The following is a 54,877-nucleotide window of genomic DNA, read 5'->3' on the forward strand; positions in this document are numbered from 1 at the left end:
CGAAGAGCTGGGTGACGAGCGAGATGTCGTCGAGTGCGACTCCGTCCTTCTGCATGCCGGCGAAGAGCTCCCACTCGTTGCCGTAGCCCCAGCTGCCCACGGACTTGCCCGCCAGATCGGCGGGCGAGGTGATGCCCTTGTCCTTGAACGAGATCTGCGTGGTGGCGCTGCGCTCGAAGATCTGGGCGACGTCGGTGATGTTCGCGCCCTGCTCGATCGAGCCGAGCACCTTGGGCACCCACGAGATCGCGTAGTCGGCGTCTCCGGAGGCGAGGACGTCCTGCGGCACGATGTCGCCGCCTCCCTCGGCGATGGTCACGTCGAGGCCCTCGTCCTCGTAGTAGCCCTGGTCGACGGCGGCGTAGTAGCCGGCGAACTGCGCCTGGGCGACCCACTGCAGCTGCAGGGTCACCGGGGTGAGGTCGCCCGACGAGCCGGAGCCCTCGGAGTCGCCGGATGCGCTGCATCCGGTGAGCGCGAGGCCGACGACGGCGAAGCCCGCCGTCGTGGTCATCGCGATGCGTGTGCGTCTGTTCACTGTTCCTCCTGGTGCGGTGTGGTGCAGGACGTGCCCGGGGGCGGGCGGTGCTGTGGAGCGGTGGTGCAGTGGTGCAGGCGGAGAAGAATGGGGCGCGGCCGACGGGTCAGCGCGCACGGCTGCGTCGCAGCGCGAGGGCCTCGAGACCGGCGGTGACGCAGTAGAACAGGAGGCCGACGAGCACGGCACCGAGCACGTAGGCGTAGGCGAGCGCGTAGTCGCTGGCCGAGGCCGCCGTGGTGATCGACTTGCCCAGGCCACCGACCGGTCCGCCGAAGTACTCGGCGACGAGGGCCGAGATCACGGCGAGGGAGGAGGCGATGCGGAGCCCTGTGAAGAAGAACGGCACCGCGCCGGGCAGGGTGATCGTGCGCGCGGTCTGCCACGGCGAGGCCGCATAGGCGCGCATCAGATCGCGGTGCACCGGGAGTGCCTGCCGCAGCCCGCGCAGCGTGTTGATGTAGACCGGCACGAAGACCGCGAGGGCGGCGACCAGCTGCCGGGCCGTCTCGACGTTCGCGCCGAACATCGTGTAGAGCACCGGAGCGAGCGCCACGATCGGCACGACGGCCGCGGCCGCCACGATCGGAGCCACCAGTCCGTCGAACACCCGGGCGAGCGCGGACGCCCCCGCGACGAGGACCGCGATCAGTGCGCCTGCGATGAGTCCGACGAGGGCGTTCCGCCCGGTCACGAGGCTCCCCGAGACGACGGAGGTGAGGTTCGACCCGAACTCGGTCCCGATCGCGACCGGCGACGGCAGCACGAACGGCTTCACATCGAGCGCGGTCACACCGATCTGCCAGAGCAGCACCGCCGCGATCCCGAGCAGGAGCGGCGCCAGGATCGTCCGCGCGAGCGCCGGCGTGCTCACCGGTTCTCCACCCCGCGCGGCACGGCGGCCGCGTCCCCGTGCAGCAGCTCGCGCACGGCTCCGACGTCGCGGAAGAACGCGGTGTCCTCGCGGACCCCGGCGTCGCGCTCGGAGGAGTCGGGCAGGGCGATGTCGAGCACGTCCCTGATCCGGCCCGGCCGCGGCGACATCACGACGACGCGGTCCGAGAGGAACACCGCCTCCGGGATCGAGTGCGTCACGAAGACGACGGCGGCACCCGTCTCCTGGCGGATCCTCAGCAGCTCGGTCTGCATCCGCTCGCGCGTCATCTCGTCCAGAGCGCCGAACGGCTCGTCCATCAGCAGGAGGCGCGGGCTCTCGGCGAGCGCCCGCGCGATGGCGACCCGCTGCTGCATCCCACCCGAGAGCTGGTCGGGGTACGAGTCGGCGAAGTCGCCGAGCCCGACCAGCGCGAGCAGCTCGTCGACGCGGGAGCGGCGGGCCGCGGTGGCGACTCCGTGCAGCTCGAGCGGCAGCGCGATGTTGGCCCGGATCGTGCGCCAGGGCAGCAGACCCGCCTGCTGGAACGCGATGCCGTACTCCTGGTCGAGGCGCGCGCGGCGGGCGGTCTTGCCGAACACGGTGATCGACCCCGAGCTGGGCTCGTCGAGGTCGGCGATCAGGCGCAGGAGGGTCGACTTGCCGCAGCCGGACGGCCCGATCAGCGAGACGAACTCGCCGGGTGCGATCTCGAGCGACACGTCCTGCAGGGCGGTGACGCTCGCCGCCTTCTTCGCGGTGAACGTCTTGGTGACGGCGTCGACGACGACCGCCGCCTCCGTGATGGTGGCGGATGCTGTGCTGCTCGTACGGGCTGCCGCGCTCATGCGGGCTGCTCCCCTCGACGGAACGGACGGAGGACAGTGCCGATCAGGGCGACCGCCCCGGCGGCTGCGAGGCCCACCAGGACAGCGCCGAGGATCGGGGCCCAGGGCTTGGCGGGGTCGCCGCCTGCGGCCGAGGCGAACTCGATGATCATGCGGCCGATGCCGCCGCGCAGGCCGATCGAGACCTCGGCGACGACGGTGCCGACGACCGCGCTCACCGCGCCGAGGCGCAGGGCCGGGATCAGGTACGGCACGCTCGCCGGCAGACGGAGGCGCACCAGGGTCTTCCACCAGCCGACCCCGTAGACGCGCATCAGCTCGATCTGACTCGCGGAGGGCGACCCGAGGCCGCGCAGCGCGCCGATCGAGACGGGGAAGAACGCGAGGTAGGAGGCGATCAGCGCCACCGACATCCAGTTCTCCCAGCTGAAGGCGCCGAGCTCCAGCTGCGAGCCCCAGCGGCGCACCAGCGGCGCGATCGCGATCAGCGGGACCGTCTGGCTCAGCACGATCCACGGCAGGACCGCCGACTCCGCCGTCCGGAACCGCTGCATGAGCAGCGCCAGCAGGAGCCCCACGATCACGCCGACGACCCAGCCGACGGCCGCGACGCCCAGCGAGAACGCACTCGCCTGCAGCACCGCGAACCACAGCGCCGGAGCGTTCCGCGCACCGGTCACCGGCTCGACGAGCCGCCCCGCGATCTCCCACAGGTGCGGCATCGCGATGGCGCTCGTGCGCGGCAGCACCGTGACACCGCCGATGACCACGCCGGCCTCGGGGCCGAGCGCCTTGTACGCCTCCCAGAGCACAGCGAGAAGGAGGAGGCCGGCCGCGCCGAGGAGCAGGCTGCGCGTCGCGACCCGCGAGGTCATGCCTTCGCCACGATGTGCTGGCTCAGCGCCGGGATGACGGTCTCCCCGTACACGCGGAGCGTCTCCTCCTTGTTGTCGTGCTGGAGGTAGCCGGCGAACTGCGTGACGCCGATCTCGGCGAGCGCCTTCAGCTTCTCGATGTGCTCGTCCGCGGTCCCGAGCACGCAGAACCGCTCGACGATCTCGTCGGGCACGAAGGAGGTGTGCGTATTGCCCGCGCGGCCGTGCTCGTTGTAGTCGTAGCCCTCGCGCCCGGCGATGTAGTCGGTCAGCGCCTGCGGCACCGCTCCGGAGGTGCCGTAGCGGCCCACGATGTCGGCGACGTGGTTGCCCACCATGCCGCCGAACCAGCGGCACTGATCGATCATGTGCTCGCGGTCGGTGCCGATGTACATCGGTGCGGCCACGCAGAACTGCAGCGACTCAGGGTCGCGGCCGACGTTCGCCGCCGCCTGCTTGACCGTGTCGATCATCCAGCGCGCGATGTCGAGATCGGCCAGCTGCAGGATGAAGCCGTCGCCGACCTCGCCCGCGAGCGTGAGCGCGAGCGGACCGTACGCCGCCACCCACATCTCGAGCGAGGAGCCGCGGCTCCACGGGAACTGCAGCGTCGAGCCGTTGTACTCGACCGAGCGGCTGTTGGCGAGCTCGCGGATGACGTGGATCGACTCCCGCAGCGTCTTGAGCGTCGTCGGGGCGCCGCCGGTCACGCGCACGGCGGAGTCCCCGCGCCCGATGCCGCAGACGGTGCGGTTGCCGTACATCTCGTTGAGCGTCGCGTGCAGCGAGGCGATGACGGTCCAGTCGCGCGTCGCCGGATTGGTCACCATCGGCCCGACGGTGATCCGGTGGGTCTTCTCGAGGATCTGCGAGTAGATGACGTACGGCTCCTGCCACAGCAGGTGCGAGTCGAACGTCCACGCGTAGTCGAAGCCGTAGGTCTCGGCGAGGACGGCGAGGGCGACGGTGCGCGACGCGGGCGGGTTGGTCTGGAGGACGACTCCGAAGTCCATGGGGTTCCTTTGCTGCAGTGGGACGAGGGGGTCTAGATCAGATATTGCGAGAGGCCCCGCTTGATGTACTTCCCGTCGCCCTTCGCTCCGACGTAGTCGCCGTCGTCGACGACGACCTTGCCGCGCGAGATGACGGTGTCGACGTGCCCGTCGATCTCGTAGCCCTCCCACGCCGAGTAGTCCATGTTCATATGGTGCGAGCGGCCCTCGCCGATGCCGATCGAGGTGTGCCCGTTCGGGTCGTAGACCACCACGTCGCCGTCCGCCCCGGGCTGGATCACGCCCTTCTTCCCGTACATCCCGAACATCCGCGCCGGAGTCGTCGACGTCAGCTCCACCCAGCGCGGCAGCGAGATCTGCCCCGAGACGACGCCCTGGTACATCAGGTCCATCCGGTGCTCCACCGAGCCGATCCCGTTCGGGATCTTCGAGAAGTCGCCGAGGCCCATGTCCTTCTGGCCCTTCATGCAGAAGGGGCAGTGATCGGTCGAGACCATCTGGATGTCGTTCGTCCGCAGCGATTGCCACATGTGGTGCTGGTGCCCCTCCGCCTTCGAGCGCAGCGGAGTGGAGCACACCCACTTCGCACCCTCGAAGTCGCCCCACTCCTCGCTCGATGCGCCGAGCTGCTCCTCGAGCGAGAGGTAGAGGTACTGCGGGCACGTCTCACCGAACACGTTCATCCCGCGGTCGCGCGCCGCCGCGATCTGCTCGACCGCCTGCTTCGCCGACACGTGCACCACGTAGAGCGGAGCGCCCGTGAGGTCGGCGATCATGATCGCGCGGTGGGTCGCCTCCTCCTCGGCCTGCCACGGCCGGGTGAGCCCGTGGAAGTACGGAGACGTCCTGCCAGCGGCGACCGACTGCTTCACGAGCTCGTCGATGATCGCGCCGTTCTCGGCGTGCATCATCATCATCGCGCCGTTCTCGGCGCCCTTCTGGAACGCCCGCAGGATCTGCCCGTCGTCCGAGAGGAACACGCCCTTGTAGGCCATGAACAGCTTGAAGCTCGTCACGCCCTCCTCGATCAGCTCGTCCATCGCGACGAGCGACGAGTCCTGCACGTCCGAGAGGATCTGGTGGAACCCGTAGTCGATGGCGCAGTTGCCGGCGGCCTTCTCCTGCCAGGCGCCGTAGCGCTCGACGACGCTCTCACCCGGGTACTGCACGACGAAGTCGACGATCGACGTCGTCCCGCCCCAGGCCGCGGCGCGCGTGCCGGTCTCGAAGGTGTCGGAGGCGTTCGTGCCGCCGAACGGCATCTCCATGTGCGTGTGCGCGTCGATCCCGCCGGGGATGACGTACTTGCCGCTCGCGTCGATCACACGGTCGACGTTCGAGGCCAGGTCGAAGCCGAGCAGGGTCGAGCCGGGCGCGAGCACCGCGGCGATGCTCTCCCCGTCGATCAGGACGTCGGCGGCGGCGGTACCGGTCGCGTTGACGACCGTGCCGTTCGTGATGAGGGTCTTCATCGATGCTCCTCGGTTCTCGCAGGCTCGGGTCAGGGCTTCGGGATGCTCGTGTACGAGTCGGGACGGCGGTCGCGGTAGAACTGCCAGTCGTCGCGCATCTGCTGCACCATGTCGAGATCGAGGTCGCGGAGGAGGATCTCCTCGCTGTCGCCGGAACCCCGCTCCCCCACGAAGTTCCCGCGCGGGTCGATGACCTGGCTGGTCCCGTAGAAGTCGACGGCGAGCTCGCCGTACTCGTTGTCCTCGCGCCCGACGCGGTTGGGCTGCAGCACGAAGTAGCCGTTGGCGACGGCGGCGCAGGGTCCCTCCACCTCCCAGAGGCGGTTCGAGAGCCCGGGCTTGGTCGCGTTCGGATTGAACACCATGTGCGCACCGTTGAGTCCCAGCTCGCGCCAGCCCTCGGGGAAGTGCCGGTCGTAGCAGATGTACAGCCCGACCTTGCCGACGGCGGTGTCGAACACGGGGTAGCCGAGGTTGCCGGGCCGGAAGTAGAACTTCTCCCAGAAGCGGTCGAGGTGCGGGATGTGGTGCTTGCGGTACTTCCCGAGGATCGTCCCGTCGGCGTCCACCACGACGGCGGTGTTGTAGTAGACGCCGGTGATGTCCTCCTCGTAGATCGGGAGGATCGTGACGAGGTTCAGCTCCTTCGCCAGCGCCGCGAAGCGCTGCACGATCGGTCCGTCGGCCGGCTCCGCGTAGCGGTAGTACTTCTTGTCCTCGGTGATCCCGAAGTACGGGCCGTAGAACAGCTCCTGGAAGCAGATGATCTGCGCACCCTGGGCCGCCGCGTCGCGGGCGAACTGCTCGTGCTTGTCGAGCATCGACTCCTTGTCGCCGGTCCAAGTGGTCTGCGTGATTGCCGCGCGGACGATGGTCATCGGTACCTCCATGCCTTGGGCGACCCGGGGCGGGTCTCCGCGGTGGGTCTTGTGCGGATGCGGAGCCGAGGGGCCGTGGTCCCACTGTGGTCCGCCCTCCACCCGAAGGCAATCGCGAACCCCGTCCGACTCCGTGGACAGGGGACCATCGTCGTCCTCCGACGTTTCCCGGGTGTTTCCGGCGGAGATCCGCAGCATTAAGGCGTGGCAGCCGAAGAATCCGTCGCCGGGTGCCGCGCGCGGTACCGTGACCGGATGCGCATCACGATCCTGGCCGGCGGCGTCGGCGGCGCCCGTTTCACCTCTGCGGTGCGCGAGCACCTCCGCGACCTCGAGGCGGCGGGCGGCGAGGCCTCCGAGATCACGGTCGTCGCGAACACCGGCGACGACATGTGGCTGGCCGGCCTGAAGGTCTGCCCCGACCTCGACTCGCTCACCTACTCGCTCGGAGGCGTCAACGACACCGAGCGCGGCTGGGGTCGCGCGGGCGAGACCGAGCGCGTCTCGGCCGAGCTCGCGGCCTTCGGCGTCGGCTGGCCGTGGTTCACCCTCGGCGACCTCGACATCGGCACCCACCTGGCCCGCACCTCGATGCTGCGCGACGGCCTCACCCTCTCGGAGGCGACCGCCCGCATCACCGCGCGCTGGCCGCTCGGCGTCCGCCTCCTCCCGATGTCCGACGACGACGTCGAGACCCATGTCGAGGTCGACCTCCCCGGCGAGGGCGTCGGCGAGATCCACTTCGAGGAGTGGTGGGTGCGGCTGCGCGCCTCCGCTCCCGCCCGCCGCTTCGTCCAGACGAACGTCGCGGCGGCCCGCCCCGCCCCCGGCGTCCTCGACGCGATCGCCGACACCGACGCCGTCCTGATCGCCCCCTCGAACCCCGTCGTCTCGATCGGCACGATCCTCGGCATCCCCGGAATCGCCGATGCCGTCCGCCGCACCTCCGCCCCCGTCGTGGGCGTCTCCCCCATCATCGGCGGGCGCGTCGTCCGAGGCATGGCCGATGCCTGCCTGGCCGCGATCGGAGTCGACACCTCGGCCGAGGCGGTCGGCCGCCACTACGGATCCCGCTCCGCCGGCGGCCTGCTCGACGCCTGGCTCGTCGGCGAGGAGGACGCGGCCTCGGTCCCCGCCCTCTCCGCCACCGGCCTCCGCGTCCACTCCGTCCCCCTCTGGCTCCGCGACCGCCCCACCTCCGTCCGCCTCGCAGCCGACACCCTGGCGGCCGCCCGCGCCTGATCGGTGCGGCCGTCCGCCTCCGCTGGTCCTCTCGTGGGGATCGGGAGGGTGCTGTCGCCCTCTCGCGCCATCCCGCGCCCTTCGGGCGCCCGCCAGACCCGAGCCAGGCGCGAGAGGACGACAGCACCCTCCCTCCGCTCCGGCGGGGGATCAGCTCCAGCCCCCTCCGCACGAGAACCCCTCCTGAACCCGAGGAGCGGGTGGGGTGCCTCGTCGCGGCTCCTGGCTCGGGTCTGGCGGGAGCGCCGCAGGCGCTCGGGAGGGAGCCGTGACGAGGCACCCCACCCGATCCGCAGCCTTCTGCGACCTCGCACTCCGGTCGCGCGAAGCGCGCCGCCCCGCCCGCGAACCAGAGCTCCGACGAGCACCCGCATCGCGCGTCCGACCGGGCGATCCGTGTCACCCGGACGACGGGAAGCGGAGGGAACAGCGCGGGGTGGAGCGGCGCCTCCCGATCCCTTGTACGGTCAGGGTCGGACGGCCCCGGACCCGACCCGCCACCAGGAGGACTCCATGCAGCTCAGCACCGAGAAGATCGAGCCCGACATCGTCGTCGTGCGGCCCGTGGGCCGACTCGATCTCGCGAGCGTGCCGGAGTTCGAGGCCGTGGTCCTGCGGGCGATCACCGACGGCGATCTGCGCATCGTCATCGATCTCGCCGGAGTGGACTTCCTCGACTCCTCCGGGCTGGGAGCCCTGGTCTCGTGCCTGAAGGAGGCGCGCCGCGCGGGCGGCGACATCCGGCTGGCCTCCCCCGGTGAGCAGCCGACGATGGTGCTCAGGCTGTCGAACCTCGACCGTCTCCTCGCGACCGTCGAGAGCGTCGAGGACGCCTACCGTGTCTGATCGCACGCTGGTCATCCGGACACCACCGGACGACGGCGTGACGGCGGTGCACGAGGCTCTGAGTGAGATCTGGGCGGAGTCGCCCGGAGTCGGCTCGTGGGACCGCATGGCGTTCGAGACCGCGCTCGCCGAGCTGACCTCCAACGTCGTCCAGCACGCGCACTCGACCCGTCACACCCTGTGCGTCATCGAGATCCACGTCGACGAGCACGAGCTGCGGGCCGTCCTGAACGACTCCGCCCCCGCCGCCGACGTCGATGTGAGCGAGCCCCGCGACATGCCCGACGAGTGGGCGGTGGCGGGTCGAGGAATCCCGTTCATCCAGGCGCTCGTGACCCGGTTCGACTACACCCGCGTCGACGGGCAGAACATCTGGTCGATCGTCCGAGAGCGGCGGCAGTCGTGAGTGCGGAGAGCGAGCGGGTCCGGCTCGCCGCCGTCGCCTCGCTCGACTTCTCGGGGTCGGGGCCGCAGGAGCGCTTCGACCGGATCACCCGGGTGGCGCGTCAGCTGCTGAACGTGCCCTCGGCCGAGATCAACATCATCGAGGAGTCGACGCAGTTCACGAAGTCGCCGCAACGGCCCGCGCCGGCGAGCCGCATCGCGCGTGCCGACTCGATCTGCGACGTGACGGTCCAGCAGCCCGACCTCCTCGTGATCGAGGACGCGTCCGCCGACGCCCGTTTCGCCGACCGCGGATCGGTCACCGGTGAGACCCACCTGCGGTTCTACGCCGGGCGCCCGCTGACGGTCGGCGACGGCGTCCGGGTCGGCACGATCTGCGTCTTCGACCGCGTCGCACGCGATTTCTCGGTGGAGGAGCGCCAGGTCCTCGAGGAGCTCGGTCGCTGGGCCGAGCGCGAGCTGCGCGAGATCGCCTCGTCGAGTCGTGCCGCCGAGCTGCAGCGGCGCCTGCGCCCGGCCGCGCTGCTCGTCGGCGGCTGGAGTGTCGCGGGATCCACCCTGCCCGCGTACGACGTCGCCGGCGACTACGCCTCCTGGCGGTCCGCCGACGGCCGCATCTCGATCGAGGTGGTCGACGTGATGGGCAAGGGCATCGGCGCTGCGATCATCGCCTCGGCCATCCGGTCGGCGTTCCAGGCGAGGCCGGAGGCGTCGCCCGCGACCGCCGTCGAGGCCGTCAACGCCCAGCTGCTCGAGGACCTCACCGCGACCGCGACCTTCGCGACCGCGTTCATCGGGAGGATCGACCTCGATGCCGGCGCGGTCTCGTTCGTCGATGCCGGGCACGGCCTGTCCGTGATCGTCCGCGCCGACGGCACGGTCGAGCGCCTCAGCACCACAGGGCTCCCGCTGGGCATCGACCAGGGCGTGCAGTGGGAGGAGCACGAGCGGATCCTCAGCCCCGGCGACGCCCTGTTCTCGTGCAGCGACGGCGTGCTCGACCTCTACGACGGCACGCTCACCGCCCTCGATCACCTCGCCGAGCTGGTCCGCAGCCTGAGTGACGACGAGCTCTTCGACCACCTCGCGGCGCTCGCTGCCAGCACCGGCGCTCAGGACGATGTGACAGCGTTGGTGGTGCGGCGCCGCTGACGGCGGCGCCTCCCCATCTGCACATGAACGGAAGGACCATCGTCATGCCCGGAGCCCTCGTCCTCGCCGGAGGCGGCCTCGCCGGAATCGCGTGGGAGCTCGGTGTCGTCCGCGGCATCGCCGACGCGTCGCCCGAGGCCGCCCGCCTCCTCCTCGACCCCTCGACGACCTTCATCGGCACCTCGGCGGGCTCGGCGGTCGCCGCTCAGCTGAGCACGTCGGTCGGCCTCGACGAGTCCTACGCCGCGCAGCTGCGCGAGGAGTCGGCCGAGATCGGGGCCGACATCGACGCCGTGGCGCTGCAGGCGCTCTTCACCTCCGCGATCGAGGGTGCGACGTCTCCCGAGGATGCGCGGCGTCGCATCGGCGTGCTCGCGCTCGAGACCGCGACCCTGCCCGAGGAGTCGCGCCGGGCCGTCATCGCCGCTCGTGTCGCCGATGCCGACTGGCCCGAGCGGCGCCTCCTGATCACGGCCGTCGACACGGCGACCGGTGCGCTCGAGGTCTTCGACCGATCGAGTGGAGTCGAGCTCGTCGACGCCATCTCGGCCAGCTGCGCCGTGCCCGGCGTCTGGCCGCCCGTGACGATCGCGGGCGTGCGCTACATGGACGGCGGCGTCCGCTCGGGGAGCAACGCCGATCTCGCCGCGGGCGCCGAGTGGGTCGTCGTCGTCACCCCGCTCCCGGGAGTCGGCGATCCCGGCGTCGGCACCCTGCCGACCGCGGAGCTGCAGGCTCTCGAGGGCTCGCGCGTCGAGGTCGTGTACGCCGATCAGCCGTCGGTCGCTGCCTTCGGCCCGAATTCGCTCGACCCGACGGTGCGCGGCGCCTCGGCCGAGGCCGGCCGTGCCCAGGGAGCGCGGATCGCGTCCCGGATCGCGGCGCTGGTCGGTGCGGAGTCCGCTCAGCGGCGCACGGCGTAGCGGAGGTAGACGGTTCCGTCGGCGAACCGGCGCTCCTCGAGCAGGTCGAGCGTGAGCCTCAGGCCGGCCGGCAGGAACGGGGTGCCGCCGCCGACGGTGACCGGGACGACGAACCAGCGCACTTCGTCGACGATCCCCGCCCGGAGTGCGGTCGCGGCGAGCCTCGGCCCGCCGATCGAGGTGTCGTGCTCGCTCGCCCTGGCACGCTCGGCGACGGCGGCGGGATCGAAGGTGCGCTCGAGGGTCGTCCTGCGGGTGCGGACCGCGGGCAGCGTGCCGGAGTAGACGATCTTGTCCGACTCCTGCCACAGCCGCTGGAAGTCGCCGATGAAGGCGAACTCCTTCGCCAGCTCGAATCCGGTGTCCCAGGCCTGCATGGTCTCGTACATCCTGCGGCCGTAGAGCATCGTCCTGACCGAGCCTTCGGTCTCGTTGATGAAGCGGTGCACCGCCGGGCGCGGCTCGGCCCACCCGAATCCGCCCGACTCGTCGGCGGTGTATCCGTCGAGCGATGCGATAGCGCTGTAGACGAGCGCGCCCACGTCGGCCTCCTCCGCGGGAGGCTTCGGGTTCCGCCCACGCCGTGACGGTAGTACTGAGAGCGCTCTCCGACAAGCACCTTCCGGGGGGTCGGCGGACATCGGCGGAAGCCCCTGCCCCCGTGCCCGCGGATCCGGGACGGCGGGCGCCTCACCGGCGCTGAATGACGCGTCCGGGCAGGCACTTCCTCACGACCTGCGGCCCGCGGGAGCCCTGCTCCGCTGGCCCCCGCGACCGCGTACGGTGGTGGAGTCGCAGAGCGCGGCCGTGGAGGGTTCCGGATGAAGATCAGTCAGCTGCGTCATTTCGTGGTGGTCGCCGAGGAGCTCCACTTCGTGCGCGCCGCCGAGAAGCTCGGCATCTCGCGGCAGAAGCTCGACTCCTCCGTCGAGGCGGTGGAGCTCGACGACGGACGCGTCCTGTTCGAGCCGGGAGCCGCCGCCACCACCCTCACCGCGGCAGGCCGTCAGCGCCTCGCGTCCGCCCGCGAGGAGCTCGCCGCCCTCGGCGAGGAAGAGACCGCGCCTGCGAAGTCCGGAGGCAAGGCGAAGGCCTCCAAGGGCACCGGCCGCGCCCCGATCGTCAAGGGCCAGCCCAAGCCCTACAAGCGCCGACAGTCCCGCTGACCCGTCGGAGATGCTGACCCGTCGGAGATGCTGATCCGTCGGCGATGCTGACCCGCCGGCGATGTGGGCCCTACCGGGCTCGAACCGATGACATCCACGGTGTAAACGTGGCGCTCTACCAACTGAGCTAAAGGCCCCCGTCGCGGCCGAGCCGCGAACGATCGCCTCGATCCTACGACACGGCTGAGCGCCTCCGATCCGGGGCGGAGCCGGTCCGGACGAGGTCGCCGCCCAGGTCGATGCGGCTTCAGCATCGTGGCCGCCCGACGCCGCTACCCTCGGCACATGTCCGACAGCAGTGGCGACGGCACGCGGTCCCGACGCCGAGCCGAGAGCCGGTGGCCCGCCTCCGCTGCGATCGTGATCGCCGTCGCCCTGAACGTCGTCGGTCACAATGACGGCACGTCGATCGTCAGGCTCGTCGCCGCGGGGATCACGCTCGCACTGCTGGTGCCGCTGTTCGTGGTGAATCCGCACCGGCTCGACTCCGAGACTCGCTGGTCCCGGGGCGTCTCGATCACGCTGGCGGTCGTGCTGACGGTGGCGAACCAGGTCAACGTCGTCGTGGTGATCGGCGATCTGGTCGATGGATCCGCCGACGGGCCGCTCCTGCTGCTCACTGCACTGCAGGTCTGGGTGACGAACGTCGTCGCCTATGCGCTGCTCTACTGGGAGATCGACCGGGGCGGGCCGGTCGCGCGCGGGACCCTCGCTCGCGCCGAGCTGCCGCAGGCCGACTTCGCGTTCCCGCAGGACACCTACCGCGACACGGTCGGAGAGGTGGCGGTCTCCTCCTCCGAGCGCGCCGACTGGCGGCCGGGCTTCGTCGACTACCTCTACGTCTCGACGACGAACACGATGGCGTTCAGCCCGACCGACACGATGCCGCTGTCGAGCCGCGTGAAGCTGCTGATGTCGCTCGAGGGCTTCACGGGCTTCGTCCTGCTCGCCCTGGTCATCTCGCGCGCGGTCAACATCCTGAACTGACGGGCTGACGGAGCCCGCAGCCGTCAGACGGCGGAGAGGTGGGCCAGCACCTCGGCGTGGCGTCCCTCCGCCTCCGCGAAGCGCAGGAACCGCACCCGATCGACCAGCACCTCCTCGGCGTCCGGCTGCTCGGCGAGGATGCGCATCGTCTCGTCGAGGAACTCCTCGAGCGGCATCGCCGACTCGTCGTCCTGCTGGCCCAGGAGCGTCGTGCGCACGGCAGGAGGAACCAGCTCGAGGACCTGGACGCCCGAGGAGGCGAGCTGCACCCGGAGGCTCTGCGTGAACGAGTGGACCGCCGCCTTCGTGGCGTTGTACGTGGGTGTCATCGGCAGCGGTACGAAGGCGAGTCCCGACGAGACCGTCATCACCGCGCCGTCGCTCCGCTCGCTGATCAACGGCAGGAAGGCGGCGATGGTCCGGATCGTGCCCAGCAGATTCGTCTCGACGATCGACTCGGCCGTGACGACGTGCGCCGGGTCGAGCAGGTCCTCGGGCTGCATGATCCCCGCCATCGTGACGACGGCGTTCAGCTCGGGGTGCCGCGCCGCGACGGTCTCGGCGGCGGTCGAGATCGACTCCGGGTCGGCCACATCGATCAGCACCGAGGACGAACCGGGATGCGCGGCCGTGAATCCGTCCAGCAGTTCCTGGCGCCGACCGCCGACGATGACGGTGCTCCCGGCTGCGGCGAAGCGCTCGGCGAGACCGAGCCCGATGCCCGAGGTGGCTCCCGTGATCAGGATGGTGCTGCCCGTGATGTCCATGTCGTTCCTCTCGATGCGGAGTCCGGACCACTGCCCGGTGACGTCCACCTTCGTCGCGCTCTCCGGCGGCGTGAAGGGAGCCCTCATCCGGGGACCGCCGGTCCCTGGCTGAGCACTCGCCCGCGCGGGAGGATGGGGCCATGGACAGGTCAGGTCTCGCCGAGTTCCTCCGCGGTCGCCGTGAGAGGCTCAGCCCCTCCGACGTCGGGCTGCCGAGCGGACCGCGACGCCGGACCCCCGGGCTCCGACGCGAGGAGATCGCCCAGGTCGTCGGCATGTCCGTCGACTACTGGTCGCGACTGGAGCAGCGCCGAGCGCCGCAGCCCTCCGATCAGATGCTCGCTGCCGTCGCGCGCGGCCTCCGCCTGTCCGTCGACGAACGCGACCACCTCTTCCGCCTCGCCGGCCGGGAAGCGCCGCGACGGATGCGCCGGGACGAGCACATCGCCCCGGGGCTCCTGAGAGTCCTCGATCGGCTCGAGGACACGCCCGCTCTCATCCTCTCGGACCTCGGGGAGACGCTCGCCCAGAACGCCCTCGCGACGACGATCTTCGGCGCGGAGCGGTTCTCCGGCCTCTCGCGGAGCGGCGTCTACCGCTGGTTCGCGGACCCCGAGGAGGCGCGGCGGCACTATCCCGTCCGCGAGCAGGCCCGGCAGGGGCGGCTCCAGACGGCTCAGCTCCGGGTGGCCGCGTCCTCGCCCGACCCCGATCCGATGGCCGCCGACATCATCGCCGAGCTCCTCCCGATGAGCTCGGAGTTCCGCGAGCTCTGGGCGCTCCAGGAGGTGACCGCTCGGTTCGACGACCGCAAGACGCTGCTGCACCCGGAGGTCGGGGAGATCGAGGTCGACTGTCAGGCCCTCTTCACCGAGAACCAGGCCCAGGTCCTGCTGGTGCTCACCCCGCGGCCGGGTTCGCCGGCGGACGAGGCGATGCGACTGCTCGCCGTCGTCGGCGAGCAGCGGTTCACCCCCGCGGAGTGACGGGACGAGGCGTCAGGCGTGCGCCGGCGCCAGTGCGTCGATGGCGGCGCGGTACGCGTCGATCGAGCGCGCCTCGCCCGGAGCGGTGATGAAGGTGTCGCGGATCACGCCCGACTTGTCGATGAGGAAGGTCGCGCGAGTCGCGTAGCCCTTGCCCTCGAGGAACACGCCGTACTGCTTGGCGACGTCGCCGTGCGGCCAGAAGTCGGACAGCAGGGTGAAGTCGTAGCCCTGCTTCTCGCCCCAGGCGCGGAGCGTGTGCTTGGAGTCGACCGAGATGCCGATCAGCTCGACCTCGGCGTGCTCGAACAGCGCCAGGTTCTCGCGCAGGGCGCAGAACTCACCGGTGCAGGTGCCCGAGAAGGCGAGCGGGAAGAAGACGAGAGCGACGTTGCGCCGCCCGTGGAAGTCGCCGAGCTGGATGCGCTCGCCGTACTGGTTCGCGAGTTCGAAGTCGGGAGCCAGCGTGAGCTTCTCGAGAGCCATCGGTCCGATGTCCTTCCGTGCGCACGAGATTCGCGCGAGCACGAGGGGCAATGCTAGACCCGCTCGAGGCCGATACCTAAGGAGGAGGGGGATTCGGCCGCTCCGCGCGCTCGCACTGGTGCAATCCCACAGACACCTGAGCGGTTCCGTCGTGGATCGTCACAGATGCCCGGAATCGCTAGGCTGATCCAGGTGCTCGCGCGGGACCCGTCATCCGGGTCGAGAACGCGCGGATCTGCACCGCTTCATGAGAGTGATGTCTCGGGCACGATCTGCCCCCAGAGAGAGGTCGAGGGTGACTGTTAACGATCAGGACCCGTATTCCGTCGGTCACGTGGACTCGGACCCCGAGGAAACGTCGGAGTGGAACGAGTCGCTCGATGCGCTCGTCGAGGAGCGGGGGGCCGGTCGCGGACGTGACGTCATGCTCAGCCTCCTCAAGCGCTCCAAGGAGCTGCACCTCGGTGTGCCGATGGTTCCGACCACGGACTACATCAACACGATCGCGGCCGAGAACGAGCCCGAGTTCCCGGGCGACGAGGACGTCGAGCGCCGCTACCGCGCCTGGATCCGCTGGAACGCGGCCATCCTCGTGCACCGCGCGCAGCGCCCCGGCATCGGAGTGGGCGGCCACATCTCGACGTACGCGTCCAGCGCGTCGCTCTACGAGGTCGGCTTCAACCACTTCTTCCGCGGCCAGGACCACCCGGGCGGCGGCGACCAGATCTTCATCCAGGGTCACGCCTCCCCCGGCCCGTACGCACGCGCCTTCCTCGAGGGACGTCTGAGCGAGCACCAGCTCGACGGCTTCCGCCAGGAGAAGTCGCACCAGGGCGGTGGGCTCTCGAGCTATCCGCACCCGCGCCTCATGCCGGAGTTCTGGCAGTTCCCGACCGTGTCGATGGGCCTCGGTCCGATCAACGCGATCTACCAGGCGCAGGCGAACAAGTACCTCACCAACCGTGGCATCAAGGACGCCTCCGACCAGCAGGTCTGGGCGTTCCTCGGTGACGGCGAGATGGACGAGGTCGAGTCGCGCGGTCAGCTGCAGGTCGCGGCCAACGACGGGCTCGACAACCTCAACTTCATCGTCAACTGCAACCTGCAGCGCCTGGACGGGCCCGTCCGCGGCAACGGCAAGATCGTGCAGGAGCTCGAGTCGTACTTCCGCGGTGCCGGCTGGAACGTCATCAAGCTGATCTGGGGCCGCGAGTGGGACGACCTGCTCGCCCGCGACACCGAGGGCGCGCTCCTCGACCTGATGAACAAGACGCCCGACGGCGACTTCCAGACCTACAAGACGGAGGACGGCGCCTACGTCCGCGAGAACTTCTTCGGCCGCGACGAGCGCGCGAAGAAGCTGGTCGAGGACATGACCGACGAGCAGATCTGGGGCCTTCGCCGCGGTGGTCACGACTACCGCAAGATCTACGCCGCCATGAAGGCCGCGACGGAGCACAAGGGCCAGCCGACCGTCATCCTCGCCCACACCATCAAGGGCTACGGTCTCGGCCGCAGCTTCGAGGGCCGCAACGCGACCCACCAGATGAAGAAGATGACGCTCGACAACCTCAAGGGCTTCCGCGACACCATGCGGATCCCGATCACGGATGCGCAGCTCGAGGAGAACCCCTACCTCCCGCCGTACTACCACCCCGGTCAGGGCGACGAGGCGATCGAGTACATGCAGGAGCGCCGTCGTGCGCTCGGCGGCTACCTGCCCGAGCGCCGCTCCAAGTACACGCAGCTCACCCTGCCGGACGACTCCGCGTACGCGATCGGCAAGAAGGGCTCGGGAACGCAGGAGATCGCCACCACCATGGCGTTCGTCCGGATCCTCAAGGACATCCTGCGCTCGAAGGACTTCGGCAACCGCGTCGTGCCGATCATCCCCGACGAGGCCCGCACCTTCGGGATGGACGCGTTCTTCCCGAACGCGAAGATCTACAACCCCCGCGGCCAGCACTACACCTCGGTCGACCGCGAGCTCCTGCTCGCCTACAAGGAGAGCCCCCAGGGGCAGATCCTGCACGTCGGCATCAACGAGGCGGGTGCCCTGGCGGCGTTCACCGCGGTCGGCACCTCGTACTCGACTCAGGGCGAGCCGCTCATCCCGGTCTACGTCTTCTACTCGATGTTCGGGTTCCAGCGCACGGGCGATGCCATCTGGGCGGCGGGCGACATGATGTCGCGCGGCTTCATGATCGGTGCGACGGCGGGGCGCACCACGCTCACCGGCGAGGGTCTCCAGCACGCGGACGGGCACTCCCCGATCCTCGCGGCGACCAACCCGGCCGTGGTCAGCTACGACCCGGCGTACGGCTACGAGATCGCGCACATCGTGCAGAGCGGACTCGAGCGCATGTACGGCGGGAAGCACGAGGACCCGAACGTCATGTACTACATCGCGGTCTACAACGAGCCGATCGTGCAGCCCAAGGAGCCCGAGGACGTCGACGTCGAGGGCATCGTCCGCGGCATCCACCGCGTCTCCTGGGGTCAGTGGGACGGCCCGAAGGCTCAGCTTCTCGCCTCCGGAGTCGCCGTGCCGTGGGCCATCGAGGCGCAGAAGCTCCTCGCCGAGGACTGGGGCGTGTCGGCCGATGTCTGGTCCGTCACCTCGTGGAACGAGCTGCGGCGCGACGGCATCAAAGCCGAGCACCACAACTTCCTCCACCCCGAGGACGAGGCCCAGGTGCCCTACGTGACGCAGAAGCTGGCCGACGCGAAGGGTCCCTTCGTCGCCGTGTCCGACTTCTCGCACCAGGTCCCCGACCAGCTGCGGCAGTTCATCCCGGGCGACTTCGCGACGCTCGGAGCCGACGACTTCGGCTTCTCGGACACCCGTGCCGCCGCGCGCCGCTACTTCAAGATCGACGGTCCGTCGGTCGTGGTGCGCACGCTGCAGCTGCTGGCCAAGCGCGGCGAGGTCGACCCCTCGCTCGCGGTCCAGGCGATCGAGAAGTACCGACTGCTCGACGTCAACGCCGGCACCACCGGCAACGCGGGCGGCGAGAGCTGACGGACGGCTCCGTGCTCTCCCCCGACGACGCCTCGTCGGTCACGCGGGATCTGCCCTCGGAGCGCTCGGCCCCCCGGCCGGGCGCTCCGAAGACCAAGGAGCAGACCCTCGCGTGGCTGCGCACGATCGCAGGTGAACTCGCGACGCAGACCATCAAGCGCCTCGAGGACACGCTGCCCTGGTACGGCAGCATGCCTCCGGGGCGGCGGTCCTCGGTCGGGCTGGTCGCCCAGGCCGGCATCACGTCGTTCATCTCGTGGTTCGACGACCCGTCGGCGACGGCGTGGATCGCGGCCGACGTCTTCGGCGCCGCGCCGCGCGAGCTGCTGCGCTCGGTCTCACTGACCCAGACGCTGCAGCTGATCAAGGTCACCGTCGAGGTGGTCGAGGACCGCGTCAAGAACGGCGGAGTCGACCTCCGCGAGGCGATCCTGCTCTACTCCCGCGAGATCGCCTTCGCCGCGGCCGATGTCTACGCCAGGGCGGCCGAGGCCCGCGGCCTCTGGGACGCGCGGCTCGAGGCCCTCGTCGTCGACTCGATCCTCACGGGCGAGGCCGACGACGAGCTCCCGAGCCGGATCGCGGCCCTGGGCTGGCACGGGCACGGCGAGGTCGCCGTGCTCGTCGGCACCGCCCCCAAGATGCTCGACGTCGACCAGTTGCGCCGCACGGCCCGGCACATGGCAGCGGACGTGCTCATCGGCGTCCAGGGCAGCCGGCTCGTGCTGGTCATCGGCCGTGCAGAGCCGAGCGAGAGCGCCACGGAGGAGTCCGGCCCGCCGGTCGCGTTCCTCGAGATCGCGGAGGCGCTCGAGCCCGGCTTCGGGACGGGGCACCTCGTCCTCGGCCACGAGGTCCCGACGCTCGTCGAGGCCTCGCGCAGCGCCCGCGCGGCCCTCGCCGGCTTCGCGGTCGCCCGCTCCTGGCGCAACGCCCCGCGGCCGGTCAACGCCGACGATCTGCTGCCCGAGCGGGCCCTCGCCGGCGATCCGCTCGCCCGCCAGAGCCTGATCACGCAGATCTACCGCCCGCTGCAGAAGCACTCGACCGAGCTGCTGACGACGCTGTGGGCCTACCTCGACAACGGACGCTCCCTCGAGGCGACCGCGCGCGAGCTGTTCGTGCACCCGAACACGGTGCGCTACCGCCTCAAGCGCGTCGCCGAGGTGATCGGCTGGGACGCGACCGGTGCCCGCGAGGCGCTCATCCTCCAGTCGGCCCTCATCCTCGGCTCGATGAGCGACCCGGACGGTGCCGTTCGTCGCCGTCCGGCCCCGCGCAAGTAGCACCTTGTAGACCCGCCACAAGCTCTTTGTGGTTTGTCAGTACCTCAGAGCGCCCCACTCGGCGGCGCGGATCGGAAGACTGAACTCTGTGATCGTCGTCGTCGCCCCGGGTCAGGGCTCCCAGACCCCCGGATTCCTCGTGCCCTGGTTGGCCGTCCCCTCCGTCGCCGAGCAGGTCGCCGCGCACTCGGAGGCGGTGGGCATCGATCTCGCCGCCCACGGCACCGACTCGGACGCGGACACCCTCCGCGACACCGCCGTCGCCCAGCCGCTGATCGTCTCAGCCGGCCTGGTGACGCTCACCGCGCTGCTCGAAGGCGGACGCCGCGAGCGCGTCGCCGGGATCGCCGGCCACTCCGTCGGAGAGATCACGGCCGCGGCAGGAGCCGGTGTGCTCACCGAGTCCGACGCCCTCGTCTTCGTCCGCGAGCGGGCCCGCGCGATGGCCTCCGCCGCCGCCACCACGCCGACCGCCATGAGCGCCGTCCTGGGCGGTGACGAGGAGGCACTCCTCGCCCGCCTCGCCGAGCTCGGCCTCGAGCCCGCCAACTACAACGGCGGTGGCCAGATCGTCGTCGCCGGTGCTGTGGAGGCGCTCCAGGCACTCAAGGACGAGCCGGTCCCCGGCACCCGGGTCATCCCGCTGCAGGTCGCCGGTGCGTTCCACACCCGCTACATGGCGCCGGCGCGTGACGAGCTCGCCGCCGTCGCCGAGGCGATCACGCCCTCCGACCCGACGCTGCGTCTCTGGACGAACCGCGACGGCTCGGTCGTCACCTCCGGCGCCGCGTTCCTCGACCTGCTCGTCGGTCAGGTCGCCTCCCCGGTGCGCTGGGACCTCTGCATGGCGGCGTTCGCCGATGCCGGCGTCACCGGCCTCATCGAACTCGCGCCGGCGGGAGCCCTCGTCGGTCTCGCCAAGCGCGGACTCAAGGGCCTCCCGACCCTCGCGGTCAAGACCCCTGACGACCTGGGCGCCGCCCACGCCTTCATCGACGAGCACGCTGCGTAGCAGGAGAGACAGATGACCAACCCGACCCTCACCCAGTCCAGCGGCAGCGCCTACACGCGCATCCTCGGCATCGGAGCCGCGCGCGGCGATCTCGTCGTGCCCAACGACGACCTCGTCGGCCCGATCAACTCCTCCGACGAGTGGATCCGCCAGCGCACCGGCATCATCGAGCGCCGCCGCGCCTCGACCGAGGTCCAGGCCGTCGACCTCGCCACCACGGCCTCGCTCGAGGCGATCGAGAAGGCAGGCATCCGCCCGGACCAGATCGGGCTCGTCCTCGTCTCGACCATCAGCAACACGGTGCAGACCCCGTCGCTCGCGGCACTGCTGGCCGACCGCATCGGCGCGAACCCCGCTCCGGCCTACGACATCTCGGCCGCCTGCGCCGGCTACACCTACGGCATCGCCCAGGCCGACTCGTTCGTCCGCTCCGGTCTCGCCGAGTACGTGCTGGTCGTGGGCACCGAGAAGCTCTCGGACCTCGTCAAGTCGACCGACCGCAGCATCTCGTTCCTGCTCGGCGACGGCGCGGGCGCCGCAGTCGTCGGCCCGAGCGACTCCGCGGGCATCTCGAAGACCGTCTGGGGCTCCGACGGCTCCAAGTGGGACACGGTCGGCATGGACAACCCGCTGCAGGCCTACCGCGACGGCGTGGCCGAGTGGCCGACGCTGCGCCAGGACGGTCCCTCGGTCTTCCGCTGGGCGGTCTGGGAGATGGCGAAGGTCGCGAAGCAGGCGCTGGCCGAGGCGGGGATCGAGGCCTCCGATCTCGCCGCCTTCATCCCGCATCAGGCCAACATGCGGATCATCGACGAGCTCGCCAAGCAGCTGAAGCTCCCCGAGACCGTCGCCATCGGCCGCGACATCGAGACGACCGGCAACACGTCGGCCGCCTCCATCCCGCTGGCGACCCACCGCCTGCTCGAGGAGCACCCCGAGCTCAGCGGCGGCCTCGCCCTGCAGATCGGATTCGGAGCCGGACTCGTCTTCGGCGCGCAGGTCGTGGTGCTCCCGTAGGGGGCGCAGGACCACCCCTAAGCTGACCTACGGTCACGACGACAACCCGTTTCTCGACGGCTACCGCTCGACGAACACCTCATCACACCCCTCAAGGAGAGAACCATGGCACTGTCCACCGAAGAAGTCCTCGCCGGCCTGGCCGAACTGGTCAATGACGAGACCGGCATCGCGACCGATTCCGTCGAGCTGGACAAGTCGTTCACCGACGACCTCGACATCGACTCCATCTCGATGATGACCATCGTCGTCAACGCAGAGGAGAAGTTCGACGTGAAGATCCCGGACGACGAGGTCAAGAACCTCAAGACGGTCGGCGACGCGGTCACCTTCATCGTCAAGGCCTCCGCGTAGTCAGCGCTCCGCGCATCCCGTCCGCGCGGCGGACACCCCGGCCCGGGCCCCCGCCCGGCCCGGGGTGCGCCCGGCGCCCACCCGTCACGGAACAGAGAACTCGTCATGACCAAGAAGATCGTCGTCACCGGCATCGGTGCCAGCACCCCCCTGGGTGGGACCGCCCGGGAGTCCTGGGACGCACTGCTCGCCGGTGAGTCAGGAGTCCGGAGCATCGAGGCCGACTGGGTCGCCCAGCACGATCTCCCCGTCACGTTCGCCGCCCAGGCGAAGGTGCGCCCGGAGGAGGTCCTGCCGCGTCCCGAGGCCAAGCGCCTCGATCCGTCCAGTCAGTTCGCGCTGATCTCGGCGCGCGAGGCGTGGGCCGACTCGGGTCTCGCCGACGCCGATGTCGACCCGCTGCGCGTAGGAGTCGACTACTCGACCGGCATCGGCGGTCTCTGGACTCTGCTCGACGCCTGGGACACCCTCCGCGAGCGCGGACCGCGCCGCGTCCTCCCGATGACGATCCCGATGCTCATGCCCAACGCCGCAGCAGCAGCGATCAGCATGTCCATCCCCTCCCGGGCCTACGCGCGCACCGACGTCTCCGCCTGCGCCTCGAGCACCGAGGCGATCGCCAACGCCTACGAGCACCTCCAGCGCGGCCTCGCCGATGTCGTCATCGCCGGCGGCACCGAGTCGGTCGTGCACCCGCTGCCCATCGCCGCCTTCGCCGCGATGCAGGCCCTGTCGCGCCGCAACGACGACCCGGCCACCGCCTCCCGCCCCTACGACGTCACGCGCGACGGATTCGTCCTCGGCGAGGGCGCCGGCACCCTCATCCTCGAGACCGAGGAGCACGCCCTCGCCCGCGGAGCCCGCATCTACGCGGAGCTCGCCGGCGGTGCTGTGACCAGCGACTCGTACCACATCACCGCGCCCGACCCCGAGGGGTCCGCCGCCGCCCGGGCCATGATCGAGGCCCTCGAACAGGCCGGAGCAGCGCGCACCGACGTCACCCACGTCAACGCGCACGCCACCAGCACGCCCGTCGGCGACATCGCCGAGTACCGCGCCCTGGCCCGCGTCTTCGGCGACCACCTCCCGAACATCGCCGTCTCGGCCACCAAGGCCGCGACCGGCCACCTCCTCGGCGGCACCGGCGCACTCGAGGCGATCTTCACGGTGCTCGCTCTGCACGAGCGCACCGCGCCGCCGACGATCAACCTCACGGAGCAGGATCCGCAGATCCCGCTCGACGTGGTGACGAGCCCGCGCAAGCTGGGCGACGGACCGCTTGTCGCCCTCTCCAACTCGTTCGGGTTCGGTGGGCACAATGCTGTTGCCGCGTTCCGGTCGGTGTAGCGGGGCGTAGCCGCCTTACACCGACCGGAACGCGGGCGGCGCCGCTCCCTGCGCGGCGCCGGCGCGTCCGCTGTCGAGATGATTGCGGATCGCAGGGCCGGTGCGGTGCGGCGACGGTGATTCGCTGGACGCGAATCGCCGGATGCGCCTCGTGCCGCGACGGTGGTCTGCAAGCGCACCTGTCAGGGCGTGAGCTTCGCCGCGCACTTCGGCAGGGGGTGCCGCATGAGGACGCCTTCTGGAGAGGCTCACCGCGAGGCGTATCCGGCGAATCGCGTCCCAGCGAATCGCCGTCGCAGAACGCAGGACGCTCTGCGAAACACACCACCCCGACGAGCCGACTGCGCGACGCCGCGCAGGGAGCGGCGTCGAAGATGCACCGAGTGGGGTCAGCCCACTCGGTGCAGCCACACGACCGGCGCGAAGTCGCTGGAGGCGCGGAAGGGCTCGAGTTCGTCCTCCCAGGCCTGGCCGAGGGCGAGCCGGAGTTCACGGTGGAGCTCGATGGGGTCGGCGCCCGCGATCTCCATGGCCGAGCGGATCCGGTCCTCGGGGATGACCGTGTTGCCGACGCTGTCCGTCTGCGCGAAGAAGATGCCGAGTGCGGGAGTGTGCATCCAGCGTCCGCCGTCGATGCCGGGCGACGGCTCCTCGGTCACCTCGTAGCGGACGTCCTCCCAGCCCCTGAGGGCGGAGGCGATCGATGCGCCGGTTCCGGGCGGGCCCTCCCACTCGAACTCGGCGCGCTGCGTGCCGCGGAGCACGGGCTGATCGATCCACGAGAAGTTCACGGGTCGCCCGAGAGCGCGACCCGCTCCCCACTCGAGGTGGGGGCAGAGCGCGCGGGGGGCGGAGTGCACGAAGAGCACACCCCGAGTCTGTTGCGCCACCATGCTGTCCTCCGTCCGTCCCGGTGCGTCTTCCCCAACGACCCGGACCACGTGATGACTAGCGGTGCATCTCTTCGATTGAACGGTGGACGAGCCACCACGTCAGAGTATGCATCAGGCTCTCCACCTCGACAAGGCGGCTCGCCGCGCCTTCCCGCAGGGCCGCCGGATCCCCTGCCTATACTCGGGATCGTCCGTCCCTCCCCTCTGATCCGACAGGAGCTCCGTGTCGGTCCGCGACGGTCTGCTGGCTCTCCTCACACTGGGGCCGGCCTATGGTCTCCAGTTGCACGCCGAGCTGCTCGATCGCGCCGCACACCGCCGACGGGTGAACGTCGGTCAGATCTACTCGACGCTCGAGCGCCTCCGCGAGCGGGGCCTGGTCACGGGCGCCGGCTCGACCGACGACGGCCTGCCGCTGCATGCGCTGACCGAGGTCGGTCGCTCGGAGGCGATCGCCTGGCTGGCCGGCGAGGGCGCCTCCTCCGCCGAGGACTGGGACGACGTGCTCGATCGCATCCTGCTCGCCTCGAGCCTGGCGGGCGCCGACCTCGACGCCGTGCTCGACGCGTACGCCAGCGCTCCGCCCGACGCCGACATCGATCCGCTCGACGAGCATCCGCAACGTCGTGTCGCAGCCCGCGCCGCCCTGGTGCGCGAGGAGGCACTGCGGAGTCTCCTCGCCGCCGCTCGCGACGAGCTCTCGACGGGCGAGGCACGCGGCTTCGCCCTCGAGCGACCCCGCCGTGGTCGGCGTGCAGCGGCCAGAGACGAGACAGGGAGCGGTGCCGTCGCATAGTGTGGACCGCATGTCTCGCTCCCCCCTCGGCGTCCGCGCGCCCGCGCGCGCGCGTCAGCGCCTCCTGGCGGCGGGTGCGGGCACGGTCCTGGTCCTCTGCGCCGCCCTGGCCTCACCGCTGACGGCGTCCGCGGCCTACGACCCCTCCGACTACCCGTCGTGGTCGGACGTGGAGGCCGCCAAGTCGAGCGAGACCGCGACGGCGGCCGAGGTCGACCGCATCACCGCGTTCCTCGCCGACCTCCGCGACCAGGCCGCGGTGCTCACCGACGCCGCGATCACCAAGGCCTCCGAGGCCGATGCCGCCCAGAGCGCCCTGGACGAGGCGACGCAGAAGGTGACCGCTCTCGAGGAGCGTGCCGCCGCCGCCCGCGCGGACGCCGACTCCGCCAAGGAGCAGGCCGGTCGCCTCGCCGCCCAGCTGTATCGCAACGGCGGCACCGACGCGACCCTCAACCTCCTCATCGGCGGGCAGAAGGCGGATGCTCTGCTCTACCGCCTCGGCACGATGACCCAGCTCACCCAGCAGACCAGCCGGCTGCAGACCGAGGCGGAGTCGACCGAGAACCAGGCCGGAGCCCTCGCCTCCCAGGCGGAGCAGGCCCGGACCGAGCGGGAGTCTCTCGCCACCGCCGCAGCCGACGCCCTGCAGTCCGCGCAGGCCGCGCAGGCCGACGCCGACGCGAAGGTCGCCGAGCAGGAGCAGTACAGCGCGCAGCTCTACGATCAGCTCGCCTCGCTCAAGAACACGACCGCCGCACTCGAGGAGGAGTTCGCGACCGGTCAGCAGGCCAAGGCCGACTTCGAGGAGCAGGAGCGCCAGTCCCGACTCGCCGCCGAGGCCGAGGCGCGCCGGGTCGCCGCCGCCTCCGCACCGAGGGCTCCGGCGGGCTCCGCACCGGCACCCGCCCCCGCCGCACCGGCCTCCGGAGGCGGACCCCTTCAGCTCGGAAACGACGATCCGTCCGGGGCCACGAACAGCTCGGCTCAGACGATCGCCGCGCTCAGCACGTACGCGGGCCGTACCGACGGCATGTCGCCCGCGCAGGCGCAGAGCTACGCCCGCTCCGCCATGGGCAGCCACGGCTGGGGCCAGGACCAGATGGACTCCTGCCTCATCCCGCTCTGGAACGGAGAGTCGGGCTGGCGCTGGAACGCGCTGAACCGCTCCTCCGGTGCCTACGGGATCCCGCAGGCTCTCCCCGCCAGCAAGATGGCGACCTACGGATCCGACTACCAGACCAACGCGGCGACCCAGATCGACTGGGGCCTGGCCTACATCAAGAGCGTCTACGGCTCGCCGTGCACCGCCTGGTCGAAGTGGAACTCGCGCTCCCCCCACTGGTACTGAGCCGACGTGTCCCGCGACCGAGCGTCACTTCGCCTGGTCGTAGGAGTCGACGACCGCGACGGTGACCGGGAAGTCGACGTCCGAATCACCGAAGAGCGCTCGGCCCGCGCGTACCGCCGACTCGCGGACGATCTCCACGACCCGGTCGGCCTCGTTCTCGGGCGCGTGCACGATCACCTCGTCGTGCAGGAAGTAGACGAGGTGCGCGTCTGCTTCGCGCAGCCGTGCCCGCAGCTCACCCATCCAGCAGAGCGCCCACTCGGCCGCCGTCCCCTGCACCACGAAGTTGCGCGTGAAGCGCCCCCACTCGCGCGCCCGCTGGCTGCTCCGGGCGTCGACGACATCGGAGTCGAGTGCCGCGCCCGGAGGCGAGCTGCGGCCGAGCCAGGTCGACACCGGCTCCCCTCGCTCGCCCGCCCGTGCGGCCGCCTCGACGTGGGCGACGGAGCGCGGATAGGCGCGCGCGAGCCTCGGGAGCAGACGCCCGGCCTCCCCGCTCGTCGCCCCGTACATCGCGCCGAGCATCGCGACCTTGGCCCGCGGGCGGTCGGGCACGACTCCGGCGTCCACGATGCCCTGGTAGAGGTCGCGCCCCCGCCCGGCCGCCGCCATCGCGGAGTCGCCCGACAGCGCCGCGAGGATCCGCGGCTCGAGCTGTGCGGCATCGGCCACGACGAGCTTCCAACCGGGATCGGCGACCACCGCGGCCCGGATCTGGCGCGGCAGCTGCAGTGCTCCTCCGCCCGACGTCGCCCAGCGGCCGGTGACCACGCCGCCCACCACGTACTCGGGGCGGAAGCGCCCGCCGTGGACCCACGCGTCGAGCCAGGCCCAGCCGTTGGCGGTCAGCAGCCGCGAGAGCTTCTTGTACTCCAGCAGCGGCGGGATCACCGGGTGCTCGATCGACTGCAGCTCCCAGGAGCGGGTCGACTCGACCGCCAGCCCGCCGCGTCGCAGCGCCCGGATCAGGTCGGCAGGTGAGTCGGGGTTCAGGTCGGGGGCATCGAGCTCGGCGCGGATCCGGTCGGCCAGCGCCTCGAGGCGCTCGGGTCGCCCACCGAAGTACGGCCTCGGCCCGAGCGCCTCGGTGAGCACCCTGTCGTGGACATCGGCGCGCCAGGGCAGACCCGCGGCGGCGATCTCGCGCGCGATGAGGGCACCGACCGACTCGGCCGCGAGCAGGAGCCGCAGCCGCCCGGATCCGGCCGCGCTCGCGAGCGCCGTCTCCTGGCGCGCGAGCTCCTCGAGCGGGTCGAGCGCGCCCTCCTCGCCCGACGCCTCCTCGAAGCCCAGCAGCGTGTCGCCGGAGGCGGGTGCGGCGGCCCCGGCGTCCCACGCGTCGCCGGGCGCGCGCGCGAGCTCCGATCCCGCGGTGGCGACGGACCGGCGCAGGATCGCCCGCGCCAGCCGCAGATCGTGGCAGCGCGCGACACGGACGCCGGCGTCGAGCAGTGCGGGATACCAGCGGGCGGTGTCGTCCCACACCCACCGCGGTCGCTCCCGCTCACGCGAGCGCACGAGATCGGCGAGCTCGCGCGGGCCGCGACCCGCCGCCGCCGTCTCACCGGAGTCGACCGAGAGGACTCGCCAGTCCCCGGTGGGACCGCCGGCGAGCGCGAGGAGCATCCGATCATTCTCCTCCGCCGAGCGCACGTGCGCTCCCGACTCGACCCTGGTCATGTGGACGCCGTCGGCGACGGCGGGTAGCCCGGGAACGGCTTCTCCTGCGCGGTCAGCGGCTGCCGCTTCCACAGCGCCTCGGCGATCATCTCCATCGACGGCGAGTAGCCGACGAGCTCGCGCCTGCTCGGCTCGGCCGACCAGGTGACCGCCCTGAACCAGGCCTCGCGGTAGGGACCCGTCTCGATCCGCCGGATGAGACCGATGCGCCCCGTGCGCATCGCATCGACCATCACCCACTCGTCGGGGCCGCTGCTGCGCAGCATCTGGAGGGGACTCCACTCGATCATCGCGCCTCCTGCCCTGCTCGATCCGCGGCCGTGGCGAGCACGGGCGCCGCGGCGTACACTCGCAGACTATCGAACACATGTTCGAACGACCAACCGGTGCGGCGGGTCGCGCCAAGGGGAACGGAGACCGGCGATGGCGGTGATCGAGGAGACGGCGGTGGTGTCGACCGACGACGACGGCGTGCCGGTCGCACTGGAATGGCGGGGCGGTCGCTACCGGGTCACGGACAGGCCGACGGTGTGGACCTGCACGAGCGAGTGGTGGGCGCCACTCGAGGGCTTCCCGCCGACCTTCGGAGACGCGCCCGTCAGCATCGGCGGGTGGCGCTTCCAGGCGACCGATCTCGAGACCGGCGGAGCCTTCGTGCTCGACGTGGTCGCGTCGACGGATCCGTGCTGGAGCGTCGTGCGGATCTACCAGTGACGAAGGGCCCTGCGAGCGTTGGCCCGGCGACCTGTACCGCCTACTTGTCGGACCAGGGCGCCTTCGTCATGGCGATCAGGGCGGCGGTGCCGGAGACGAGGCCGACACCGGCGATAGCGGCCACGACGAGCCAGAGCACGAGTTCCATACGACGAGTCTACCGAGCGCGTCGAGCCCTCATTCCATACCCCGGCTCTGCAATAGCGTGGGGGGAATGACCGAAGCCCCCACCCGCGCGAGTGTCGGACTGCGCTCCGAGCGCGGCCCGATCCTCCTGGCACTGATGATCTCGACCGCCCTGGTCGCCCTCGATGCCACGATCCTCGCGACCGCCGTCCCGTCGATCGTGAAGGATCTGGGCGGCTTCGAGCAGTTCCCGTGGCTGTTCTCGGTCTACCTGCTCGCGCAGGCCGTCTCGGTCCCCCTCTACGGCAAGCTCGCCGACGTGGTCGGGCGGAAGCCGATCATGCTGATCGGGATCGGCCTGTTCCTCCTCGGGTCGCTGCTGTGCGGGCTCGCCTGGAGCATGCCCGCCCTCATCGCGTTCCGCGCCCTCCAGGGCCTGGGAGCCGGGGCGATCCAGCCGATGGGCATCACGATCGCCGGAGACATCTACACGGTCGCGGAGCGCGCGAAGACCCAGGGCTACCTCGCCAGCGTCTGGGGCATCTCCTCCGTCGTCGGCCCGACCCTCGGCGGCGTGCTCTCCGACCTCGGCGCCTGGCGCGGGATCTTCCTCGTGAACATCCCGCTCTGCCTCCTCGCGGCGTTCCTCCTCGTCCGCAACTTCCGCGAGACGACCCGCGGCGAGCGTCAGCCGATCGACCTGGCCGGCGCGTCCGTCCTCGCGGTCGGCACCGCCCTGCTGATCCTCGGGCTCCTCGAGGGCGGCAGCGCCTGGCCGTGGCTCTCCCCCGTCGGCATCGGCGTCTTCGTGCTCTCGGCCGCGGCGTTCGCGGTCTTCGTCGCGATCGAACGGCGGGCGGCGGCTCCGGTGCTGCCGCTCTGGGTGCTGACGCGCCGCATCCTGATCTCGACGAGTCTGGTCTCGGTGTGCGTCGGCGCGATCACCCTCGGCATCACCTCGTACTTCCCGACCTTCGCGCAGGGCGTCCTCGGCAGCTCGGCCCTCGGTGCCGGCTTCGCCGTCGCGGCGATGACGCTGGGCTGGCCGGTCGCGGCGAGCCTCTCGGGCCGGCTCTACCTCCGGATCGGCTTCCGCACCACAGGTTTCATCGGGGCGACGCTGGTCGTGATCGGGGCGGCGCTGACCATCCTGCTCGGGCCGTCCTCCACGCTGTGGGAGATCGCGGGCTTCTGCGTGATCATCGGCGCCGGAATGGGGCTGGTGGCGACTCCGACGCTCATCCGCGCTCAGTCGAGCGTCGAGTGGAACGAGCGCGGTGTCGTCTCGTCGACCAACTTCTTCGCCCGCAACATCGGCAGCGCGATCGCGGTTGCCGTCTTCGGCGCGATCGTCAACTCCGCCACCGGAGACGGGACACCCGCCGCTGCCGACCTCGCGGCGGGCACTCGTTCGGTCTGCGTCGCGCTGACGATCCTCGCCCTCGGCATGCTCGCCGCGGTCTGGGCGATGCCGAAGGAGCAGCGTCAGTCCGCTTAGGGGCGCCTGGACGCCGCGAGGGCTCGCAGCCGGTCGATCCGGTTCCGGCGGACCCGGTGGGTCCAGCGCTGCACCGGCGCTCCGAGCCCGCGGTGGCGGCGGAGCGTGTGCAGCGCGCGGTCGAGGCGACGGAGCATGTCCGCCGGCGCTCCGAACGGCCGTGCCGAGATGCCGACGACGAGGTGGCGATCGAGCACGATGCGGTGCCGGAGGCCGAGATGCACGCTGATCTCGACGTCATCGTGCACGTACGGGTCGTCGCGGTGCATCTCGCCGGCGATCTCGTCCCACGACGAGCGGCGGATCGCGCAGTTCGAGCCGAACAGGGGCCAGTTCGCGAGGGCCGAGCCCATCAGGACGAAGTAGGCGTCCATGTAGACCACCCGCGCCACGACCTGGGCCACCGGTCCGAGCTCGAGGAACCGGCCGGGGCCGGTGACCGCGCCGACCGTCGGATCCGCGAAGTGGCCGGCGAGGCGCGCGATCCAGTCGGGCCCGGGCTGCGAGTCGGCGTCGAGACGAGCGAGCACCGCCCCGCGGGCGACGTCGAAGCCGTGCGCCGTGCTCGCCGGGATGCCCGCGCCGTCGTGCACCACGACTCGGGCGCCGGCCGCGCGGGCGATCTCGGCGCTGTCGTCCGTGCTGCCGTCGTCGACGACGACGATCTCGAAGGGGGCGAGCGTCTGCTCGTCGAGCAGGGCGAGCAGTCGCTCGAGATGCGGGGCGTCGTCCTTGACGGGGACGACGACCGAGATACGCCGGTGATCCATCCGCTCAGTCAACGCGATCGGGGCGTCGGCGGAGGCATCCGCCACGCGGTTCCACGGCTCCGGTCCGCAGGTGGCCGTCCGGGCTGAGGGTGCCGACCCGATCGCCCGCCCGTGGCGTGTGCGCGGCGGGTATTCTCGAAGAGGAGCTCCGGCGGGCGGAGCCGGGATCGGGATGCAGGTGACGCGCGTGTGGTTCCGCCGTCGACGCCGGTTCAAGATGGAGCCGTTCGACCCCGATGAGAATCCCGTCCGCGACCCGGTCTCGGTCGAGGAGGCCGCGGAGGAGGGCCTGATGCTCGCGCAGTACGCGAGCAGGATGGCCGTGAAGAACCGCGTGCTGATGGACGGCCTCACCGCCGATGTGCCCTTCGATGTCGGCCACTACTCCGTCATCGCGGCGGCTGAACTCGAGAAGCTGGCCGGCGAGTCGGAGGCGGCCGCGCAGCGCGTTCGCACCATCGCGGCCGACGTCACCTACGTGGAGGGCCGCTCCGACCACGTGCACGACTACCGATCGGCCGACATCGACAACCTCGACCACCGCGAGAAGCTGTCGCTCGCCGTCGCCGACGCGCTCCGCGAACGGGCCCGCGACGAGGAGTACCTCGCGGCGCTGGTCGACGACGCCCGCCTCGACGCCTGGCGTGAGCTCGCTCAGTCGATCGAGGAGACGCTCGACCGCGCACCGCGGATCGACGCCGACGACGAGGACTACCGCCGCGACCGCTCCGTGCGGATGGCACTCGTCATCGTCGACGATCTCGCCCGGCTCGCCGAGGAGCGCGGAGTCCCGCTCGAGGGCTGAGCGTCAGGCCCAGCCGGCCCGGAACGACTCCGTGGCCTCGGCCGAGCGCTCTCGGACGGCCTCGAGCAGCTCCTCCATCGACGTGCTGCGGAGGAACGCCAGCCGGTCGATCTCAGTGACCGGCGCGACGCCGGCGAGCTGCCACGCGTGCGCGGCCGGATCCTCGGCGAGCTCCACGACGGCTCCGTAGCGCTGCTCGACGAACTCGCTGGCGACAGCGAGTGCCATGCGCACGGCCGACTCGGCCTCCTGCAGCTTCCCGTCGAGACTCGAGCTCCACTCGAGAGGGTCGAGGTGCCGCACCTCGGCCTTCGGGTACGGGTCGTCCTCGTACCAGCGGACGACCTCGAAGCGGTCCTGCCCCACCGAGTCCAGGGTGACGAACGCCTCCGCGCCGTCGATGTTCAGGATGCGCGCGACGGTGCCGACGGTGAACCGCTGATCGCCGCCGCCGACCTCCTGCCCGCGCTCGATCAGAACGACGCCGAAGGAGGGACTGTCGTCCTCGAGGACGTCGCCGAGCATCCGCAGGTACCGCGGCTCGAACAGCCGGAGCGGGAGCGGCATGTGCGGCAGGAGCACGGAGCCGAGCGGGAACATCGGGAGATCAGGCACGGGATCAGGCAATCACGTCCGGCGATGAGCGGCCAGTACGGGCATCGGGGCGACGGACGTGCTAGCGATCAGCTGCTCCGCTTCGTGGAGCCGCCCAGGACGACCGCGATCAGCTCCTCGGCGTCGGCGAGGTACCCCGCCAGCTCGCCCTCGTCCCGCGCCGCGGCGAGCTCGCCGACGGTCGGCGACACGTAGACACCGTCGACCGGGTCCTTCACGAGGACGCCGCCGCGGGCCAGTGCGACAGCGGTCGCCTCATCGAGGGCCCAGGCATTGACGCCCGCCGTCTGCACTGTGTCGTCGTCGCCTCGCCGACGCCCGCCGCCGCGGCGGATCGGTGCGGGAGCGACCGCGCGGACGGGCAGCGGGGCGACCTTCAGCTCGCCGCGATTGACGGCGCGGGTCACGGCATCCGACAGCGATGCCTTCGCCAGTGCGTGCAGCGTCGCCGCGAGCTCCATACGGTCCATCGGTGATCCTCCGTCGTCCGTCACGGCCGAGCGGAGCGGCACCGGACGAACAGCTGCCGACCACCGCGAAGCCGTCCTGCAGTGCGAGCGAACGCGACGTCGCATCCGCGTCCAGCGTAGGGAGGAGGGGCGATCCGCCGCGCCCCCCGTAGAGGCCCCAGCGCGCCTGCGTGGATCACCAGGATCGCGCTCTCCCGCTCGCACCTGCTGTTAACCCTCCCCGTGCATGATTCTCCGGTGGCTACCGAAGTGAACCTCGACGAGATCGTGTCCGAAGTGTCCGCGCGCCTGAAGGGCCGCTTCCCCGACCGCCCCGCGGCCGAGGTCGAGTCGGTCGTGCGCGCCGAGCTCGACTCCCTCGCCGACCGCCCCGTGCAGGACTACCTCTCGGTGCTGACCGAGCGCGCGGCCAAGTCACGCCTGAAGAAGTCGCGCCGCGACGCCTGACCGCGCCCGAGTCTCGCCACCCTCCAGGAGTTGTCGTACTCGGCATCCGACTACGACAACTATTGCGTTCTCGATCCGCTGATGAGCGCGTTCGGCGGGCGTCGACACTTCCTGGCGCAGGTCGGGTATGACGAACGCCGCACGCTGTTCATCGGTCTCCCGCGCGGCGGACCGCTCGACGTGCTGGCGATCGTCCTCGACATCACCAGCTCGGTGAAGGGTTCCGCCGCGGAGGCGTCGGCGTCGGCCACTCCGCCGTCGGCCTCGTGCTCGGTGGCCTCATGTTCCTGATGATCGTCGCCGGGGCCGTCACGATCTGACGCTCGGAGGCTTCGGCGAGGCACCGGATTCCCGTCGAGACGCCGCAGCGAGCGAGGCGTCTCGCTGCGCAGCACGGCGTCTCGACTCCTGGAAGTAGGGCGTACGGGACTTGAACCCGTGACCGACGGATTATGAGTCCGCTGCTCTGACCAGCTGAGCTAACGCCCCGCGGCGACGCGCGAGGCGGGATCCCTCAGGATCGGCCGGCCGGTGCGGACGCTGCGTCGGAGGCCGGATCGGCCACCGGCTCCCCACGATACAGGCTCTCGAATGTGCTGATCGTGCGGTTGATGTCGTGCGCCGCGACGATGCGGAGGGAGGCGCGCTTCATGGCCTCGAAGGCGTCGGGTGCGGCCGTGAGGACGTCGGTGAGGCGGTCGGCCAGGGCCTGCGCGTCGCCCGGCGCGAAGAGGAAGCCGTTCTCGCCGTCGTGGACGAGGTGCGGGAGGGCCATCGCGTCGGCGGCGACGACGGGCAGGGCCGAGGCCATCGCCTCCATCGTCGCGATGCTCTGCAGCTCGGCGATCGACGGCATCGCGAAGACGGAGGCGCGGGTGTACGCCTCCTTGAGCTCGGCGTCGTCGACGTAGCCGGTGAAGCGGACGCGATCGGCGATGCCGAGGGTGGTCGCGAGCTGCTGCAGGTTGCGCATCTGATCGCCTCCGCCCACGATCTCGAGCTTCGCGTCGAGCGAGGGATCGAGCAGCGAGACGGCCCGCAGGAGGACGTCGATGTGCTTCTCGCCGGTGACGCGGCCGACGAACAGGATGCTGTTGCCTGGGCGCGTCGTGAAGTCGGGGGTGTAGTTGTCGGCGTCGATGCCGCATGAGATCGCCTGGACGTCCTTGAGTCCGGTGAACTTCTCGAGGAACTGGGCCGCCTTGCGTGTCGGCGTGGTGACCGCCTCCGCACGGCCGAAGGTGCGGCTCGCGGCCCGCCACGCCATCTGGATGGCCTTGGCCTGCACGGACGTGGGCAGCAGTGTGAACTCGAGCAGGTTCTCGGGCATGAAGTGGTTCGTCCCGATGATGCGGATCCCACGGTCCTCCGCGGCGATGCTGAGACCGCGACCCACGATCATGTGCGACTGGAAGTGCACGACATCGGGCTTCACCTCGTCGAGGATCCGCGCGCTGTTCTGGCGGATGCGGAACGGGATGGCGAAGCGCAGCCAGTCGTGCGGGTACCAGCGGAGACTGAAGAGGCGGTGCACGACGATCCGCTGACCCTCGTGCGTCTCGACCCGGGTGCCGCTCCAGCCGTCGGCGGACGGGGCGACGACGTGGACCTCGTGACCGCGCTGCGCCAGACCCGCCGCGAGCCGCTCGGCGAACTTGGCGGCCCCGTTGACGTTCGGCGCGAACGTGTCGCAGCCGATGACGACGGTCAGTCGCTTCGCCTCGGCGTGCTCGGGCGCCTCGGGACGTGCTGCGTCGAGGGGGTCTGACACGGGGTGGTTCCTAACGGGGTCGTGTCGCTCCAGCGGCAGAGAAGAGGAGCGATCGGCTTCTGGTCGGTGTCGTGGCGTCGAGGCGATGGGGCCCAGTGTACCGACGGGGTTCCGCGGATCCGCGGATTGCGGCCACGGGAGGCGTCCCGCGTCGCCTCCGCCTCAGTGCGCCTGCGGGTGGTGCTTGGCGAGCAGGAACACGCCCCAGATCGCGACGACACCGGCGGCGATGAAGAGCGGGATCGCGTAGGGAGCCGCGTACTGCGCCTCCCCCAGGACGACGATGCCGATCGCGACGGCGACGAGCGGATCGACGACCGTGAGTCCCGCGACGACGAGGTCGGGCGGACCCGACGAGTACGCGTTCTGCACGAAGTAGCCGCCGAGCGCGGTGGCGGCGAGCAGCGCGACGACGCAGACCACGGTGAGCGGGTCGAACTCGCCGAACTTGATGCGGTTGAGCACCACCTTGGCGAGCGTCGCCACGAATCCGTAGACGACTCCGGCGCCGAGGATGTAGAAGATCGCCTTCGCACCCTTGCGGAACACCCGGAACGCGATGACGAAGACCGTGAGGACGACGGCGAGGATCACGAGGATCGTGATGAGCTGCGAGGTCTGGATCGGCTTGTCGACCGCGTTGAAGGCGGCGACGAGGACGAAGGCGCCGACGCCTCCGACGCACAGCACGATCGCCCGGATCGACGCCTTGTTGAGACGCACCCTGCTGACGCGCGCGTTGACGACAGCCGTGATGACGAGCGCGACGGCGCCGAGCGGCTGCACGACGATGAGCGGCGAGAAACCGAGGCTGGTGAGCTGGAAGACGATCGCGAGAGCGAGCATCAGGGTGCCGATGACCCACGAGGGGCGCGAGAGGAGCGCGAAGAGCTGCCCGCCGCTGAGTCCGGAGGATCCCGAGCGCTTCGAGAACCGCTCGACCTTGACGACTCCGCGGTGCTGGAACTGCGCACCGAGAGAGAGGAACACCGCGCCGACGAGGGCGATCGGGATGCCGATGAACTGCGCCGGGTCGAGCGTGAACTGCTCGGTCAGGTCGACGATGGCAGAAGGCATGGCTTCGACCCTACCCAGATTCGATCAGGGGATCCTCCGACGCACGGGTGACCGGGGAAGACCACGGGATGACGCTCAGGACGGCCTGCGCGGGGCACCGCGATACCCTGATCCTCATGGCCGTCCTCCCCATCCGCATCGCCGGCGACCCCGTCCTGCACTCCCCCGCCGCCCCTGTCACCGAGTTCGACGACTCGCTCCGGACCCTGGTCGCGGACATGTTCGAGACCATGGACACCGCCCCCGGAGTCGGGCTCGCCGGCCCGCAGGTCGGGGTGCCTCTGCGGCTCTTCGTCTACGACTACGCGGCCGACGACGGCACACCCCGCCGCGGAGTCGCGATCAACCCCGAGCTCTTCATCACGCCCACGCCGCTCGGCGAGGCTGACGAGGACAGTGAGGCGGAGGGCTGCCTGTCGTTCCCGGGCGAGAGGTTCCCGTTGCGGCGCTCCGAGCGCGCGATCCTGCGAGCAGTCGACCTCGACGGGAAGCCGTTCGAGATCGAGGCGGAGGGCTGGTTCGCGCGCGTGTTCCAGCACGAGTTCGACCACCTCGACGGAGTGCTCTACACCGACCGACTCGAGCACGACTATCAGAAGCCCGTGGCGAAGATCACGCGCAAGCGCGGCTGGGGTGTGCCCGGTCAGTCGTGGCTGCCGGGGGTCGAGCACCTGGAGGACTGAGGTCGAGGCGCGGGGCCGCCGTCGGGATTGATCGCGCTACTCGGCCAGGGGCGGGCGGCAACGGGTCGGCGTGCCCGGTCAGGCGAGGTCGACGCCGTGGACGCCGTTGTGGTGGCGGAGCGCGGGGAAGGAGGCGGTGACCGAGCGGCCGACGCCAGGGGTCCGCTTCTCGGTGATGTCGCCTCCGAACAGGGAGGCGCGCTCGCGCAGCTCGGCGAGGGCGGGACTGTCGATGCGCTCGGTGAGGGCGCGCAGATCGGCGTCGACGGCGCTCTCGTCCGACTCGGCGCCTCCATGGCGTTCACGATCGTCGTCGACGTCGACGCGGAGGCCGGTCGCCGTCCAGTTCGAGGTGATCCGCACCTCGGTGCCGGAGCCGCCGGTGCTGAGCGCCGCGTCGAAGGCGTACTCGAGCACCCGGAGCACCGCCACCTGGGCGCCGTCCTGCAGGGGGAACGGCTCGCCGTGGTTCTGCTCGGCGACGACGAGTCCGCGCTCGCGGGCATCGGCTACCAGGGGCTCGGTGCTCCCCGTGAGCGGCAGCTCCCCGGGATCCACGGCGGCGACGGTCGCGATGCGGCGCAGCTGGGCGAGGGACGCCTCCGCCGCGCGCACCGCTCTGACGGCGGAGCGGGTCGCGGCGGCAGGATCGCGCTCGATGGTGAGCCGGACGCTCTCGGCCTCCTCGACGACGTGCGCTGCGCTGCGGACGGCGAGCTGCTCGAGCTCGCCGACGATGCGCAGCCGCGCCTCCTGCTCACCGACGACCATCTCGAGGCGCGCGGTGCGGGCGGCCGCCTCCCGCTGCGACGCGCGGGCGGCGCGCTCGGCAGTGGCGGAGCGGCGCCAGAGCACCACGGCGGCGACGGCGACGATCAGGGCGAGGACGAGGACGGCTTCGAGCACGACGGCCTCCGGTTCGGGTCGGTGGGATAGGCGCGGGGGGACGCCGGAGAGCGATGGTACTCGCGAGCGGACCGCACTGCCCGACGCGCGGCCGGGGCTTGCGGTCAGCTCGGGTCGACGCGGGTGGAGCGGGTGACCGTGAACCTGCGGTCGCGCGCGACGACCTTCGTCGGCCCGACCGAGCGACGGAGCTCGGTGGGGTGAGCGAGGTGCGAGTTGAAGACCGTCCAGAGCTGGCCGCCCGGGCGGAGGATGCGGCCGGCCGCGCGGATCATGCGGTGCGCCACGAGGTCGGTGACGGCTCCGTCGGAGTGGAACGGCGGATTGCAGAGCACGAGGTCGACGGAGCCGTCGGCGAGGGTCGAGGCGTTGTCGTCGCGGAGGACGCGGACGTCGAGGCCGTTCGCGCTCGCGGTGGCCCGGGCCGACTCGGTCGCGACGCGCGACGAGTCTGTCGCGATCACCTCGAGGTCGGGCCGGGAGCGGGCGAGCACGGCGGCGAGGATGCCGGTGCCGCAGCCGAGGTCGACCGCCGTTCCGTCGGGCAGGGCGGCGGTGTCAAGAGCCGCGAGCAGAGCGCGGGTGCCGAGGTCGAGGCGTGCTCCCGAGAAGACACCCGAGAGGGCGACCACGTCGAGATCGAGCTCATCGAGCCGTTTCCGCTCCGCTCCCGGTGCCGGGGGCTGATCGGCGCGCGCCCCGCTCGCGAGAAGGGCGCGCGACTTCTGCCGCGCCAGGCTCACATCGACGCGGTCGTAGCGGCTGCCGAGCACGTCGTTCATGCCGTGGGTCATGTGCTTGATGCGGCCGGCGCCGACCAGGACGGCCCCAGGTGCCGCGGCGGCCACCTCGGCTGCGATCGACGCCAGGGCGTCGAGGGAGCGCGGGAGTCGGACGAGGACGGCGACGGCGCCCTCTGCCGCGGCGGACACCGACTCGACGACCTCGAAGGGCGCGAGCTCGATGCCTGCGGCGCGAACCGCCTCGGCGTTGGCCGCCAGGGCGAGCTCGGCGGTGACGGTGTCCTGGACGACGCGGACGGGGACTCCGTCGGCAGCGAGCGCGAGGGTGAGGGCTCCGTAGGCGTCGCCGACGACGCCGATCGGGCCGCTCAGTCCGCGCTCGACGACGAGATCCAGCAGGAGCCGATCGCTCGCATCGACCGCGACGAGGGACACACCCTCGACATCGGGACGTCGGCGGAGGAGATCGAGGACGTCGTCGCGCATCGTGCCTCCGGTTCGGTGCCGTGCACCCGGGTACTCACCGATTCCGGGCAAAGAAAAAGGGCCCGAGAGTGGAGTCCCAGGCCCTTCGCTCCCCGACTTGGACTCGAACCAAGAACCTACCGGTTAACAGCCGATTGCTCTGCCAATTGAGCTATCGAGGATCATCCGCCCACCCGGAGGTGAACAGCGCGTAGCTACTTTACCAAACTCTGTGCCCAGACCAAATCGGCCCGGTCAGTACCCGACGACCGTGTCGACGAGACCGAGCAGCGGCTCCCCCGCGGAGAAGGCGGCGACGTTCGCGCGCACGCGCTCGGCGAGCAGCGGCGCGGTGATCTCCGGCGTGTCGGCGGTGTGCGGCGTGATCAGGCACCGCGGCTCGCTCCAGAGCGGATGCCCATCGGGCAGCGGCTCCGGGTCGGTGACGTCGAGCGCGGCTCCGGCGAGGCGTCCTGCGGCGAGGGCGGCGACCAGCGCGCCGGTGTCGATCAAGGAGCCCCGGGCGACGTTGACGAGGACGGCGTGGGCGGGCATCCGCTCGAGGACCCCGGCGTCGACGAGTCTCGCCGTCGATCCCGTCGCCGCCGCGGCGAGCACGACGACGTCGGCCTCGGCGACGACCTCGGTCAGGTGGTCGGCAGTGACGGTCCTGTCGGCGCCCGGCATCGGCTCCGCCGTGCGACGCACGACGGTGACGTGGGTGTCGAAAGCGCGGAGCAGTCGCAGCAGCTCGGTGGCGATCCCGCCCGCACCGACGATCACCACGCGGGCCCGGTGGAGCGTCGCCGCGCGCTTCTCGCCCCACGACGTCGCCCGCGCCCGCTCGGGCAGCGAGCGCAGCAGCGCGAGGGTCAGCGCGAGGGCGTGCTCCGCGACCGGCTCGGCGTAGGCGCCCTTGGCGCTCGTCCAGAGCAGGTCGGATCCCGTCAGGACCGGGGAGAACACGTCGACCCCGGCCCACGGCAGCTGGACCCAGCGGAGGCCGGGGTGTGCTTCGAGGACCGCGGCCAGCTCATCGGTGCGCCCGTACGAGAGCCAGAGCAGGGCCTCCGGATCATCGTCGATACCGACGACCCGGCCGCCACCCGCCTCGATCGCCGTGGTGAACACCGGCTTGGGCCGGGGAAGCACCGCGATGCGCGGACCGCTCACGCCTGCTCCTCCACCGGCGCGACACGGAGTGCCCGGTTCGCGTCGAAACGCTCGTACTCGGCGAACGCTGCACCGAGCTCGCGCACGTACGGGTGCTGGGCTCCGGTGAGCACCTCGAGCAGCGGCCCGTAGGCGACGACCTCGCCGCCGACCAGGACCGCGACCCGGTCGGTCGCCCGGCTGAGGACGTCGATGTCGTGGCTGACCACCACCGCGGCGAAGCCCTCGCGACGACGCAGATCGGCCAGCAGATCGACGATCGACTCGCGGACGGTGGCGTCGATGCCCGAGGTCGGCTCGTCGGCGATCAGCACCTTCGGTCCGAGGACGAGGGCGCGGGCGATCGCGACCCGCTGGCGCTGCCCGCTCGAGAGCTCGTAGGGGAAGCGGTCGAGCAGGAACAGCGGAAGGTGCACCGAGTCGAGCAGAGTCGCCACCCGCACGGCGGCGTCGCGCGGGTCGTAGTGCCGGTCGCGGAGGAAGAGCGGCTCGGCGATCAGCTCCGAGACCGTCAGCTCGGGGCGGAGCACCGCGCCCGCGTCCTGCGCGAGGTAGGCGACGTCGAAGGTGAAGCGCTTGATCCCGCGAGCGGGCAGATGGCGGAGGCGGTGTCCCGCGACGGTCGCGTCGCCTCCGACGATCACGGGACGCGCTCGAGCACTCTCGCCGCCGAGCCCCTCGCCGCCGAGGACTCGCGCCAGCGTCGACTTGCCCGAGCCGCTGCCGCCGAGGACCCCCAGCACCTCACCGGGCTCGACGCGGAGGCTCACCCCGCGCAGCGCGGTCCAGCGCCGGCTGATCCCGTGCGGCGGGTACTCGACGCTCAGATCGTCGGTGACGATGGGCGCCTCAGGGGTGGCGGTCATGCCGTCCGCTCCGCCTGGGTGATGCGGCGCAGCAGCTCGCGGCGCTCGGCCTGCTCCGCCGGGTCGGGGACGGGCAGGGAGGCGAGCAGGCGCTGGGTGTAGGGGTGCTTCGGCGCCGAGAGCACCTCCTCCCCCGTGCCCTCCTCGACCAGCTCGCCGCGGTAGAGCACCGCGATCCGGTCGGCCAGCAGATCGACGACGGCGAGGTCGTGGCTGATGAAGAGCGACGCGAAGCCGAACTCCCTCTGCAGCTCCGCGAAGAGCTCGAGCACCCGCGCCTGCACCGAGACGTCGAGCGCCGAGGTCGGCTCGTCGGCGATCAGCAGCTTCGGCTCGAGCGCCAGGGCCCGCGCCAGGCTCGCGCGCTGACGCTGCCCGCCCGAGAGCTCGTGGGGATAGCGGTCCCCGTAGGAGCGCGGCAGCTGCACCGCCTCGAGCAGCTCGTCGACGCGGTGGCGCGCCGCCCCGGGATCGCGGAAGCGCCCGTGCACGATCAGCGGCTCGGCGACGCCCTCGGCGATGGTCAGCAGCGGGTTGAAGCTCGACCCGGGATCCTGGAAGACGAAGCCGATGTCGCCGCGGACCGGGCGGAAGCTGCGCTCGCGGATGCCGCGCATCTCCTTGCCGAGGACGCGGAGCGAGCCTCCGGTGACCGTGGTGAGGCCGGCGATCGCGCGCCCGATGGTCGTCTTGCCCGAGCCGCTCTCGCCGACGAGACCGAGGACCTCGCCCGCTCGGATGCGGAACGAGACGCCGTCGACCGCGACGAAGCCGGGGCGGCCGAGGCGCCCGGGGTACTGGATCCGCAGGCCGTCGGCCTCGACCAGCGTCTCCGCCTCCGGAGCTTCGGCGCGCTCGATGGCGCGGACCTTCGCGCGCTCGACGCCCTGACCCACATGCGGGACCGCGCTGAGCAGCTTCTTCGTGTACTCGGCCTTCGGAGCGGCGAACAGCTCGGCGACGGGTGCCTGCTCGACGAGCTCGCCCTGGTACATCACGGCGACGCGATCGGCGAGGTCGGCCACGACGCCCATGTTGTGGGTGATGAGCACGATGGAGGTGCCGAAGTCGTCGCGGCAGCGGCGGAGCAGGTCGAGGATCTCGGCCTGCACGGTGACATCGAGCGCGGTCGTCGGCTCGTCGGCGACGATCAGGCCGGGGTCGAGCACCAGCGCCATCGCGATCACGACGCGCTGCTTCTGCCCGCCCGAGAACTGGTGCGGGTAGTAGTCGACGCGCTTCTCCGGATCGGGGATGCCGACGGTCCGCAGGACGTCGATCGCCCGGGCACGCGCCTGCTTCTTCGACACGCTGCCGTGGGCGCGCAGTCCCTCGGCGATCTGCCAGCCGACGGTGAAGACGGGGTTCAGAGCCGTCGACGGCTCCTGGAACACCATCGCCACATCGGTGCCGCGGATCTCGCGCAGGCGCGACTTCGGGACCGACACGACGTCGGTGGCCGAGCTGCCGTCCTTCTTCGAGAGCAGCACGACGCCCGAGGCGGTCGCGGTCTCGGGCAGCAGGCCGAGGATGGTCTTCGCGGTCACGGTCTTGCCGCTGCCCGACTCCCCCACGATCGCGAGCACCTCGCCCCGCTCCACCCGGAGGCTCACCCCGGCCACCGCGCGCACCGCGCCCCGGTCGCTGGCGAAGGCGACCTCGAGGTCGGTGATGTCGACGATCGGCCTGTCCGCATCGGCAGGTCGCTGATCCACAGGTCTGCGCTCGCTCATCGGGTCTGCTCCGTTCCGGCGCTGGGATCGTGTCCCGGCGTCTCGAGGCCGTCGGCGACGAGCACGCCGCCCGGGACGACCGAGGTCGCCGCGATGTCGCCGGCACCGGCGGCCACCGCGCGCCGACCGCGCAGGCGCGGATCGGCGAGGTCGTTCAGGCTCTCGCCGACGAGGGTGATGCCGACGACGACGAGGACGATGGCGAGCCCTGGGAACACCGAGGTCCACCAGATGCCGCTGGTCACGTCCGACAGCGCCTTGTTGAGGTCGTAGCCCCACTCGGCGGCCGAGGTCGGCTCGATGCCGAAGCCGAGGAAGCCCAGGCCCGCCAGCGTGAGGATCGCCTCGGACGAGTTGAGGGTGAAGATCAGCGGGAGTGTGCGGGTGGCGTTGCGCAGGACGTGACGGAACATGATCCGCGGCGTCGAGGCTCCGATCACCTTCGCCGACTCGACGAACGCGTCGCCCTTGATGCGCACCGTCTCGGCCCGGATGACGCGGAAGTACTGCGGGATGTAGACCACCGTGATCGAGATCGCGGCGGCGAAGATACCGGCCCAGAGGTTCGACTGGCCGCCCGAGATCACGATCGACATGACGATCGCGAGCAGCAGGGTCGGGAACGCGTAGATCGCGTCGCAGATGACGACGAGGACGCGGTCGAGCCAGCCGCCGAGGTAGCCCGAGACGAGGCCGAGGAACACGCCGGCGAAGATCGAGAGCACGACGGCGACGACGATGACGAGGAACGCGGTCTGCGCTCCCCAGAGCACGCGGGACAGGACGTCGTAGCCGCCCACAGTCGTCCCGAGGAGGTGCTCGGCGCTCGGCGGCTGCTGGGCGCCGAACGCTCCGCCGTCGGAGCGGAGCTGCGAGTAGCCGTAGGGAGCGAGCAGCGGAGCGAACAGGGCGACGAGCAGGAAGGCTCCGGTGATCACGAGGCCGGCGACGAGCATCCCGCGCTGGAGGCCCACGCTCTGGCGGAGCTGGTGGACGACCGGGAGGCGGTCGACGAGGCGGCGGCGCGGGCGCGCCGATGCGGTGGTGGCCATGGTCAGTACCTCACTCGCGGGTCGATGAGCGCCGCGATGACGTCGACGATGAAGTTGGTCAGCGCCACGATCACCGCGAGCAGGGCGACGATGCCCTGGACGGCCACGAAGTCGCGGGCCTGGAGGTACTCGGCGAGCTGGAAGCCGAGGCCCTTCCACTCGAAGGTCGTCTCGGTCAGGACCGCTCCGCCGAGCAGCAGTGCGATCTGGAGCCCGATGACCGTGATGATCGGGATGAGCGCCGGCCGGTACGCGTGGGTCCGCACGAGGCGGAACTCGCTGACACCGCGCGAGCGGGCCGCGTCGACGTAGTCGGTGCCGAGGGTGCCGATCACGTTGGTGCGCACGAGACGGAGGAAGATGCCCGCGGTCAGCAGGCCGAGCGCGATCGCGGGCAGCACGGCGTGCGAGAGCACGTCGGTGACCGCGGCCGGATCACCGGTCTGGATCGCGTCGATCAGGTAGATGCCGGTCTTGTTCTCGAGGAACTGGAGCGAGAGCTCGGTGCCCGTCGTCGCACGGCCCGCCACGGGGAACCACTTGAGCCAGACCGAGAAGACCAGCTTGAGCAGCAGCCCCGCGAAGAAGACGGGAGTCGCGTAGCAGAGGATCGCGAAGATGCGCAGGACGGCGTCGGGCGTGCGGTCGCGGTGGTACGCGGCGAGCATCCCGAGCGGGATGCCGACGATGAAGGCCACGATGAGCGCGTAGAAGGCGAGCTCGACGGTGGCGGCGCCGTAGGTGAGCAGCACCTCGGTGACGGGACGATTGTCGCTCAGCGTCGTGCCGAAGTCGCCGCGGAGCAGCGCACCCAGGTACTCGACGTACTGCACGAGCAGCGGTCGGTCGTAGCCGGCGGCCGACACGCGCTCGGCGAGCTGATCCGCCGTCAGGCGCCCGCCGAGGGCCGCCGTGATCGGATCGCCCGTCGTGCGCATGAGCAGGAACACCATCGTCACGAGGATGAAGACGGTCGGGATGATGAGCAGGAACCGGACGAGCAGGTAGCGCCCGAGTCCGCCTCCGGAGCCGCGCGTGCGCCGGGTGGGCGCCGGCGGTGCCGCCGTGGCTGTCGTCACGTGATGCCTTTCGTGGAGAAAGGCCGGCGCCTCCCGTGGGAGGAGGCGCCGGCCTCGGGGGTGGATCAGCTCTTGCTGAGCGCTCCGTAGCGGAACTTGAACGAGGCGTCGAGGGTGTCCTCGGTGCCGCTCACCGTGCTGCCGACGACAGCGACCTGCGAACCCTGGAGGTAGGGCACGGTCGACAGCTGGGCCGCGACCTTGTCCTGGATCTCCTCGATCAGCGCGGTGCGCGCCTCCGGATCGGTCGTCGAGACCTGCTCGGCGATCAGCCCCTGCACCTCGGCGTCGTCGAAGTGGTTCGCCAGGAAGTTGTCCTGGATGAAGAACGGCGAGAGGTAGTTGTCGGCGTCGGAGTAGTCGGGGAACCAGCCGAGCTGGTACGCCGGGTAGACGTCGCTCGAGCGGTCCTTCGAGTACTGCACCCACTCCGTGGTCTGCAGGTTGACCGTGAACAGGCCCGACGACTCGAGCTGGTCCTTGATCAGCGCGTACTCGTCGCCCGAGGACGGACCGTAGTGGTCGTTCGAGTACTGCAGGTTGAGGGTGACCGGACCGGTCACGCCGGCCGCGTCCAGGGTGGCCTTCGCCTTGTCGGCGTCGGGTCCGCCCTCTCCGTCGCCGTAGAGGCTCTTGAGGGACTCGGTCGCTCCGGTGAGCCCGGCGGGCACGAAGGAGTAGAGCGGGGTGTAGGTGCCCTTGTAGACCTGGTCGGCGATTTCGTCGCGGTTGATCAGGTCGGCCACCGCCTGGCGCACGGCGAGCGCCTTGGTGGTGTCCGCCTCCGCGGTCGTCGCCCCGAACGGCTGCGTGTCGAAGTTGAAGACGATGTAGCGGATCTCGCCGCCGGGACCGTCGACCACCTTGACGGAGTCGTTGCCGCGGAGGTCCTCGACGTCGGTCGCCGAGAGGCTCCGGAACGCCACGTCGATGTTGCCCTCCTGGATGTCGAGCTTGAGGTTCGACGAGTCGGCGTAGTACTTGACGTTGATGGTCCCGGTGCGAGCAGCGCCGAGCACGCCCTCGTAGCCCTCGTACGCCTTGTACTGGATCAGGTTGTTCACGTCGTAGTTCGTGATCGTGTACTGACCGGCGAAGGCGTCGCCCGACACGATGTCGGCGTCGGCCGTCAGCGAGTCCGCCGAGAAGACGTCCTCGTCGACGATCGGGCCGGCGGGGCTCGAGAGGATCTGCGGGAACGTCTGGTCGTTCTCGGACTTCAGCGTGAAGACGACCGTGGTGTCATCCGGCGCCGCGACGCTGTCGAGGTTCGCGAGCAGCGACGACGGGCCGTTCGCGTCGGCGATCGCCAGCTGGCGGTCGAACGAGAACTTGACGTCGGAGGAGGTGAGGTCGTTGCCGTTGGCCCACTTCAGTCCCTCCTTGAGCGTCACCGTGTACTCGGTCGGCGCCGAGAACTCGGCCGACTCGGCGATGTCCGGCTCGACGTCCGGAGTGCCGTAGGGCGTGTTCATCAGGAACGGGAAGACCTGGTTCATCACCGCGAACGAGCCGTTGTCGTAGGAGCCGGCCGGGTCGAGAGTGGTGATCTTGTCGGTGGTGCCGATCGTGAGCGTGCCGCCGGCGGCGCTGTCGCCGGACGAGTCGTCACCGCCGGCGGAGCAGCCCGCCAGCACCAGTGCGACCGCGGCGAAGCCTGCGGTCGCGGTGAGTGCGCGAGTAGCCCGGGTGGATGCGGATGTCATCTCCGTCTGCCTCTTCCTGTCAGGGATGGGATGCGGGCGCGCTCGCGGCGCGCAGCCTCTCGGCACACAGATCTCCTGTGGGCTGTGGCGCCACGACACTGGGCGCCCGCATTGCTGTTCCTCAGTGGTAACACAGTCGGGAGCGCTCTCCCGACCGCGGGGCGACCGCGTCCGATTTCTTCACACGACTGCAACACGTCCCTCGTCGTGGGCGCAGCCGCTCCCTCACTCGTTGCGGAGCGCACGCTTCTCGCGCTCGAGCTCGACGAGTCGCACCTGCACGGCGCGTGCCATCACGGGGTCGGCGGACGCGCGCTGCAGCGCTCCGCGCAGCTCGGCGATCTCGCGCAGAAGGTCGCGCTCGATCAGCGAGATCGCGACATCGCGGGAGTAGCGCGCGAGCCCGGCCTCGTCGGCCGCGGGGATCGGGGCGACCGCGAGCTGCCGGACGAGGGACGCGAAGGGACCGGGCACATCGGCCGCGACGTGCTCGACCCAGTCGCGATCCTGCGCACGCTCGAGGTTGGCCACGACGGCGTCGCGGACGACACGGAGCGTCTCGTTGGTGACCGCCGCGTGCGCCGCTCGGGTGAGCAGCTCGGCTCCCATCATCTGAGGGAGCTGGAGCATCGCCATCAGCGCCTCGCGCTCGATGCGGGTGACGACATCGAGCGGCAGATCGGCGAGGCGGGCGCCGACGGGCGCCTCCTGTGCGGGTGTCTCCCGCTGCTCGGCCTGCCGAGCGGGGGTTCGGGCGCCCGCCGAGCGCACCGCGGAGTTCACCTCCGACATGTCGAGACCGAGCATGCGGGCGAGCTCCCGCGAGTAGCCGGGCCGCAGCGCCGGATCGCGGATGTCGGCGACGACCGGTGCCGCGGCGCGCAGGGCGGCGATCCGTCCCTCCACCGTCTCGAGGTCGTAGCGCCCGAGGAGCTGCCGGATGACGAACTCGAACATCGGCTTCTTGTCGTCGATCAGCCGGCGGACGGCGTCGTCACCGCGGTTGAGCCGCAGGTCGCAGGGATCGAGGCCCTCGGGCGCGACGGCGACGAAGGTCTGCGCGGCGAAGCGGTGCTCCTCCTGGAACGCCCGCATCGCCGCCTTCTGGCCGGCCGCATCGGGGTCGAAGGTGAAGACGACCTCGCCGACGCTGCTGTCGTCGCCCAGCACCCGGCGCAGCACCTTGATGTGGTCGACGCCGAAGGAGGTGCCGCAGGTGGCGACCGCGGTCGTCACGCCGGCGAGATGGCAGGCCATCACGTCCGTGTAGCCCTCGACCACGACCACCTGGTGGCCGCGCGAGATGTCGCGTTTGGCGAGATCGAGCCCGTAGAGCACCTGCGACTTGTGATAGACGGGCGTCTCGGGGGTGTTCAGGTACTTCGGGCCCTTGTCCTCCTCGAGGAGGCGCCGCGCACCGAAGCCGACCGTCTGCCCGGTGACGTCGCGGATCGGCCAGACAAGGCGGCCGCGGAACCGGTCGTACACGTTCCCTCGATTGCCGCTGCTGACCAGTCCGGCCGCCGTCAGCTCGGCCTCGGTGAAGCCGCGGCGCTTGAGGGTGGTCGTCAGGCCGTCCCAGCCGTCGGGCGCGAAGCCGACACCGAAGCGGTCGGCGGCCGCGCGGTCGAAGCCGCGCTCGCCGAGGAACCTGCGTCCGACGTCGGCACCCGGAGTGGTCAGCTGCTCGCGGAAGTACTCCTCCGCCGCGCCGTTGGCGGCGAGCAGGCGCGCGCGGCCGCCGGTCTCGGGCGGCTTGCCGTCGCCGTCCTCGTACTGGATCTGGTAGCCGATGCGGGCGGCGAGACGCTCGACGGTCTCGCTGAACGAGCCGTGATCCATCTTCATGACGAAGCTGTAGACGTCGCCCGACTCCTGGCAGCCGAAGCAGTGGTAGAAACCGGCCTGCGGGCGCACGTGGAAGCTCGGGCTGCGCTCGTCGTGGAACGGGCAGAGGCCCTTCAGCGACCCGACACCGGCCGACTTGAGGGTCACGTACTCGCCGATGACGTCGCCGATGTTGACCCGGGCCTTCACCTCTTCGACATCGTGTTGTCGGATCCGAGGCATGGGGACCATCGTATCCGCGGCGCTGCGCCCCTCGGCCGGGTGCCCGATCTTCGGCTCGCAGGACCGCCTTCGGCTCGCTGGAATCGCCTGATCCGACGAGCCGAACTCGTTTCTGCGAGCCGAAGGTGCTCCGACTGCACGGGACGCCGGGCAGGGAGCGGCGTCCGCGGCTGAGTTCCTGATGCGACCGAGGCTCTGCCCCGGTCACATCAGGAACTCAGCCGTTCGAACAGCGCCAGCGCGCTCTGGTCGGTGAGGTTGGCGACCTGGTCGACGACGACGCGGCGGCGGGCGGCGTCGGTGGAGGCGGCGCGCCAGTCCTCGGCGAAGCCCGGCTCGAGGGCGTCGGGCCCGCGGTCGAGGAGAGTGTCGGCGAGGCGGGTGAGGACCTCGCGCTGCTGCGCGTAGATGGGCTGGCGCGTGTTGCGCGACATCACGAACGTGGCGACGATGCCCTTCAGCACGGCGATCTCGGCCTGCTGCTCGCGGGGCACGACGACGTGGCCGCCGAAGCGGACGAGGTCGGGGTGCGCGTACGCGTCCCGGGTCGCCTCCGTCGCCGCGCCTGCGAAGCGGCCGATCAGCTGACTGGTGAGGTTCTTCAGGCGCGCCTGGTCGCGGCGGGAGCCGTCCCAGGAGTCGACCCACACCTCGAGCGAGTCGAGGCGGTCGAAGGCGGCGACGAGCTCGTCGTGCTCGATCTCGCCGCCGACCCACGAGTGCATCGACTCGACGAGGTCGTCGTGGTCGACGCGCGAGCCCAGGGCTTCGACGTCGATGTAGCCCGAGAAGACCGCGTCCTCGAAGTCGTGGACGGAGTAGGCGATGTCGTCCGAGAGGTCCATGACCTCGGCCTCGATGCAGCGCACGCCCTCGGGGGCGCCCTCGCGCATCCAGGCGAAGGCCGGCTCGTCGTCGTCGTAGAAGCCGAACTTGGCGCGCCCCGAGGGATCGGCGACCGACCGCGTGTCGGGCCAGGGGTACTTGCAGCTCGCGTCGAGGCTCGCTCGGGTGAGGTTCAGCCCGTAGGGGCGCTGATCGTCGCCGAACACCTTGGGCTCGAGGCGGGTGAGCAGACGGAAGGTCTGCGCGTTGCCCTCGAAGCCGCCGATGCCCGCGGCCCAGGCGTTCAGCGCGCGCTCGCCGTTGTGACCGAACGGCGGGTGCCCGATGTCGTGTGCGAGGCAGGCGGTGTCGACGACGTCGGGGTCGAGGTCGAGACTCGTCGCCAGCTCGCGGCCGATCTGCGCCACCTCGAGCGAGTGGGTGAGTCGGTTGCGCGCGAAGTCGACTCCGGCGGTCGGGCTCAGGACCTGCGTCTTGGCCGCGAGTCGCCGCAAGGAGCTGGAGTGGAACAGCCGCGCTCGATCGCGGGCGAAGTCGGAGCGGCGGGTGGAGTGGTCCTCCGGCAGGAAGCGCTCGGTGTCGACGAGCGAGTACCCCCAGAGCGCGCGGTCATCCACCGCTGTGGTGGATCTCGGCGGCCGACACGGCGTCGCGCTGGGCGGCGTTCAGCTCCCGCGACTCGAGCCAGCGGTCGGGCAGCGACGGCACCTTCGGCGAGCCCGCGCGGCCTCGCTGGCCCTCGGCGTCCACACCGGGGTAGGGCACGTCGGGGTCGAGCGTGGCGAGCAGCTCGTCGAGCTCGTCGAGCGTCACGACGGAGGCCATCCGGGCACGCAGATCACCGCCGACCGGGTAGCCCTTGAAGTACCAGGCGACGTGCTTGCGGATGTCGCGGCAGCCGCGCTCCTCGCTCTCGAAGAACTCGACGATCAGCTCGGCGTGACGGCGGAAGGCCCCCGCGACCTGGCCGAGGGTGGGGCGGAAGCGCTCGTCGGAGCCGGCGAAGGCGTTGGCGAGGTCGCCGAACAGCCAGGGCCGCCCGAGGCAGCCGCGCCCGACGACGACGCCGTCGCAGCCGGTCTCGGCCATCATCCGCAGGGCGTCCTCGGCCGACCAGATGTCGCCGTTGCCGAGCACGGGCACGCCCGTGATCGCCTCTTTCAGAGTGGTGATCGCCGACCAGTCGGCCTGGCCGCTGTAGAACTCGGAGGCGGTCCGCGCGTGCAGCGCGATCGACGCGACTCCGGCGCCCTCGGCGGCACGGGCGGCCTCGAGGTAGGTGAGGTGATCGGCGTCGATGCCCTTGCGCATCTTGATCGTGAGCGGGATGTCTCCGGCCGCCTTCACCGCGCCCTCGACGATCGCGCGGAACAGCGGGAGCTTCCACGGCAGAGCCGCTCCCCCGCCCTTGCGGGTGACCTTGGCGACGGGGCAGCCGAAGTTGAGGTCGATGTGATCGGCCCGGTCCTCGGCGACGAGCATCGTCACGGCCTCGGAGACCGTGCGCGGGTCGACTCCGTAGAGCTGGATCGACCGGACCGACTCGCTCGGGTGGTGGCGGATCAGGCGCATCGACTCCGGAGTGCGCTCGACGAGCGCGCGGGAGGTGATCATCTCGCTCACGAACAGCATCTCGCCGGCACCGGGCGCTCTGGCGGCCTCGGCGGCAGCGGGCGACTCAGCGGCGCCGGGCGCATCGGCAGCGGGACCGCTCCCGAACTCGCGGCAGAGCCGGCGGAAGGCGGTGTTGGTGATCCCGGCCATGGGCGCGAGAACGACCGGCGCGTCGAGTTCGAGGGGGCCGATGCGCAGCGCGGGCGCGGGTGGAGCGGCCAGAAGAGTGGAGGACATCGGTAACGATTGTCCCAGATCCTGTGTTGAGGACGTCGAGCAGAGCCGAGAGGGTGCAGAGATGGTCGAGATCGAGCATGTGGAGGACGGACCCGAGAGGTTCCGGGCGGACGCGACCGCACACGGACTGGCGGTCGAGATCGTCGAGCGGCCCGAAGCGCGCAGTCTCGCCGAGGCGGCCGAGCTCCTGGGCATCGAGCCCGGCGAGATCGTCAAGTCGCTGGTGGTGAAGCGCCACGACGGCGAATACCTCTTCGCGCTGATCCCCGGCGGCCGCCAGATCTCGTGGCCGCTGCTGCGCGCCGTCGTCGGAGTCAACAAGCTGCGGCTGCCCGACGAGCAGGCCGCCCTCGAGGCGACCGGCTACCGCCGCGGCACGATCACTCCGATCGGATCGACGACGGCCTGGCCGATCGTCGCCGACCAGCGGATCACCGGTCGACGCATCGCCATGGGCGCCGGTGCGGGGGGCCGCAGCGCGTTCGTCGACGCCGACGCGCTGATCGCCGCCTACGGAGCGACCGTCGCGGACATCAGCGTGGAGGAGCCGCCGCGCTGACCTGCTCGAGGCCGACCTGCTCAGTACCGACCTGCTCGGCGGAGGGCACGACGCACACGCCGTCCTCGCACACCGGCACGTCCGACGCCCCGAGCATCACGAAGCCGCTCACGCGACGACCGCCCGCTGCGAGAGGACGTGCTCGAGCACCTCGGTGAACGCCGTCGGCTCCTGCGCCCCCGAGACGCCGAACCGCCCGTCCAGCACGAAGAACGGCACGCCGTTGATGCCGTACTCGCGAGCCTGCGCGATGTCGGACTGCACGTCGCCGAGATGGCGCTGCTCCTCGAGCGCGCGCAGCACCTCGTCGGAGTCGAGGCCGACCTCCGCCGCCAGCGAGGCGAGGACGGACCGATCGGCCAGGTCGTGCCCCTCGACGAAGTAGGCGCGCAGGAGACGCTCCTTCAGCTCGAGCTGCAGCCCTGCCTCCTTCGCGTGGTGCAGGACCTGGTGAGCGGTGACGGTCTTGACGTGCCGCACCGTCTCGAAGTGGTAGTCGAGCCCGACGCTCGCCGCGATCGCGGTGACGGAGTCGAGCATCTGCTGCGCCTGCGCCTCGGGGATCCCCTTGTGCTCGGCGAGGAAGGCAGCCTCCCCGCCGCGGTAGTCCTCGGGGGTGTCGGGCGAGAGCTCGAAGCTGCGGTACTCGATCGCGACATCGGGGGCCTCGGGGTGAGCGAGGCGGAACGCCTCCAGCCCGCGCTCGAACTTGCGCTTGCCGATGTAGCACCAGGGGCAGGCGATGTCCGACCAGATGTCGACGGTGATGGGGGTCTGCTCGTCAGTCACTCCGATGACAACCGCTCCGACCGGAGCGTATTCCCGTCAGCGGCGGAGGACCCGGACCAGCTCGTCGACGTCGGACTCGTCGTTCCAGACGTGGAACGCCACGCGGAGGCGGCCCCCGCGACCCGAGACGCGGATCCCGGCGGCCGTCAGCCGTGCGAGGTCCGCGCCCTCCGGGTCGGTCCACGACACGATCGCGCGGTGCTGCGGCTCGCGGTCGAGGCGCTCGCAGAGGCTGTCGCCGAGCCCGGACGCTCGCTCCCAGACCGCGGCCAGGTCGAGCGAGCGGAACAGCTCGAGCGACGCCTCCGCCCCGACGAACGCCTGCCACGCCGGCGAGACGTCGAAGCGGCGAGCGCTCTCGGCGAGGTGCATGGCCGGACCGTAGCACGAGGACCAGACGTCCTCGCCCGAGTACCAGCCGGCCTGCACCGGGATCAGCTCGGCGGAGTAGGCGGGCGAGACGGTGAGGAACGCGACTCCGCGGGGCGAGCAGAGCCACTTGTAGGCGTGGGTCAGGGTGGCGTCGAACCGCGACGCGTCCACCGAGAGGACGCCGGCGGCCTGGGTGAGGTCGCAGGCGGTGCGGACACCGTGGCGCGCCGCCGCCTCGACGATCGCGTCGAGATCGGCGAGGGCGCCGCTCGAGGACTGCACCGCGGAGAAGACGACCAGGGCGTCACCGGGCTCGACGGAGTCGGCCAGCGCCTCGAGCGGGACGCAACGGACCTCGACGCCGCGGTGAGCCTGCGCCAGGAACGGGAAGACGATCGACGAGAAGTCGCCGTCGATGCAGAGCACCCTCGAGCCGTCGGGCAGGGAGGCGGCGAGCACCGCGGCCATCGCCGAGGTCTGCGAGCCGATCGCGACCTGCGAGACGGGCATCCCGACAATGTCCGCGAAGGCCGCTCGCGCCCGCTCGGCGACGTCGCCGTAGCCCGCAGCCGTGTTGTCGCCCGCCGACCAGCTCTCGAGGTCGGCCCGCAGCGCCTCGACGCTCTCGCGCGGAGGCAGACCGAGCGTGCAGGCATTGTGGTAGCCGCGAGCACCCGCGAACCGCTCGCGCAGGGCGGACGGGTGCGCGGATGCGGTGCTCATCCCTCGAGGATCCCCCGCCTGCCGCTGATCGCCAAGACGTGCCCGGGAGCCGGGCGCGTCGCGTCAGCCGGCGGCCAGCGCGTGCGCCTGCTCAATCACGGCGACGACCTCGCGCGCCTCGCGGACGTCGACGGGGGGCGGTGCACCCTCGAGGAGCGAGCGCGCGACTCCCTCGGCGAAGGCGGCGTACCGCCCGCGCTCGCTGGGCACCCGATGGACTCCGCTGTCGTCGGAGAGGGTGCCGACGGCATCGGGAGCGACCACGCCGAAGTCGTCGTCCCGAGGGTCGGCTCCGCCGGAGCGCAGCGCGCCCTCCTGCGGGTCGAGGCCGTCCACGGTGAACGCGGCGCGTGTGCCGAGGACGCGGAAGCGAGGCCCCGTCGCACGCGCGACGCGGCTCATGGCCAGGTGCGAGCGCACTCCGCTGCCGTGCAGGAGCGACACGAACGCGTCGTCCTCGCTCGCGCCTCCGGAGTGCACGACCCGGGTCTCGGCGGCGGTGGCCACGGCCGGCCCGAACAGCACGAGCGCCTGATCGACGAGGTGGCTGCCGAGGTCGAACAGGATGCCGCCGCCCTCGGCGGGTGTGACCCGCGCCTGCCAGCGGCCCGTCTTCGGCGCGCTCCAGCGCTCGAACGACGACTCGAAGCGGAGGACGTCGCCCAGCGCCTCCTCGCGCAGCAGTCGCTGGAGCGTCAGGAAGTCGGCGTCCCACCGGCGGTTCTGGAAGACGAACACGGGCGCGCCCGCTT

Annotated in this window: 55 protein-coding genes and 3 tRNA genes (2 of these 58 only partly in view); 23 read left to right on the forward strand and 35 right to left on the reverse strand. The window is 71.0% G+C overall.

Features of this window, described 5'->3' with window-relative positions:
- From ASG06_RS15535 to ASG06_RS15565, 7 genes are all read right to left on the reverse strand, one after another.
- Positions 1-538, reverse strand: partial view of an ABC transporter substrate-binding protein gene (locus tag ASG06_RS15535; RefSeq protein ID WP_442965613.1) — the 5' end (the start) only. Its footprint begins 608 nt before the window's first position; 538 of the gene's 1,146 nt are visible here — the first part of the coding sequence; its start codon is at positions 536-538; its stop codon lies off the left edge, out of view.
- Between the two features lie 106 nt (positions 539-644).
- A complete protein-coding gene (locus ASG06_RS15540) occupies positions 645-1,412 on the reverse strand; it encodes an ABC transporter permease (protein ID WP_056044191.1) in 768 nt (255 codons plus the stop codon).
- Positions 1,409-2,260 carry an ABC transporter ATP-binding protein gene (locus ASG06_RS15545; RefSeq protein WP_056044193.1) on the reverse strand — a complete coding sequence of 284 codons (852 nt, stop codon included), beginning with the start codon at positions 2,258-2,260 and terminating at the stop codon, positions 1,409-1,411. Before ASG06_RS15545 ends, ASG06_RS15540 begins: the two co-directional genes overlap by 4 nt.
- Positions 2,257-3,135, reverse strand: a complete 879-nt coding sequence (locus tag ASG06_RS15550) for an ABC transporter permease (protein ID WP_056044195.1) — start codon at positions 3,133-3,135, stop codon at positions 2,257-2,259. The genes ASG06_RS15545 and ASG06_RS15550 overlap by 4 nt, the downstream gene beginning before the upstream one ends.
- A complete protein-coding gene (locus ASG06_RS15555) occupies positions 3,132-4,148 on the reverse strand; it encodes a TIGR03842 family LLM class F420-dependent oxidoreductase (RefSeq protein ID WP_056044197.1) in 1,017 nt (338 codons plus the stop codon). Before ASG06_RS15555 ends, ASG06_RS15550 begins: the two co-directional genes overlap by 4 nt.
- Positions 4,149-4,180: 32 nt before the next feature.
- The gene (gene hydA, locus ASG06_RS15560; protein ID WP_056044198.1) at positions 4,181-5,620 is read right to left on the reverse strand and encodes a dihydropyrimidinase; all 1,440 of its coding nucleotides are present in this window, start codon (positions 5,618-5,620) and stop codon (positions 4,181-4,183) included.
- 29 nt (positions 5,621-5,649) lie between these two features.
- The gene (locus ASG06_RS15565; RefSeq protein WP_056044200.1) at positions 5,650-6,498 is read right to left on the reverse strand and encodes a nitrilase-related carbon-nitrogen hydrolase; all 849 of its coding nucleotides are present in this window, start codon (positions 6,496-6,498) and stop codon (positions 5,650-5,652) included.
- 255 nt (positions 6,499-6,753) lie between these two features.
- Here ASG06_RS15565 and cofD point away from each other — a divergent pair, with 255 nt between their 5' ends.
- From cofD to ASG06_RS15590, 5 genes are all read left to right on the forward strand, one after another.
- A complete protein-coding gene (gene cofD, locus ASG06_RS15570; RefSeq protein WP_056044201.1) occupies positions 6,754-7,740 on the forward strand; it encodes a 2-phospho-L-lactate transferase in 987 nt (328 codons plus the stop codon).
- Positions 7,741-8,253: 513 nt separating this feature from the next.
- A complete protein-coding gene (locus ASG06_RS15575) occupies positions 8,254-8,586 on the forward strand; it encodes an STAS domain-containing protein (protein WP_056044203.1) in 333 nt (110 codons plus the stop codon).
- On the forward strand, positions 8,579-8,992 hold the full coding sequence (locus ASG06_RS15580; protein WP_056074163.1) for an ATP-binding protein: 414 nt from the start codon (positions 8,579-8,581) through the stop codon (positions 8,990-8,992). Before ASG06_RS15575 ends, ASG06_RS15580 begins: the two co-directional genes overlap by 8 nt.
- On the forward strand, positions 8,989-10,143 hold the full coding sequence (locus ASG06_RS15585; RefSeq protein ID WP_056044209.1) for a PP2C family protein-serine/threonine phosphatase: 1,155 nt from the start codon (positions 8,989-8,991) through the stop codon (positions 10,141-10,143). The genes ASG06_RS15580 and ASG06_RS15585 overlap by 4 nt, the downstream gene beginning before the upstream one ends.
- Positions 10,144-10,187: 44 nt before the next feature.
- A complete protein-coding gene (locus ASG06_RS15590; RefSeq protein WP_056044211.1) occupies positions 10,188-11,066 on the forward strand; it encodes a patatin-like phospholipase family protein in 879 nt (292 codons plus the stop codon).
- On the opposite strand, the gene ASG06_RS15595 is transcribed toward ASG06_RS15590, so the two are convergent.
- Positions 11,048-11,608 (reverse strand): dihydrofolate reductase family protein, encoded by a 561-nt coding sequence (locus tag ASG06_RS15595; protein WP_056044213.1) that lies wholly within the window; start codon positions 11,606-11,608, stop codon positions 11,048-11,050. The two genes, ASG06_RS15590 and ASG06_RS15595, sit on opposite strands and share 19 nt — an antisense overlap.
- A 279-nt stretch (positions 11,609-11,887) precedes the next feature.
- On the opposite strand from ASG06_RS15595, the gene ASG06_RS15600 reads away from it, so the two are divergent.
- The gene (locus ASG06_RS15600; RefSeq protein WP_056044215.1) at positions 11,888-12,232 is read left to right on the forward strand and encodes a LysR family transcriptional regulator; all 345 of its coding nucleotides are present in this window, start codon (positions 11,888-11,890) and stop codon (positions 12,230-12,232) included.
- A gap of 64 nt (positions 12,233-12,296) precedes the next feature.
- Here the strand turns inward: ASG06_RS15600 and ASG06_RS15605 are convergent.
- Positions 12,297-12,369 (reverse strand) — tRNA-Val (locus ASG06_RS15605).
- Positions 12,370-12,517: 148 nt separating this feature from the next.
- Between ASG06_RS15605 and ASG06_RS15610 the strand changes: the two genes are divergently transcribed.
- Positions 12,518-13,219, forward strand: coding sequence for a DUF1345 domain-containing protein (locus tag ASG06_RS15610; protein ID WP_056044218.1), 702 nt, complete (start codon positions 12,518-12,520; stop codon positions 13,217-13,219).
- Positions 13,220-13,242: 23 nt separating this feature from the next.
- Here ASG06_RS15610 and ASG06_RS15615 read toward each other — a convergent pair whose 3' ends face one another.
- Positions 13,243-14,073 carry an SDR family oxidoreductase gene (locus ASG06_RS15615; protein ID WP_442965614.1) on the reverse strand — a complete coding sequence of 277 codons (831 nt, stop codon included), beginning with the start codon at positions 14,071-14,073 and terminating at the stop codon, positions 13,243-13,245.
- 53 nt (positions 14,074-14,126) lie between these two features.
- Between ASG06_RS15615 and ASG06_RS15620 the strand changes: the two genes are divergently transcribed.
- Positions 14,127-14,972: a helix-turn-helix transcriptional regulator gene (locus ASG06_RS15620; protein ID WP_056044221.1), complete on the forward strand. Its 846-nt coding sequence runs from the start codon at positions 14,127-14,129 to the stop codon at positions 14,970-14,972.
- 12 nt (positions 14,973-14,984) lie between these two features.
- Here ASG06_RS15620 and ASG06_RS15625 read toward each other — a convergent pair whose 3' ends face one another.
- Complete coding sequence (locus ASG06_RS15625; RefSeq protein WP_056044223.1) at positions 14,985-15,458, reverse strand: peroxiredoxin; 474 nt, start codon at positions 15,456-15,458, stop codon at positions 14,985-14,987.
- 295 nt (positions 15,459-15,753) lie between these two features.
- Here ASG06_RS15625 and aceE point away from each other — a divergent pair, with 295 nt between their 5' ends.
- The 6 genes from aceE to fabF all read left to right on the forward strand — a co-directional run bounded on the left by aceE (position 15,754) and on the right by fabF (position 23,496).
- Complete coding sequence (gene aceE / locus ASG06_RS15630; protein WP_056044225.1) at positions 15,754-18,480, forward strand: pyruvate dehydrogenase (acetyl-transferring), homodimeric type; 2,727 nt, start codon at positions 15,754-15,756, stop codon at positions 18,478-18,480.
- Positions 18,481-18,596: 116 nt separating this feature from the next.
- Positions 18,597-19,766: a PucR family transcriptional regulator gene (locus tag ASG06_RS15635; protein ID WP_442965616.1), complete on the forward strand. Its 1,170-nt coding sequence runs from the start codon at positions 18,597-18,599 to the stop codon at positions 19,764-19,766.
- A gap of 88 nt (positions 19,767-19,854) precedes the next feature.
- Positions 19,855-20,778 (forward strand): ACP S-malonyltransferase, encoded by a 924-nt coding sequence (locus ASG06_RS15640; protein ID WP_056044227.1) that lies wholly within the window; start codon positions 19,855-19,857, stop codon positions 20,776-20,778.
- A gap of 12 nt (positions 20,779-20,790) precedes the next feature.
- On the forward strand, positions 20,791-21,795 hold the full coding sequence (locus ASG06_RS15645; protein WP_056044229.1) for a beta-ketoacyl-ACP synthase III: 1,005 nt from the start codon (positions 20,791-20,793) through the stop codon (positions 21,793-21,795).
- Between the two features lie 105 nt (positions 21,796-21,900).
- Positions 21,901-22,149, forward strand: a complete 249-nt coding sequence (locus tag ASG06_RS15650) for an acyl carrier protein (protein WP_056044231.1) — start codon at positions 21,901-21,903, stop codon at positions 22,147-22,149.
- A 105-nt stretch (positions 22,150-22,254) separates the two neighbouring features.
- On the forward strand, positions 22,255-23,496 hold the full coding sequence (fabF, locus tag ASG06_RS15655; protein ID WP_056044234.1) for a beta-ketoacyl-ACP synthase II: 1,242 nt from the start codon (positions 22,255-22,257) through the stop codon (positions 23,494-23,496).
- Positions 23,497-23,885: 389 nt separating this feature from the next.
- Here fabF and ASG06_RS15660 read toward each other — a convergent pair whose 3' ends face one another.
- Positions 23,886-24,389 (reverse strand): DUF3145 domain-containing protein, encoded by a 504-nt coding sequence (locus tag ASG06_RS15660; RefSeq protein WP_056044236.1) that lies wholly within the window; start codon positions 24,387-24,389, stop codon positions 23,886-23,888.
- A gap of 223 nt (positions 24,390-24,612) precedes the next feature.
- Between ASG06_RS15660 and ASG06_RS15665 the strand changes: the two genes are divergently transcribed.
- The gene (locus tag ASG06_RS15665; RefSeq protein ID WP_056044239.1) at positions 24,613-25,185 is read left to right on the forward strand and encodes a PadR family transcriptional regulator; all 573 of its coding nucleotides are present in this window, start codon (positions 24,613-24,615) and stop codon (positions 25,183-25,185) included.
- Between the two features lie 10 nt (positions 25,186-25,195).
- Positions 25,196-26,536 carry a hypothetical protein gene (locus tag ASG06_RS15670; RefSeq protein WP_156466008.1) on the forward strand — a complete coding sequence of 447 codons (1,341 nt, stop codon included), beginning with the start codon at positions 25,196-25,198 and terminating at the stop codon, positions 26,534-26,536.
- A gap of 24 nt (positions 26,537-26,560) precedes the next feature.
- Here ASG06_RS15670 and ASG06_RS15675 read toward each other — a convergent pair whose 3' ends face one another.
- Both ASG06_RS15675 and ASG06_RS15680 read right to left on the reverse strand, forming a co-directional pair.
- Positions 26,561-28,162 (reverse strand): bifunctional 3'-5' exonuclease/DNA polymerase, encoded by a 1,602-nt coding sequence (locus ASG06_RS15675; protein ID WP_056044621.1) that lies wholly within the window; start codon positions 28,160-28,162, stop codon positions 26,561-26,563.
- A 50-nt stretch (positions 28,163-28,212) separates the two neighbouring features.
- Positions 28,213-28,506, reverse strand: a complete 294-nt coding sequence (locus tag ASG06_RS15680) for a hypothetical protein (RefSeq protein WP_056044242.1) — start codon at positions 28,504-28,506, stop codon at positions 28,213-28,215.
- 133 nt (positions 28,507-28,639) lie between these two features.
- Here ASG06_RS15680 and ASG06_RS15685 point away from each other — a divergent pair, with 133 nt between their 5' ends.
- Positions 28,640-28,930: a hypothetical protein gene (locus ASG06_RS15685; RefSeq protein WP_056044244.1), complete on the forward strand. Its 291-nt coding sequence runs from the start codon at positions 28,640-28,642 to the stop codon at positions 28,928-28,930.
- A 214-nt stretch (positions 28,931-29,144) separates the two neighbouring features.
- Positions 29,145-30,554 carry an MDR family MFS transporter gene (locus ASG06_RS15690; protein ID WP_056044247.1) on the forward strand — a complete coding sequence of 470 codons (1,410 nt, stop codon included), beginning with the start codon at positions 29,145-29,147 and terminating at the stop codon, positions 30,552-30,554.
- On the opposite strand, the gene ASG06_RS15695 is transcribed toward ASG06_RS15690, so the two are convergent.
- Positions 30,551-31,324, reverse strand: coding sequence for a glycosyltransferase (locus ASG06_RS15695; protein ID WP_056044623.1), 774 nt, complete (start codon positions 31,322-31,324; stop codon positions 30,551-30,553). The genes ASG06_RS15690 and ASG06_RS15695 overlap by 4 nt on opposite strands.
- A gap of 172 nt (positions 31,325-31,496) precedes the next feature.
- Between ASG06_RS15695 and ASG06_RS15700 the strand changes: the two genes are divergently transcribed.
- A complete protein-coding gene (locus ASG06_RS15700; protein WP_056044250.1) occupies positions 31,497-32,129 on the forward strand; it encodes a hypothetical protein in 633 nt (210 codons plus the stop codon).
- A gap of 3 nt (positions 32,130-32,132) precedes the next feature.
- Here the strand turns inward: ASG06_RS15700 and ASG06_RS15705 are convergent, their stop codons facing one another.
- Complete coding sequence (locus ASG06_RS15705) at positions 32,133-32,744, reverse strand: LON peptidase substrate-binding domain-containing protein (RefSeq protein WP_197409436.1); 612 nt, start codon at positions 32,742-32,744, stop codon at positions 32,133-32,135.
- A 68-nt stretch (positions 32,745-32,812) separates the two neighbouring features.
- On the reverse strand, positions 32,813-33,214 hold the full coding sequence (locus ASG06_RS15710; RefSeq protein WP_156466009.1) for a hypothetical protein: 402 nt from the start codon (positions 33,212-33,214) through the stop codon (positions 32,813-32,815).
- A gap of 237 nt (positions 33,215-33,451) precedes the next feature.
- On the opposite strand from ASG06_RS15710, the gene ASG06_RS15715 reads away from it, so the two are divergent.
- Together ASG06_RS15715 and ASG06_RS15720 are read left to right on the forward strand one after the other, a co-directional pair.
- Positions 33,452-33,661: a three-helix bundle dimerization domain-containing protein gene (locus ASG06_RS15715; protein ID WP_156466010.1), complete on the forward strand. Its 210-nt coding sequence runs from the start codon at positions 33,452-33,454 to the stop codon at positions 33,659-33,661.
- Between the two features lie 30 nt (positions 33,662-33,691).
- Complete coding sequence (locus ASG06_RS15720; RefSeq protein WP_156466011.1) at positions 33,692-33,952, forward strand: hypothetical protein; 261 nt, start codon at positions 33,692-33,694, stop codon at positions 33,950-33,952.
- A gap of 124 nt (positions 33,953-34,076) precedes the next feature.
- On the opposite strand, the gene ASG06_RS15725 is transcribed toward ASG06_RS15720, so the two are convergent.
- From ASG06_RS15725 to ASG06_RS15735, 3 genes are all read right to left on the reverse strand, one after another.
- Positions 34,077-34,150 (reverse strand) — tRNA-Ile (locus tag ASG06_RS15725).
- A 25-nt stretch (positions 34,151-34,175) separates the two neighbouring features.
- On the reverse strand, positions 34,176-35,432 hold the full coding sequence (locus tag ASG06_RS15730) for a glycosyltransferase (protein ID WP_056044260.1): 1,257 nt from the start codon (positions 35,430-35,432) through the stop codon (positions 34,176-34,178).
- Positions 35,433-35,594: 162 nt separating this feature from the next.
- Positions 35,595-36,509, reverse strand: a complete 915-nt coding sequence (locus ASG06_RS15735) for a DMT family transporter (RefSeq protein ID WP_056044263.1) — start codon at positions 36,507-36,509, stop codon at positions 35,595-35,597.
- Positions 36,510-36,625: 116 nt separating this feature from the next.
- Between ASG06_RS15735 and def the strand changes: the two genes are divergently transcribed.
- Positions 36,626-37,192, forward strand: a complete 567-nt coding sequence (gene def / locus ASG06_RS15740; RefSeq protein ID WP_056044625.1) for a peptide deformylase — start codon at positions 36,626-36,628, stop codon at positions 37,190-37,192.
- Positions 37,193-37,270: 78 nt separating this feature from the next.
- Here def and ASG06_RS15745 read toward each other — a convergent pair whose 3' ends face one another.
- The 12 genes from ASG06_RS15745 to dusB form a co-directional block, all read right to left on the reverse strand.
- The gene (locus ASG06_RS15745; protein ID WP_056044265.1) at positions 37,271-38,098 is read right to left on the reverse strand and encodes a hypothetical protein; all 828 of its coding nucleotides are present in this window, start codon (positions 38,096-38,098) and stop codon (positions 37,271-37,273) included.
- A 104-nt stretch (positions 38,099-38,202) separates the two neighbouring features.
- Positions 38,203-39,327, reverse strand: coding sequence for a class I SAM-dependent methyltransferase (locus tag ASG06_RS15750; protein ID WP_056044268.1), 1,125 nt, complete (start codon positions 39,325-39,327; stop codon positions 38,203-38,205).
- Between the two features lie 88 nt (positions 39,328-39,415).
- Positions 39,416-39,488: transfer RNA gene (locus ASG06_RS15755), tRNA-Asn, on the reverse strand.
- Positions 39,489-39,561: 73 nt separating this feature from the next.
- A complete protein-coding gene (locus tag ASG06_RS15760; RefSeq protein ID WP_231727780.1) occupies positions 39,562-40,479 on the reverse strand; it encodes an NAD(P)-dependent oxidoreductase in 918 nt (305 codons plus the stop codon).
- Positions 40,476-41,345, reverse strand: a complete 870-nt coding sequence (locus tag ASG06_RS15765) for an ABC transporter ATP-binding protein (RefSeq protein ID WP_082499296.1) — start codon at positions 41,343-41,345, stop codon at positions 40,476-40,478. Before ASG06_RS15765 ends, ASG06_RS15760 begins: the two co-directional genes overlap by 4 nt.
- A complete protein-coding gene (locus ASG06_RS15770) occupies positions 41,342-43,078 on the reverse strand; it encodes an ABC transporter ATP-binding protein (RefSeq protein WP_056044270.1) in 1,737 nt (578 codons plus the stop codon). The genes ASG06_RS15765 and ASG06_RS15770 overlap by 4 nt, the downstream gene beginning before the upstream one ends.
- Complete coding sequence (locus ASG06_RS15775; RefSeq protein WP_056044271.1) at positions 43,075-44,130, reverse strand: ABC transporter permease; 1,056 nt, start codon at positions 44,128-44,130, stop codon at positions 43,075-43,077. Before ASG06_RS15775 ends, ASG06_RS15770 begins: the two co-directional genes overlap by 4 nt.
- A gap of 2 nt (positions 44,131-44,132) precedes the next feature.
- Entirely contained in the window at positions 44,133-45,209 is a 1,077-nt protein-coding gene (locus ASG06_RS15780; RefSeq protein WP_056044274.1) for an ABC transporter permease, read from the reverse strand.
- 65 nt (positions 45,210-45,274) lie between these two features.
- Positions 45,275-46,915 carry an ABC transporter substrate-binding protein gene (locus ASG06_RS15785; protein ID WP_056044275.1) on the reverse strand — a complete coding sequence of 547 codons (1,641 nt, stop codon included), beginning with the start codon at positions 46,913-46,915 and terminating at the stop codon, positions 45,275-45,277.
- Positions 46,916-47,140: 225 nt separating this feature from the next.
- The gene (gene dnaG / locus ASG06_RS15790; RefSeq protein WP_056044277.1) at positions 47,141-48,985 is read right to left on the reverse strand and encodes a DNA primase; all 1,845 of its coding nucleotides are present in this window, start codon (positions 48,983-48,985) and stop codon (positions 47,141-47,143) included.
- Between the two features lie 209 nt (positions 48,986-49,194).
- On the reverse strand, positions 49,195-50,448 hold the full coding sequence (locus ASG06_RS15795; RefSeq protein ID WP_056044278.1) for a deoxyguanosinetriphosphate triphosphohydrolase: 1,254 nt from the start codon (positions 50,446-50,448) through the stop codon (positions 49,195-49,197).
- Positions 50,441-51,682: a tRNA dihydrouridine synthase DusB gene (gene dusB, locus ASG06_RS15800; protein WP_056044280.1), complete on the reverse strand. Its 1,242-nt coding sequence runs from the start codon at positions 51,680-51,682 to the stop codon at positions 50,441-50,443. The genes ASG06_RS15795 and dusB overlap by 8 nt, the downstream gene beginning before the upstream one ends.
- Positions 51,683-51,743: 61 nt before the next feature.
- Here dusB and ASG06_RS15805 point away from each other — a divergent pair, with 61 nt between their 5' ends.
- The gene (locus ASG06_RS15805) at positions 51,744-52,241 is read left to right on the forward strand and encodes an aminoacyl-tRNA deacylase (protein ID WP_056044282.1); all 498 of its coding nucleotides are present in this window, start codon (positions 51,744-51,746) and stop codon (positions 52,239-52,241) included.
- Positions 52,242-52,349: 108 nt separating this feature from the next.
- Here ASG06_RS15805 and ASG06_RS15810 read toward each other — a convergent pair whose 3' ends face one another.
- The 3 genes from ASG06_RS15810 to ASG06_RS15820 form a co-directional block, all read right to left on the reverse strand.
- Complete coding sequence (locus tag ASG06_RS15810; protein WP_056044284.1) at positions 52,350-53,030, reverse strand: DsbA family oxidoreductase; 681 nt, start codon at positions 53,028-53,030, stop codon at positions 52,350-52,352.
- A 36-nt stretch (positions 53,031-53,066) separates the two neighbouring features.
- Positions 53,067-54,125 carry an aminotransferase class V-fold PLP-dependent enzyme gene (locus ASG06_RS15815; protein WP_056044285.1) on the reverse strand — a complete coding sequence of 353 codons (1,059 nt, stop codon included), beginning with the start codon at positions 54,123-54,125 and terminating at the stop codon, positions 53,067-53,069.
- 63 nt (positions 54,126-54,188) lie between these two features.
- Positions 54,189-54,877, reverse strand: partial view of a Gfo/Idh/MocA family protein gene (locus ASG06_RS15820; RefSeq protein WP_056044287.1) — the 3' portion only. Its footprint extends 334 nt past the window's final position; only the last 689 of its 1,023 coding nucleotides appear in the window; its start codon lies off the right edge, out of view; its stop codon occupies positions 54,189-54,191.

This window comes from Rathayibacter sp. Leaf185 (assembly GCF_001423885.1).
Taxonomy (GTDB): Bacteria; Actinomycetota; Actinomycetes; order Actinomycetales; family Microbacteriaceae; genus Rathayibacter.

Excerpts from the sequence above, each read along its gene's own strand:
- ASG06_RS15645 (WP_056044229.1), top strand. The coding sequence starts at position 20,791 with ATGACCAACCCGACCCTCACCCAGTCCAGCGGCAGCGCCTACACGCGC.
- cofD (WP_056044201.1), top strand. The coding sequence starts at position 6,754 with ATGCGCATCACGATCCTGGCCGGCGGCGTCGGCGGCGCCCGTTTCACC.
- ASG06_RS15785 (WP_056044275.1), bottom strand. The coding sequence starts at position 46,915 with ATGACATCCGCATCCACCCGGGCTACTCGCGCACTCACCGCGACCGCA.
- ASG06_RS15650 (WP_056044231.1), top strand. The coding sequence starts at position 21,901 with ATGGCACTGTCCACCGAAGAAGTCCTCGCCGGCCTGGCCGAACTGGTC.
- ASG06_RS15735 (WP_056044263.1), bottom strand. The coding sequence starts at position 36,509 with ATGCCTTCTGCCATCGTCGACCTGACCGAGCAGTTCACGCTCGACCCG.
- ASG06_RS15670 (WP_156466008.1), top strand. The coding sequence starts at position 25,196 with ATGTCTCGCTCCCCCCTCGGCGTCCGCGCGCCCGCGCGCGCGCGTCAG.
- def (WP_056044625.1), top strand. The coding sequence starts at position 36,626 with ATGGCCGTCCTCCCCATCCGCATCGCCGGCGACCCCGTCCTGCACTCC.
- ASG06_RS15710 (WP_156466009.1), bottom strand. The coding sequence starts at position 33,214 with ATGGACCGTATGGAGCTCGCGGCGACGCTGCACGCACTGGCGAAGGCA.
- ASG06_RS15620 (WP_056044221.1), top strand. The coding sequence starts at position 14,127 with ATGGACAGGTCAGGTCTCGCCGAGTTCCTCCGCGGTCGCCGTGAGAGG.
- ASG06_RS15805 (WP_056044282.1), top strand. The coding sequence starts at position 51,744 with ATGGTCGAGATCGAGCATGTGGAGGACGGACCCGAGAGGTTCCGGGCG.
- ASG06_RS15610 (WP_056044218.1), top strand. The coding sequence starts at position 12,518 with ATGTCCGACAGCAGTGGCGACGGCACGCGGTCCCGACGCCGAGCCGAG.
- ASG06_RS15775 (WP_056044271.1), bottom strand. The coding sequence starts at position 44,130 with ATGGCCACCACCGCATCGGCGCGCCCGCGCCGCCGCCTCGTCGACCGC.
- ASG06_RS15815 (WP_056044285.1), bottom strand. The coding sequence starts at position 54,125 with ATGAGCACCGCATCCGCGCACCCGTCCGCCCTGCGCGAGCGGTTCGCG.
- fabF (WP_056044234.1), top strand. The coding sequence starts at position 22,255 with ATGACCAAGAAGATCGTCGTCACCGGCATCGGTGCCAGCACCCCCCTG.
- ASG06_RS15575 (WP_056044203.1), top strand. The coding sequence starts at position 8,254 with ATGCAGCTCAGCACCGAGAAGATCGAGCCCGACATCGTCGTCGTGCGG.
- ASG06_RS15675 (WP_056044621.1), bottom strand. The coding sequence starts at position 28,162 with ATGCTCCTCGCGCTCGCCGGCGGTCCCACCGGGGACTGGCGAGTCCTC.
- ASG06_RS15625 (WP_056044223.1), bottom strand. The coding sequence starts at position 15,458 with ATGGCTCTCGAGAAGCTCACGCTGGCTCCCGACTTCGAACTCGCGAAC.
- ASG06_RS15680 (WP_056044242.1), bottom strand. The coding sequence starts at position 28,506 with ATGATCGAGTGGAGTCCCCTCCAGATGCTGCGCAGCAGCGGCCCCGAC.
- dnaG (WP_056044277.1), bottom strand. The coding sequence starts at position 48,985 with ATGCCTCGGATCCGACAACACGATGTCGAAGAGGTGAAGGCCCGGGTC.
- ASG06_RS15660 (WP_056044236.1), bottom strand. The coding sequence starts at position 24,389 with ATGGTGGCGCAACAGACTCGGGGTGTGCTCTTCGTGCACTCCGCCCCC.
- ASG06_RS15600 (WP_056044215.1), top strand. The coding sequence starts at position 11,888 with ATGAAGATCAGTCAGCTGCGTCATTTCGTGGTGGTCGCCGAGGAGCTC.
- ASG06_RS15685 (WP_056044244.1), top strand. The coding sequence starts at position 28,640 with ATGGCGGTGATCGAGGAGACGGCGGTGGTGTCGACCGACGACGACGGC.
- ASG06_RS15700 (WP_056044250.1), top strand. The coding sequence starts at position 31,497 with ATGCAGGTGACGCGCGTGTGGTTCCGCCGTCGACGCCGGTTCAAGATG.
- ASG06_RS15565 (WP_056044200.1), bottom strand. The coding sequence starts at position 6,498 with ATGACCATCGTCCGCGCGGCAATCACGCAGACCACTTGGACCGGCGAC.
- ASG06_RS15750 (WP_056044268.1), bottom strand. The coding sequence starts at position 39,327 with ATGCGCGACGACGTCCTCGATCTCCTCCGCCGACGTCCCGATGTCGAG.
- ASG06_RS15695 (WP_056044623.1), bottom strand. The coding sequence starts at position 31,324 with ATGGATCACCGGCGTATCTCGGTCGTCGTCCCCGTCAAGGACGACGCC.
- ASG06_RS15550 (WP_056044195.1), bottom strand. The coding sequence starts at position 3,135 with ATGACCTCGCGGGTCGCGACGCGCAGCCTGCTCCTCGGCGCGGCCGGC.
- ASG06_RS15590 (WP_056044211.1), top strand. The coding sequence starts at position 10,188 with ATGCCCGGAGCCCTCGTCCTCGCCGGAGGCGGCCTCGCCGGAATCGCG.
- ASG06_RS15765 (WP_082499296.1), bottom strand. The coding sequence starts at position 41,345 with ATGACCGCCACCCCTGAGGCGCCCATCGTCACCGACGATCTGAGCGTC.
- dusB (WP_056044280.1), bottom strand. The coding sequence starts at position 51,682 with ATGTCCTCCACTCTTCTGGCCGCTCCACCCGCGCCCGCGCTGCGCATC.
- ASG06_RS15615 (WP_442965614.1), bottom strand. The coding sequence starts at position 14,073 with ATGAGGGCTCCCTTCACGCCGCCGGAGAGCGCGACGAAGGTGGACGTC.
- ASG06_RS15545 (WP_056044193.1), bottom strand. The coding sequence starts at position 2,260 with ATGAGCGCGGCAGCCCGTACGAGCAGCACAGCATCCGCCACCATCACG.
- hydA (WP_056044198.1), bottom strand. The coding sequence starts at position 5,620 with ATGAAGACCCTCATCACGAACGGCACGGTCGTCAACGCGACCGGTACC.
- ASG06_RS15690 (WP_056044247.1), top strand. The coding sequence starts at position 29,145 with ATGACCGAAGCCCCCACCCGCGCGAGTGTCGGACTGCGCTCCGAGCGC.
- ASG06_RS15770 (WP_056044270.1), bottom strand. The coding sequence starts at position 43,078 with ATGAGCGAGCGCAGACCTGTGGATCAGCGACCTGCCGATGCGGACAGG.
- ASG06_RS15555 (WP_056044197.1), bottom strand. The coding sequence starts at position 4,148 with ATGGACTTCGGAGTCGTCCTCCAGACCAACCCGCCCGCGTCGCGCACC.